Annotated in this window: 50 protein-coding genes, 1 tRNA gene and 1 riboswitch (1 of these 52 running past the window's edge); of the genes, 32 read left to right on the forward strand and 19 right to left on the reverse strand. The window is 72.9% G+C overall.

The window, feature by feature from the left end:
* Positions 1-99: 99 nt before the first annotated feature.
* The 5 genes from ACWDCZ_RS08675 to ACWDCZ_RS08695 form a co-directional block, all read right to left on the reverse strand.
* Positions 100-663, reverse strand: a complete 564-nt coding sequence (locus tag ACWDCZ_RS08675) for an EF-hand domain-containing protein (protein ID WP_449815567.1) — start codon at positions 661-663, stop codon at positions 100-102.
* 136 nt (positions 664-799) lie between these two features.
* On the reverse strand, positions 800-2515 hold the full coding sequence (locus tag ACWDCZ_RS08680) for a dipeptide ABC transporter ATP-binding protein (protein WP_449815568.1): 1716 nt from the start codon (positions 2513-2515) through the stop codon (positions 800-802).
* Positions 2516-2529: 14 nt separating this feature from the next.
* Entirely contained in the window at positions 2530-3522 is a 993-nt protein-coding gene (locus ACWDCZ_RS08685; protein ID WP_049649815.1) for an ABC transporter permease, read from the reverse strand.
* A gap of 177 nt (positions 3523-3699) precedes the next feature.
* Positions 3700-5457: an ABC transporter substrate-binding protein gene (locus ACWDCZ_RS08690; RefSeq protein WP_449815569.1), complete on the reverse strand. Its 1758-nt coding sequence runs from the start codon at positions 5455-5457 to the stop codon at positions 3700-3702.
* 115 nt (positions 5458-5572) lie between these two features.
* Positions 5573-6553: an ABC transporter permease gene (locus tag ACWDCZ_RS08695; RefSeq protein ID WP_049649813.1), complete on the reverse strand. Its 981-nt coding sequence runs from the start codon at positions 6551-6553 to the stop codon at positions 5573-5575.
* Positions 6554-6857: 304 nt separating this feature from the next.
* Positions 6858-6954, forward strand: a riboswitch (ZMP/ZTP riboswitch).
* 19 nt (positions 6955-6973) lie between these two features.
* Between ACWDCZ_RS08695 and ACWDCZ_RS08700 the strand changes: the two genes are divergently transcribed.
* The gene (locus ACWDCZ_RS08700) at positions 6974-8431 is read left to right on the forward strand and encodes a glycine hydroxymethyltransferase (RefSeq protein WP_449815570.1); all 1458 of its coding nucleotides are present in this window, start codon (positions 6974-6976) and stop codon (positions 8429-8431) included.
* Positions 8432-8565: 134 nt separating this feature from the next.
* On the opposite strand, the gene ACWDCZ_RS08705 is transcribed toward ACWDCZ_RS08700, so the two are convergent.
* The 4 genes from ACWDCZ_RS08705 to ACWDCZ_RS08720 all read right to left on the reverse strand — a co-directional run bounded on the left by ACWDCZ_RS08705 (position 8566) and on the right by ACWDCZ_RS08720 (position 12975).
* Positions 8566-9993 carry an aldehyde dehydrogenase family protein gene (locus ACWDCZ_RS08705; RefSeq protein WP_074004360.1) on the reverse strand — a complete coding sequence of 476 codons (1428 nt, stop codon included), beginning with the start codon at positions 9991-9993 and terminating at the stop codon, positions 8566-8568.
* Positions 9994-10100: 107 nt separating this feature from the next.
* Positions 10101-10565 carry a DUF6624 domain-containing protein gene (locus ACWDCZ_RS08710; RefSeq protein ID WP_074004455.1) on the reverse strand — a complete coding sequence of 155 codons (465 nt, stop codon included), beginning with the start codon at positions 10563-10565 and terminating at the stop codon, positions 10101-10103.
* A gap of 371 nt (positions 10566-10936) precedes the next feature.
* Positions 10937-12574: an APC family permease gene (locus ACWDCZ_RS08715; RefSeq protein ID WP_074004361.1), complete on the reverse strand. Its 1638-nt coding sequence runs from the start codon at positions 12572-12574 to the stop codon at positions 10937-10939.
* Between the two features lie 316 nt (positions 12575-12890).
* Positions 12891-12975 (reverse strand) — tRNA-Leu (locus tag ACWDCZ_RS08720).
* Between the two features lie 393 nt (positions 12976-13368).
* Between ACWDCZ_RS08720 and ACWDCZ_RS08725 the strand changes: the two genes are divergently transcribed.
* A complete protein-coding gene (locus ACWDCZ_RS08725) occupies positions 13369-13887 on the forward strand; it encodes an ATP-binding protein (protein WP_369808266.1) in 519 nt (172 codons plus the stop codon).
* A gap of 84 nt (positions 13888-13971) precedes the next feature.
* On the opposite strand, the gene idi is transcribed toward ACWDCZ_RS08725, so the two are convergent.
* Positions 13972-14625, reverse strand: coding sequence for an isopentenyl-diphosphate Delta-isomerase (gene idi, locus ACWDCZ_RS08730; protein ID WP_449815571.1), 654 nt, complete (start codon positions 14623-14625; stop codon positions 13972-13974).
* Positions 14626-15203: 578 nt separating this feature from the next.
* On the opposite strand from idi, the gene ACWDCZ_RS08735 reads away from it, so the two are divergent.
* The 15 genes from ACWDCZ_RS08735 (at position 15204) to ACWDCZ_RS08805 (ending at position 32863) form a co-directional block, all read left to right on the forward strand.
* Positions 15204-15959, forward strand: coding sequence for a phosphocholine cytidylyltransferase family protein (locus ACWDCZ_RS08735; protein ID WP_449815572.1), 756 nt, complete (start codon positions 15204-15206; stop codon positions 15957-15959).
* The gene (locus tag ACWDCZ_RS08740; RefSeq protein ID WP_049649808.1) at positions 15947-17008 is read left to right on the forward strand and encodes an iron-containing alcohol dehydrogenase family protein; all 1062 of its coding nucleotides are present in this window, start codon (positions 15947-15949) and stop codon (positions 17006-17008) included. The genes ACWDCZ_RS08735 and ACWDCZ_RS08740 overlap by 13 nt, the downstream gene beginning before the upstream one ends.
* 91 nt (positions 17009-17099) lie before the next feature.
* A complete protein-coding gene (locus ACWDCZ_RS08745; RefSeq protein ID WP_049649827.1) occupies positions 17100-17837 on the forward strand; it encodes a CDP-alcohol phosphatidyltransferase family protein in 738 nt (245 codons plus the stop codon).
* Entirely contained in the window at positions 17834-18733 is a 900-nt protein-coding gene (locus tag ACWDCZ_RS08750; protein WP_049649807.1) for a glycosyltransferase family 2 protein, read from the forward strand. Before ACWDCZ_RS08745 ends, ACWDCZ_RS08750 begins: the two co-directional genes overlap by 4 nt.
* 155 nt (positions 18734-18888) lie before the next feature.
* Positions 18889-19830, forward strand: a complete 942-nt coding sequence (locus ACWDCZ_RS08755) for an ABC transporter permease (RefSeq protein ID WP_049649806.1) — start codon at positions 18889-18891, stop codon at positions 19828-19830.
* A complete protein-coding gene (locus ACWDCZ_RS08760) occupies positions 19823-20632 on the forward strand; it encodes an ABC transporter ATP-binding protein (protein WP_234348229.1) in 810 nt (269 codons plus the stop codon). The genes ACWDCZ_RS08755 and ACWDCZ_RS08760 overlap by 8 nt, the downstream gene beginning before the upstream one ends.
* Positions 20633-20903: 271 nt before the next feature.
* Complete coding sequence (gene hpnC, locus ACWDCZ_RS08765) at positions 20904-21869, forward strand: squalene synthase HpnC (protein ID WP_449815573.1); 966 nt, start codon at positions 20904-20906, stop codon at positions 21867-21869.
* A 41-nt stretch (positions 21870-21910) separates the two neighbouring features.
* Positions 21911-22768: a presqualene diphosphate synthase HpnD gene (gene hpnD / locus ACWDCZ_RS08770; RefSeq protein WP_375876312.1), complete on the forward strand. Its 858-nt coding sequence runs from the start codon at positions 21911-21913 to the stop codon at positions 22766-22768.
* 127 nt (positions 22769-22895) lie between these two features.
* Positions 22896-24329 (forward strand): hydroxysqualene dehydroxylase HpnE, encoded by a 1434-nt coding sequence (hpnE, locus tag ACWDCZ_RS08775; RefSeq protein ID WP_380778003.1) that lies wholly within the window; start codon positions 22896-22898, stop codon positions 24327-24329.
* Positions 24330-24538: 209 nt separating this feature from the next.
* Positions 24539-25627 carry a polyprenyl synthetase family protein gene (locus tag ACWDCZ_RS08780; RefSeq protein WP_117492733.1) on the forward strand — a complete coding sequence of 363 codons (1089 nt, stop codon included), beginning with the start codon at positions 24539-24541 and terminating at the stop codon, positions 25625-25627.
* A gap of 64 nt (positions 25628-25691) precedes the next feature.
* Entirely contained in the window at positions 25692-27716 is a 2025-nt protein-coding gene (shc, locus tag ACWDCZ_RS08785; protein WP_049659813.1) for a squalene--hopene cyclase, read from the forward strand.
* Complete coding sequence (locus tag ACWDCZ_RS08790; protein WP_074004365.1) at positions 27713-28393, forward strand: 5'-methylthioadenosine/S-adenosylhomocysteine nucleosidase family protein; 681 nt, start codon at positions 27713-27715, stop codon at positions 28391-28393. Before shc ends, ACWDCZ_RS08790 begins: the two co-directional genes overlap by 4 nt.
* Positions 28394-28395: 2 nt before the next feature.
* Positions 28396-29424, forward strand: coding sequence for an adenosyl-hopene transferase HpnH (gene hpnH, locus ACWDCZ_RS08795; RefSeq protein ID WP_049649487.1), 1029 nt, complete (start codon positions 28396-28398; stop codon positions 29422-29424).
* 138 nt (positions 29425-29562) lie between these two features.
* On the forward strand, positions 29563-31473 hold the full coding sequence (gene dxs, locus ACWDCZ_RS08800; RefSeq protein ID WP_049649488.1) for a 1-deoxy-D-xylulose-5-phosphate synthase: 1911 nt from the start codon (positions 29563-29565) through the stop codon (positions 31471-31473).
* The gene (locus tag ACWDCZ_RS08805; protein WP_049649489.1) at positions 31463-32863 is read left to right on the forward strand and encodes an aspartate aminotransferase family protein; all 1401 of its coding nucleotides are present in this window, start codon (positions 31463-31465) and stop codon (positions 32861-32863) included. The genes dxs and ACWDCZ_RS08805 overlap by 11 nt, the downstream gene beginning before the upstream one ends.
* A 110-nt stretch (positions 32864-32973) precedes the next feature.
* Here ACWDCZ_RS08805 and ACWDCZ_RS08810 read toward each other — a convergent pair whose 3' ends face one another.
* Entirely contained in the window at positions 32974-33246 is a 273-nt protein-coding gene (locus ACWDCZ_RS08810) for a DUF6343 family protein (RefSeq protein ID WP_049649490.1), read from the reverse strand.
* A gap of 76 nt (positions 33247-33322) precedes the next feature.
* On the opposite strand from ACWDCZ_RS08810, the gene ACWDCZ_RS08815 reads away from it, so the two are divergent.
* Positions 33323-33586: an I78 family peptidase inhibitor gene (locus tag ACWDCZ_RS08815; protein ID WP_387819946.1), complete on the forward strand. Its 264-nt coding sequence runs from the start codon at positions 33323-33325 to the stop codon at positions 33584-33586.
* A 42-nt stretch (positions 33587-33628) separates the two neighbouring features.
* Here the strand turns inward: ACWDCZ_RS08815 and ACWDCZ_RS08820 are convergent, their stop codons facing one another.
* On the reverse strand, positions 33629-34438 hold the full coding sequence (locus tag ACWDCZ_RS08820) for a phosphatase PAP2 family protein (RefSeq protein WP_241853035.1): 810 nt from the start codon (positions 34436-34438) through the stop codon (positions 33629-33631).
* A 231-nt stretch (positions 34439-34669) separates the two neighbouring features.
* Positions 34670-35437 (reverse strand): 3-oxoacyl-ACP reductase FabG, encoded by a 768-nt coding sequence (gene fabG / locus ACWDCZ_RS08825; protein WP_380777725.1) that lies wholly within the window; start codon positions 35435-35437, stop codon positions 34670-34672.
* Between the two features lie 445 nt (positions 35438-35882).
* Between fabG and ACWDCZ_RS08830 the strand changes: the two genes are divergently transcribed.
* Positions 35883-36707 (forward strand): MarR family winged helix-turn-helix transcriptional regulator, encoded by an 825-nt coding sequence (locus tag ACWDCZ_RS08830; RefSeq protein WP_053111942.1) that lies wholly within the window; start codon positions 35883-35885, stop codon positions 36705-36707.
* Positions 36708-36900: 193 nt separating this feature from the next.
* On the opposite strand, the gene ACWDCZ_RS08835 is transcribed toward ACWDCZ_RS08830, so the two are convergent.
* A complete protein-coding gene (locus tag ACWDCZ_RS08835; RefSeq protein ID WP_049649492.1) occupies positions 36901-37767 on the reverse strand; it encodes an aldo/keto reductase in 867 nt (288 codons plus the stop codon).
* A gap of 583 nt (positions 37768-38350) precedes the next feature.
* On the opposite strand from ACWDCZ_RS08835, the gene ACWDCZ_RS08840 reads away from it, so the two are divergent.
* The 12 genes from ACWDCZ_RS08840 (at position 38351) to ACWDCZ_RS08895 (ending at position 50611) form a co-directional block, all read left to right on the forward strand.
* Positions 38351-40126, forward strand: a complete 1776-nt coding sequence (locus ACWDCZ_RS08840) for an ABC transporter transmembrane domain-containing protein (protein WP_117492534.1) — start codon at positions 38351-38353, stop codon at positions 40124-40126.
* A 43-nt stretch (positions 40127-40169) separates the two neighbouring features.
* A complete protein-coding gene (locus ACWDCZ_RS08845; RefSeq protein ID WP_449815574.1) occupies positions 40170-41942 on the forward strand; it encodes an ABC transporter ATP-binding protein in 1773 nt (590 codons plus the stop codon).
* Positions 41943-42098: 156 nt separating this feature from the next.
* The gene (locus ACWDCZ_RS08850) at positions 42099-42344 is read left to right on the forward strand and encodes a lipopolysaccharide assembly protein LapA domain-containing protein (RefSeq protein WP_049649495.1); all 246 of its coding nucleotides are present in this window, start codon (positions 42099-42101) and stop codon (positions 42342-42344) included.
* Between the two features lie 47 nt (positions 42345-42391).
* Positions 42392-43120 (forward strand): amino acid ABC transporter ATP-binding protein, encoded by a 729-nt coding sequence (locus tag ACWDCZ_RS08855; RefSeq protein WP_206745852.1) that lies wholly within the window; start codon positions 42392-42394, stop codon positions 43118-43120.
* A 66-nt stretch (positions 43121-43186) separates the two neighbouring features.
* Positions 43187-44089, forward strand: a complete 903-nt coding sequence (locus tag ACWDCZ_RS08860; protein WP_074004372.1) for a glutamate ABC transporter substrate-binding protein — start codon at positions 43187-43189, stop codon at positions 44087-44089.
* Positions 44090-44101: 12 nt separating this feature from the next.
* Complete coding sequence (locus tag ACWDCZ_RS08865; RefSeq protein WP_074004373.1) at positions 44102-44746, forward strand: amino acid ABC transporter permease; 645 nt, start codon at positions 44102-44104, stop codon at positions 44744-44746.
* The gene (locus tag ACWDCZ_RS08870) at positions 44743-45612 is read left to right on the forward strand and encodes an amino acid ABC transporter permease (RefSeq protein ID WP_380660108.1); all 870 of its coding nucleotides are present in this window, start codon (positions 44743-44745) and stop codon (positions 45610-45612) included. Before ACWDCZ_RS08865 ends, ACWDCZ_RS08870 begins: the two co-directional genes overlap by 4 nt.
* 201 nt (positions 45613-45813) lie before the next feature.
* Complete coding sequence (locus ACWDCZ_RS08875) at positions 45814-46719, forward strand: LysR family transcriptional regulator (protein ID WP_049649505.1); 906 nt, start codon at positions 45814-45816, stop codon at positions 46717-46719.
* Positions 46720-46843: 124 nt separating this feature from the next.
* Positions 46844-47425 carry a cysteine dioxygenase family protein gene (locus tag ACWDCZ_RS08880; RefSeq protein WP_074004375.1) on the forward strand — a complete coding sequence of 194 codons (582 nt, stop codon included), beginning with the start codon at positions 46844-46846 and terminating at the stop codon, positions 47423-47425.
* 58 nt (positions 47426-47483) lie between these two features.
* On the forward strand, positions 47484-48629 hold the full coding sequence (locus tag ACWDCZ_RS08885) for a YeiH family protein (protein ID WP_449815585.1): 1146 nt from the start codon (positions 47484-47486) through the stop codon (positions 48627-48629).
* A 102-nt stretch (positions 48630-48731) separates the two neighbouring features.
* Positions 48732-49442 carry a spermidine synthase family protein gene (locus ACWDCZ_RS08890; RefSeq protein WP_117492522.1) on the forward strand — a complete coding sequence of 237 codons (711 nt, stop codon included), beginning with the start codon at positions 48732-48734 and terminating at the stop codon, positions 49440-49442.
* A 155-nt stretch (positions 49443-49597) separates the two neighbouring features.
* Positions 49598-50611: a TetR/AcrR family transcriptional regulator C-terminal domain-containing protein gene (locus ACWDCZ_RS08895; RefSeq protein ID WP_449815575.1), complete on the forward strand. Its 1014-nt coding sequence runs from the start codon at positions 49598-49600 to the stop codon at positions 50609-50611.
* A gap of 147 nt (positions 50612-50758) precedes the next feature.
* Here the strand turns inward: ACWDCZ_RS08895 and ACWDCZ_RS08900 are convergent, their stop codons facing one another.
* From ACWDCZ_RS08900 to ACWDCZ_RS08910, 3 genes are all read right to left on the reverse strand, one after another.
* Positions 50759-52660 carry a hypothetical protein gene (locus ACWDCZ_RS08900; RefSeq protein ID WP_449815576.1) on the reverse strand — a complete coding sequence of 634 codons (1902 nt, stop codon included), beginning with the start codon at positions 52658-52660 and terminating at the stop codon, positions 50759-50761.
* 252 nt (positions 52661-52912) lie between these two features.
* Complete coding sequence (locus tag ACWDCZ_RS08905) at positions 52913-53755, reverse strand: TetR/AcrR family transcriptional regulator (protein WP_449815577.1); 843 nt, start codon at positions 53753-53755, stop codon at positions 52913-52915.
* A gap of 131 nt (positions 53756-53886) precedes the next feature.
* Positions 53887-54396 (reverse strand): NUDIX hydrolase, encoded by a 510-nt coding sequence (locus tag ACWDCZ_RS08910; RefSeq protein WP_049649511.1) that lies wholly within the window; start codon positions 54394-54396, stop codon positions 53887-53889.
* A 122-nt stretch (positions 54397-54518) separates the two neighbouring features.
* Here ACWDCZ_RS08910 and ACWDCZ_RS08915 point away from each other — a divergent pair, with 122 nt between their 5' ends.
* Entirely contained in the window at positions 54519-55742 is a 1224-nt protein-coding gene (locus tag ACWDCZ_RS08915) for a serine hydrolase domain-containing protein (RefSeq protein ID WP_049649512.1), read from the forward strand.
* Between the two features lie 59 nt (positions 55743-55801).
* Here the strand turns inward: ACWDCZ_RS08915 and ACWDCZ_RS08920 are convergent, their stop codons facing one another.
* The gene (locus ACWDCZ_RS08920; RefSeq protein WP_049649513.1) at positions 55802-56125 is read right to left on the reverse strand and encodes a hypothetical protein; all 324 of its coding nucleotides are present in this window, start codon (positions 56123-56125) and stop codon (positions 55802-55804) included.
* A 230-nt stretch (positions 56126-56355) separates the two neighbouring features.
* Positions 56356-57671, reverse strand: the 3' portion of a protein-coding gene (gene exaC, locus ACWDCZ_RS08925; protein ID WP_449815578.1) for an acetaldehyde dehydrogenase ExaC. It continues 208 nt past the right edge of the window; 1316 of the gene's 1524 nt are visible here — the last part of the coding sequence; the start codon falls outside the window, past its right edge; it ends in the stop codon at positions 56356-56358.

Here is a 57671-nt window from a genome sequence, read left to right on the forward strand (position 1 = left end):
GACCGCTGTCCGCTCAGCGACGCCTCCCTCTGGGGCGATCCGTCCCCGCACTTCGTCCACTGGCGTGATCGCGGGGGCGGACCACCGAGGACGTACGGCTCAGAAGGCGTACGGCGGTTTGCCCGTCCACCAGTTGCCGGGCGCGTCCGGGTCGCGGCTGGTCCAGAACTCGATGATCGCGTTGGTGAACTCGGCCGCGGAGAGCACGCCGTCGCCGTCGGTGTCGAGGTGGCGGAAGGCCTCGTCGGCGTCGTCGCGGGACAGGCCGGCGAAGTGGCCGCGCTGGAAGACGAAGAACTCGCCGGCGTCCACCGTGCCGCTGCGGTCGGCGTCGGCGACGGAGAGGAAGGCCCCGGCGAGCGCGCCGAGGATCTCCTGGGCGGCCTCCGGGTCGTCGGCGAGCGAGCCGGTCGAGGCGACGAACTGCTGCCGGGTGATCGCTTCGGTGCCGGCGGGCAGCCGGGCGAGGTGCAGGTCGTGCCAGGTCGTCAGGTAGGCCCGGACTATCACGGCCTCCGCCTCGGAGCCCTCCTGGTGGCCGAGCGAGCGGGCCACCGAGAGGCCCATCAGGACGTGGTCCCGCTCGGTGAGCAGCCCGTCGCCGTCGGCGTCGAGGTGATCGAAGCCGTGATTGATCTTTGCGATGAGCAGGTCGTCCGACAAAAGTGCCCCCTCGATTGGTGATTCCTTGCCCGGGTCTCCTACGTCACATCGCCTGCACGCTAGCGCCTCGAACCGGACCGGCGCAGCCGAACGACCTGCTGCTTCACCCGCCGGGCCTCGATGATCATCGGTCATCTCAGTGCACCGCCGCCAGCAGCTCCCTCGTGTACTCGGTGTGCGGCGCCGCGAACAGCTGGTCCCGGTCGGTGGACTCGACCAGCCGTCCCCGGTGCATCACCGCCACCCGGTCGCAGAAGTGCCGGACCACCGCGAGGTCGTGGGAGACGAACAGGAAGGCGACACCGAGCCGTTCGCGCAGCTCCATCAGCAGGTTGAGCACCTGGGCCTGCACCGACACGTCGAGCGCGGAGACCGGCTCGTCGGCGATGATCAGGCGTGGCTGCGGGGCCAGCGCGCGGGCGATGCCGATCCGCTGGCGCTGCCCGCCGGAGAACTCGTGCGGGTAGCGGTCCAGGTGCCGGGCCTCCAGGCCGACCTGCTCCAGCAACTCGGCGGAGCGCTCCCGCCGTTCGGCCTGGTCCAGCGGGGTGTGCAGGCGCAGCGGGGTGTCCAGGGTCTGGGCGACGGTCCGGCGCGGGTTGAGCGAGGCGTACGGGTCCTGGAAGACCAGCTGGATCTCCCGGCTGAGCCGCTTCCGCAGCTCCCGGTCCGGTCGGGTGACGTCCTGGCCGTCGTACAGCACCCTTCCGCCGGTGGGGCGTTGCAGCCCGGCCAGGACCCGTGAGGTGGTGGACTTGCCGGAGCCGGACTCGCCGACCAGCCCGAGCGTCTCGCCGGGCGCGATCCGCAGGCCGACGCCCTCGACCGCCCGGACCGGTTCGGCCCGCAGGCCGGGGAAGCGCCGGCGCCCGGGGAAGCGCACGGACAGGTCGTCCACCTCGACCAGCCACCGCTCGGGGCGCTCGACGGTCCGCGGCCGGAACGTCCGCGACGGGGCCGGTTCGTCGACCGTCGGCAGGGCGGTGCCCGGCACCGAGTCCAGCCGGAGCGCCGCGCCCACCAGCGCCCGGGTGTACGGCTCGCGCGGTGCGGCCAGCAGTTCGGCGGTCGGCGCGGACTCGACCTCGACCCCGCCGCGCAGCACCAGCGTGCGGTCCGTCGTCCCGGCGACCACGCCCAGGTCGTGGCTGACCAGCAGCACCGCCGTCCCGTGCTCGCGCTGCAACTCGCCGAGCAGGTCGAGGACCTGCCGCTGGACGCGGGCGTCCAGGGCGGTGGTCGGCTCGTCCGCGATGAGCAGCCTGGGGTCGTTCATCAGCGCCATCGCGATCATCACGCGCTGGCGCATGCCGCCGGAGAACTGGTGCGGGTAGTCGCGCGTCCGGGCCGTCGGGATGCCGACCCGGTCGAGCATCTCGGCCGCCCGCCGGCCCGCCTCGGCCCGGCCCGTGCCCGGGTGGTGCAGCCGGTACATCTCGGCGAGCTGGGCGCCCACGCCGTGGAAGGGGCTGAGCGAGGTGAGCGCGTCCTGGAAGACCAGCGCCGCCTTTCCGCCCCGCACCCCGCGCAGCGCGGACTCCTCGGTGCCGACGACCTCCTGCCCGTCGAGCCGGATCGAGCCGGTGACGGTGGTGGTGCGCGGGTCGTGCAGGCCGAGGACGGCGAGCCCGACGGTCGACTTGCCGGAGCCCGACTCACCGACCAGGCCCAGGACTTCACCCGGGGCGAGGTCGAAGGAGAGGTCCTGGACGGCGGTCACCGGCGCACCGCCGCGCGGGTTGGCGAAGGAGACGGTCAGATCGCGGACGCTCAGCACCGGCTCGACGGTCTCCGTCGCCGTGCTCTCCACCTCTGCGGTCCGCACGCCGGCCCCCGGAACAGTGGAATTCATCGAAGGGCTCCCCATCAGTTCAGCCGGACACGCGGGTCGAGCCAGGCGACCGCGAGGTCGGCCAGCGCGACGAACAGCACCATGAAGCAGGCGGCCAGCAGCACCGCGCCGACCACGGCGGGCAGGTCCTGCCCGGCGACGGCCTCGGCGGCGAACCGCCCGACCCCGTTCAGCCCGAACACCGTCTCGGTGATCACGGCTCCGCCGAGCAGCACCCCGGCCTCCAGCCCGATCAGCTGCACCAGCGGTCCGGCGGCGCCGCGCGAGGTGTACTTGAGGTGGGCGCGCAGCCGTCCCAGGCCCTTGCCGCGGGCCGTGCGGACGTACTCCTCGTTCATCGTCTCCAGCAGCTGCGAGCGCGAAAGCCGGGCGAACACCGCGGAGTTGACGAAGCCGAGGACGAACCAGGGGAGCAGCATCCCGCCCGCCCAGGCGGCCAGGTCGTCGGCCGGCGGGGTGTAGGAGGGCAGCGGCAGCAGCCCGGTGGAGTAGACCAGCAGCCACTGCGCGACGTACCCGAGGAAGTAGATCTGCAGGCTGGCGCCGACCAGGGTGAAGCCGGACAGCAGCCGGTCGGTCCGCCGACCGTGCCGCAGCGCGGAGACGAACCCGGTGCCGAGGCCGAACACCAGCAGGACGGCGAGCGCCCCGGCGGTCAGCGAGAGGGTGACCGGCAGGTGGTCGGCGAGGGCCTCGCTGACCGGCTGGTGCAGCCGGTAGGAGTAGCCGAGGCAGGGGGCGTCGCAGTGGATGGTCGAGCCGTCCACGTCGCCGATGTCCCGCCCGGCGACGACCCCGGCCAGGTAGTCGGTGTACTGGGTGAGCAGCGGCTGGTCCAGGCCCATGCTCTGGCGCACCGCCGCGACCTGCCCGCTGTCGCAGCGCGGGCCGCAGGCGGCGCGGGCCGGGTCGGCGGGCGCGGCGTAGAAGAGGGCGAAGGCGGCGGCGGAGACCGCGACCAGGACCGCGAGGGCCTGGGCGGTCCGCCGCAGGACGAAGGAGAGCATGGCCGATCCGGGGTCGACGTGACGGGGGAGGCGTGCGAAACGGACGTGTGCGGGACTGAGGCGGAACCGGGGGCCGGAGCCGGGGAGACAGGACCGGGGGCCGGAACCGGATCCGGAGGCGGAACCGGGGCCCGCCCCGCCACCGCGCACGGGCGGCGGGAGCGGGCCCCGGTCGGCTCAGGACTTCAGGTACAGCCAGGCCAGCGAGACGGTCCCGTAGATCGGGTGGATGAACGCCCCGCCGACGTTGCTGCCGCGCAGCTGGTTGACCGTGGGGTAGGCGAACGGCAGCACCGGCACGTCCTTCATCACGGTCTGCTCCAGCGCGTACAGCTCCTTGGCCTTGGCGCGCGGCTCGCCGATCTGGTTGATCCGGTCGATCTCCTTGTCGACCTCCGGGTTGCGGTAGAGCGCGGAGTTGATGTCGCTGCCGGCCCGGCCGTCGAAGGAGAACGGGATCAGGGTGGACGGGGTCGGCCAGTCGACCGAGCTGGTCTCCTCGAACAGGTCGTACGGGGCGCCGTCGCGGTGCACCTCGTCCAGGAAGGCCTTGGGGTCGATCGGCTTGGGCACGACGGTGATGCCCGCCTTGCCGAAGCCCTCGACCAGCACCTGGGCGACGCGCTGCCCGGTCGGGGTGTTCCGGTACGCGTAGGTCAGGCTGCCGGGCGCCTGCTTGGCCTTGGCGAGCTGGGCCTTGGCGGCCTCCGGGTCGCCCTCGGGCTTGACCGGGTAGAGGTCGTACTTCTGCCAGTCGATCAGCGCGGGCGAGCTGAGCGTGGTGGCCAGTTCGCCGGTCCGGGCGCCGCCCTGGACCTGGCGGGCCTGCTGGCGCGGGTAGGCCAGGTGCAGCGCCTTGCGGACCTCGACGTCCGACACCCGCTGGTTGTTGATCATCAGCTGGGTGACGAAGGCACCCTGCCGGCCGGAGACCACCAGCTCCTTGGCCTTCGGGTCGGTGTCGGTGGTCTGGTACAGCTCGGCGGAGAGGGTGTCGGCCGCGGTGGTGGCGTTGGCGCCGCCGTCCCGCCCGGAGAGGATCTCCTGGTTGAGGTTGAGCGCCTCCTTGCCGTACGTGAAGACGAACTTCTCCGGGTACTGGCTGCGGATCGGGTCCGTCTCGGGCTTCCAGGCCGGGTTGCGCTCCAGCACCATGCGGGTGTTCTGGACGTGCTCGACGATCTTGTACGGGCCGGTCGCGAACGGCAGGCGGTCGTAGTCCGTCCCGGTGTCCTTGTCCCGGCGCACCGGGGAGGAGGAGGACTGCGCGGCCATGTACGGGACGTCGGCCTGCGGCTGCGGGAAGTGGAAGACGAGGGTGCGCTCGTCCGGCGTCTCGATCGCGTCGAGGTCGCCGGCCTGCGGGCCCGCGTACTTGGTGCGCGCCGCCTCGTAGCTGGCCTCGCCCGTGAGCCACTGCGGCCAGTACGGCGGGCCGACCTCGTAGCCCTTGCCGAAGGTGCGCTCGATGCCGTACTTGACGTCCTGGGCGGTGATCGGCTGCCCGTCCTCCCAGGCGACGCCCTGCTTGAGCTTGTACGTCCAGGTGCGCCCGCCGTCGGCCGGGGTGCCGGTGTCGGTGGCCAGGTCGCCGACCAGCTTGGCCTTGCCGTCCACGACCTGGTACTGGGTCAGCTGGCGGCCCCAGAGCAGCGAGGCGTTGTAGGCGGCACCCGCGTAGACCTTCTGCGGGTCGAGGTGGCGGAACTCGACGCTGTTGTACACGTTCACGGTGCCGCCCGCACGGGCGCCCGGGACGGCCGGGGCGGGGCCGGCGCTCTCCTGCTCGCTGCCGAGCACGGCGGTCAGCGGGGAGGTCTCCTTGGCGGAGGCCCCGGCGCCGCCGGAGCCGGTGGTGCTGCCCGCGCCGGCCGAGCAGGAGGTCGCCAGCAGGGCGGTGGCGATGACGGCGAGGGACGGTCTGGTCCAGCGCATGGCGAATCTCTCCTTGCCCCGGCGGTCGTGCCGGGGCGGGCTCGGGTGATGGTGGGGAGGGGGGAAGGGTCTTGGGAGCGGCGAGAAGAAGGGGCCTCGGGAGGGCCGAGGGGCCTCAGCGGGCGGTGCCGGCGCGTGGGTCCAGCGCGTCCCGGACGGCGTCGCCGAGCAGGTTGAAGGCGATGACGAACAGCAGCAGCGCCACGCCGGGGAACACCATGTAGGTGGGGTCGGCCTGGAAGACCTCGGAGCCGCGCGCGATCATCCGCCCCCAGTCCGGGACCGGCTCGGTGACGCCGACGCCGAGGAAGGACAGCGCGGCCTCGGAGGCGACGAAGGTCGGCACCGCCATGGTGGCGTGCACCAGCAGCTGCGAGCGCACATTCGGCAGGAGTTCGTGGACGACGACATGGAATCGGCTCGCGCCCTGGGCCCGCGCGGACTGCACGAAATCCCTTTCCCGGAGCGAGCGGACGGTGGCCCGCAGGGAAAGCGCGAGCGGAATCCAGCCGAACGCCGAGAAAACCAGGATCAGCACCAGGAACTGCATCCACTCCGGTTCCGCGGTGCCCGGGTCGACCAGCCGGGACTGGATCACCGGGCTGAGCGCGAGCAGCAGGAGCAGCGTGGGAAAGGCCAGCAGTACATTGGCGAGGAATCCGAACAACCGGTCGGTGATCCCGCCGAGGTAGCCGACCGCGACGCCGACCAGCACGCCCAGCGTGGTGGTCACCACGGCGGCCGCGAAGGCGATCAGCAGCGAGGTGCGGATGCCGTACAGCAGCTGGGTGAACACGTCCCGGCCGAGGCCGGGCTCCAGGCCGAACCAGAAGTCCCCGGAGATGCCGCCGTTCGGCAGCATCGGCAGGCCGCTGTCGCTGAGCAGGCCCGGAGCGTTCTGGCCGTAGTGGTCGACCGGGTTCTTCCCGTACAGCGCGGCGACCAGCGGGGCGCCGAGGGCGAGCAGCAGGAACAGCACCACCACCGCCAGGGCGGAGGCGCCGACCCGGTCCCGCAGGATCCGGCGGAGCGGGCCGGGGTCGGCGGCGGGCACGGGCCCGGCCGCGGTGCCTGGGACGGTGTCGACCACTGCCATGAGGCGTAACCCCCGAATTCTCCGCCGCCCCATGGGTGAGGGTGCGCTGGTGTGTATTTCCGGTACGGCCTCCGGGGGTTTCCCGGCGGCTGTTCGAGCGCCATTTGATCGGATGCGTCCGAGGTTCCGCAAATCACCTTTGGCGGACGTTCGGGTCATTCCTTTCGAACTGTTTCGGGAAATGTGGCGGCTTCATTTCGCTGAAACACTCGCGTTGCAAAAGAACGGACATACCATGCTGAAACGGACTGCCCGTTCCGCATTCTGAGACCTCCGCCACAGTCCCTCCGGTGTTGGTACGATCCCGGTGGGCCGCAACTGGCGCGTAGGGATGGAATCAACCATCGGGAAGCGGCCCCGTGAATCCTCACGTGAACTTGCCGAGCGCCTGGGCCCCCGCATCCCCACCAGGAGACCGCCATGGCCCAGCAGCCCCACACCGCCGCCTCCGCCGCGGCCGACACCGCCTTCCGCAGCGCCCTCGACGTGGTCGCCGGCGTCGAACCGCGGATCGCCGCCGCGATCGGACAGGAGCTGGCGGACCAGCGCGGCTCGCTCAAGCTCATCGCCAGCGAGAACTACGCCTCCCCGGCCGTCCTGCTCACGATGGGCAACTGGCTCAGCGACAAGTACGCCGAGGGCACCGTCGGCCGCCGCTTCTACGCGGGCTGCCGCAACGTCGACACCGTCGAGGGCATCGCCGCCGAGCACGCCCGTGAGCTGTTCGGCGCCGACCACGCCTACGTCCAGCCGCACTCCGGCATCGACGCCAACCTCACCGCGTTCTGGGCCGTCCTCTCCCAGCGGGTCGAGAGCCCGGCGCTGGAGCGCGCCGCGGTGCGCAACGTCAACGACCTCACCGAGGAGGACTGGGCGCGGTTGCGCCAGGAGCTCGGCAACCAGCGGATGCTCGGCATGTCCCTGGACACCGGCGGCCACCTCACCCACGGCTTCCGGCCCAACATCTCGGGCAAGATGTTCGAGCAGCGCAGCTACGGCACCGACCCGGCCACCGGCCTGATCGACTACGACGCGCTGCGCGAGACCGCCCGCGAGTTCCGCCCGCTGATCATCGTGGCCGGCTACTCCGCCTACCCGCGGCTGGTGGACTTCCGCCGGATGCGCGAGATCGCGGACGAAGTCGGCGCGACCCTCATGGTCGACATGGCGCACTTCGCCGGCCTGGTCGCGGGCAAGGTGCTGACCGGCGACCACGACCCGGTCCCGCACGCCCACATCGTCACCACCACCACCCACAAGTCCCTGCGCGGCCCGCGCGGCGGCATGGTGCTGTGCCAGTCCGAACTGGCCGAGCACGTCGACCGCGGCTGCCCGCTGGTGCTCGGCGGCCCGCTCTCCCACGTGATGGCCGCCAAGGCGGTAGCCCTCGCCGAGGCCCGCCGCCCCGAGTTCCAGGCCTACGCCCGCGCCGTCGTCGCCAACGCCCAGGCGCTCGCCGAGGGCCTGCTGCGCCGCGGCGGGAAGCTGGTCACCGGCGGCACCGACAACCACCTGGTCCTCGCCGACGTCTCCGGCTACGGCCTGACCGGCCGCCAGGCGGAGGCGGCGCTGCTCGACTCGGGCATCGTCACCAACCGCAACTCCGTCCCGCAGGACCCGAACGGCGCCTGGTACACCTCGGGCGTCCGCCTCGGCACCCCGGCCCTCACCACCCGCGGCCTCGGCACCGCCGAGATGGACGAGATCGCCGACCTGATCCACACCGTCCTGCGCGCCACCGCCCCCGTCACCACGGCCAAGGGCTCCCCGTCCAAGGCCGCGTACACCCTGGACGCCGCCCTCCGCGACGCCACCGCCAAGCGCGCCGCCGACCTGCTCGCCCCGTACCCGCTCTACCCGGGCGTCGACCTGGTCTGACGGCGAACGGCGAACAGATGACAGATTTCGAAATCTGTCATCTGTTCGCTGAACGTTGTCAGCCGTCAGCCGTCAGCCGTCAGCCGTCAGCCGTTCGTCGGCCCCGCCCCGCCCCGCCCCGTGCACCGGATCCGCTAGTACTGCAGGGACTTGTACTGGAGGAACTCCTCCAGCCCGTGCCGGCCCAGCTCCCGGCCGAGGCCGGAGCTCTTGTAGCCGCCGAAGGGCGCGAGCGGGTTGAAGCGGCCGCCGTTGAGGTCCACCTGGCCGGTGTCGAGGCGGCGGGCGAAGGCGGCGGCGGTGTCGGTGTCGCGGGCCCAGACGCCGCCGGCCAGACCGTACGGGGTGCCGTTGGCGAGTTCGGCGGCGTGGTCCTCGTCGCGGTAGCGGAGGATCGCCAGGACCGGGCCGAAGACCTCCTCCTGGGCCACCGTCATCTCCGGGGTCACGTCGGCGAGCACGGTCGGGCGGACGTAGTAGCCGGTGGCGGGTTCGGTGACCGGCTCCGAGCCGCCGACGACCAGCCGGGCGCCCTCGGCCAGCGCGCCGTCGATGTAGCCGCGCACCTGGGCCAGCTGCCTGGCGTTGACCAGCGGGCCGATCCGGGTCTGCGGGTCGGTCGGGTCGCCCGGCCGGTACCGGGCGGCGACCTCCTCGGCCCGGGCGACCGCCTCCTCGTACTGGTCCTCGTGCACCAGCAGGCGGGTCAGCGCGTTGCAGGTCTGGCCCGAGTTGGCGAAGACGTTGGCGACGTTCGCCTTGACCGCCCGGGCCAGGTCGGCGCCGGGCAGCACCACGTTGGCCGACTTGCCGCCCAGCTCCAGGGAGACCCGCTTCAGCCCCCGGCCGGCCGTCTCGGCGACCTGCCGGCCGACGGCGGTGGAACCGGTGAACGAGACCAGGTCCACGTCCCGGTGCCCGACGAGCGCCGCGCCCGCCACCGCCCCGGTGCCGGTCACCAGGTTGAAGACGCCCGCCGGGAACCCGGCCGCGTGCACCAGCCGGGCGAACAGCCGGGCCACCAGCGGGGTGTCCTCGGCCGGCTTGAGGACCACCGGGCAGCCGGCCGCCAGGGCCGGGACGGTCTTGGCGACGATCTGGTGCAGCGGGTAGTTCCACGGCGTGATCGCCGCGACCACCCCGGCCGGCTCGGCGTGCACCACCGAGTTGCCGATCCGCTCCTCGAAGGGGTGCTCGGCAAGGAGGGTCAGGTAGGAGGTCGCCACGGCGAGCGGCAGCCCGGCGTGCACGGCGCCGGCGAAGCCGACCGGGGAGCCCAGCTCGGCGACGACCGTCTCGGTGATCTCGTTCTGCGCGGCGGCGATCCCGTCCCGCAGCCGGGTCAGCAGCGCCAGCCGCTCCTCGGGGGTGGTCGTGCCCCAGGCGCGGGCCGCCCGGCGGGCCGCCGTCACCGCCGTGTCGACGTCGGTCGTGCCGCCGGCCGGCACGGTGGCCAGCACCTGTTCGGTCGCCGGGTTCAGTACGGTGATCGACCCGGCGTCCCCGGAGGGCCGCCACTCGCCGTCGATGTACTGGTCGCTGTACTCCGCGTACTGCCGCACCGATCGTCCTCTCGTCCGCCCTTCAACTAGCAGCGCTAGCCGAAGGTCAGTCAATGCGGCCCGGGTGGCCGCGCGCAAGAGTCAATCCCGACCGGCGGACCTGACGGTTACTTCGGAGCGAACCGCGCGGTGTACTCGTCGAACGGCTCGATGCCCACCTCCGCGCGCCGCTCGTCCAGCCGCTCCGGCTCCTCGCACGGCCACGGCACCGGGCGGCCGTCCGCCACCGCGCCGATCTGCGTCCCGTAGCGCTGCTCCCGGCCCTCGTTGACCGCCAGCCGGTCCTGGAGGAAGGCCAGGTCGCGGGCGCCCGCCTCACCCCGGGCGACGGCCTCGCCCATCAGTGCCGCCGCCCGCCGCTGGACGTCGAGCTGCCGGTCCGCGTGCTGCGCCACCAGCCACGCCGCTCGGGCGGCCTCGGGGCCGACGGCGCGCTCGGTCGGCCAGCCGTGCGCCGCCATGATCTCCGCGAGCCGGTCCCCGTGCCGGGCGGTCAGCCGCCGCCAGGCCGCCTGCTCGGCCAGGTCGGGGCTGTTCGCCAGCCGGGCGGCCGCGCCGTCCTCGGCCATCATCGCGACCAGCTCCCGCGCGAGGACCGGATCCTGACCGTACCGCTGTGCTTCCGTCACGTCGACGACGCTCCCTGTAGCCGGGCCCTCCTGCCGAGGACCGCCCGCCACCACGCTAGGCGCGGAGAACGCGACGAAGATCATCCCCGAAGACGGTGACCCGGGGGTGCCGCCCACGGCAGAATGGATGCACACCGGGAACGAAGCGCACCGCGCACGCGGGAACGAGGTGCACCGCGCACGCGCCAACGGAGCGCTCCACGCACGCGCCAACGGAACGCACCGCGCACACGGCGACGGAACGCACACTCCCGCGAGAGACGCCGAAGGGCCGGTCGGAGGAATCCGACCGGCCCTTCACCGTGTGACGAGGATCAGACCCGGGACGGCTCCGCCGCCTCGGCGCCCTCGGCCTCCAGCATCTCCTCGCGGACCGCGGCCAGCGAGGGGTTGGCCCAGGCGCTGGCGACGCCCCAGTAGTAGAACGCCAGCCCGATCGCGGCGACGATCAGCAGGTCCCAGCCCTCCGGCAGGTAGCCGTGCCCGCCGAAGTCGGCGCTGCCCGCCCAGGAGACGCCGGCCATCACGAACAGGTACGCGACCATCCAGGCGCCCGCCTTCAGGTGCGGCTTCAGCACGGCGAACGGCTTGCGCAGCTCGTACCAGGCCCAGATCGGCAGACCGGCGGCCATCAGCAGGATGACCTTGCCGGTGAGCGGCCAGCGGGCCCAGTAGAGCACCAGCGAGCCGAAGATCATCGCGATCGGGGCGATCACCGGCATGGCGCGCAGCCGGACCGGCCGCGGCAGTTCGGGGGCCAGGCGGCGCAGCGCCATCACGGCGACCGGGCCGGTGATGTACGAGATCACGGTGGCCACCGAGACGATCTCGGCCAGCGAGCCCCAGCCGCGGAAGACCGCGAGGAACATGAACGCGACCACCAGGTTGAGCACCAGCGCCGGGCGCGGGATGCCGGTCTTGGCGTCGACCCTGCCGAAGATCTTCGGCAGGTGGCCGTTCTCCTGCACGCCGTGGATCATGCGCGAGGTGGTGGCTGCGTAGATCATGCCGGTGCCGGAGGGGGAGATGAAGGCGTCCGCGTAGAGCGTGATCGCGAGCCAGTTGAGGCCCCAGGCGATGGCCAGGTCGGCCAGCGGCGAGGTGTAGGAGAGGTTGCTCCAGCCGTTCGCCAGGTCGCCGCCCGGGATGGCGCCGAGGAAGGCGATCTGGAGCGCGACGTAGATCACCAGGGCGATCAGGATCGAGCCGATGACGGCCTTCGGCAGCGACTTGCCGGGGTTCTTGGCCTCGCCGGCCAGGTTCAGCGGGGACTGGAAGCCGTTGAAGGCCCAGACGATGCCGGAGACCGCGACGGCGGTGAACACCGAGCTCCAGCCGTTCGGCGCGAAGCCGCCGTGGTCGGTGAAGTGCGCCGAGTCGAAGTGCGCGAAGAGCAGCGCACCGGCGGTCACCGTCGGGACGACGACCTTGAAGACGGTGATCGCGGTGTTGGTCTTGGCGAACAGCGTGATCGCGAACCAGTTGAGGGCGAAGTAGACGAGCAGCAGCACGCTGGCCAGCGCCACGCCGCTGAGGGTCAGCTCCTTGCCGTCGTACAACCCCTGCGCCCAGCCGAAGTGCCAGGAGCTCATGTACTGCACGGAGGCGGTGGCCTCACCCGGGATGACCGAGACGATGGCGATCCAGTTGGCCCAGGCCGCCAGGTAGCCGGCCAGCGAGCCGTGCGAGTACTGGCCGTACCGGACCATGCCGCCGGCCTTGGGGAACATCGAGCCCAGCTCGCTGTAGGTGAGCGCGATGGTCAGCGCCACCGCGGCACCGATCACCCAGGCGAGGATCGAGGCGGGTCCGGCGAGCTTGGCGGCCCGCTCGGCACCGAACAGCCACCCGGAGCCGATGATCGACCCCAGCCCGACCGCGGTCAGGCTGATCGTTCCGAGCGATCGGCGGTAGTTCTGGTGTGATGCCGTCGACGATTCGGGCTCACTCAACGTATCGGTCCTCTCGCTCGTGGTTCATCGGGTGGTGTCGGTGTTTTTGCGATTTTGCGTCGGTATTTCGGACAAACGGAGAGCAGCCTAAGGTCCAAAAAGGGGCGAAAACCTCAGAGGAAGCTCAAACCATCCGATTGTTGCCATCTCGTGTCCGGCGTCCGGGCCGATGCGGACCGGCGAGGAGACGGACGCCACAGCGCCAGGGAGGGCGGTGGCCAGGGACGGCGACCGGGGCCGGCCCGGGGGAAAGGGGCGGCCCGAAAAACGAAATTCCCCGTGGAAGCCTTTCGGCCTCCACGGGGAATTTCGGCTGTGTCCGAGGGGGGACTTGAACCCCCACGCCCGATAAAGGGCACTAGCACCTCAAGCTAGCGCGTCTGCCATTCCGCCACCCGGACTGGGTGTGTGCTTCGGGGGCTTTTTCCTCGCCCCCTCGGCGACAGAGAGAACATTACCAGGGTTCTGGAGTGCTTCTCACCTGCGCTTCCTCGGGGCCGCGTCGACCGACATCCTGGTCGGGCCGCTCCGGGGGCACGGGGCCGCGGCGCACCGCCCGCACAGGTTGGTACGGCCTGTGAACGCGCTCGAATCCGGCCCGAACCGGTGGGGTCCGCGAAGGAACCGGTCGACTCCCGCACCGCCCGCGGTCGGTTGCGGCCGGAAGCGGTCCGACACGGGCAACTTGTCGACGGTGCCGCACCCGCCGCGACGGCTCTCCTAGCCTCTGTGGACCGAGGGCGCCATGAAGCGGATCGCCTGATTCCCGGGTCGCGGACGAAGGGCGGCTGGACGTGGAGCAGATCAGCGGAGCGGCGAAGGCCGAACCGAGACGCGGCAGGCGGGGGGAGGGCCCGGTCGGGGCCACGGCCTCCGCGGGCCCCACCGAGGGCGTGTGGCGCTTCCCGGTGCCCGCCACCGAGGCCTCGGTGCCGCTCACCCGGCACGCGGTGCGCGACCGCCTGCTGGCCCAGGGCATGACCGGGGTGCGCTACCAGGAGCTGGTGGACGACCTGCTGCTGATCGTCTCGGAGCTGGTGAGCAACGCGGTGACGCACGCCGCCGAGCTGTCGCCCGAGGTGGTCACCGAGCTGTCGCTGCGCCGGGCCTGGGTGCGGGTGTCGGTCGAGGACGGGGACCCGTACCGGCCGAAGGCGCTGGAGAACGACACCGGACGCACCGGCGGGCGCGGCCTGCTGCTGGTGAAGAGCGTCACCCTGCAGGCCGGTGGGGTGTGCGACGTCGAAGACACGGGGGAGGGCGGCAAGGTCATCTGGGCCTCGCTGCCCGTTCCCCCGGGGCCCGACCACTGACCGGCCGGGCCGGACGCCGGACCGACGGCCGACACCTCCGGACCGCCGGTCGGGACGGCCGGACCACCGGCCGGGGCGGGCGGACTACCAGTCCCGCCCGGCGATCTCCCGGATGCCCGGCAGCGCGGCCTCGAAGACCGTCTCGAACCAGACCGAGAACGGCCGCTCCGCCCGCAGCTCGCGCAGCTCCTGCGCGGTCACGAAGGCGAAGTCGTCCACCTCCTCCGGGTCGGGCTCGACCGGCGCGGTGACCAGTCCCACGAACAGGTGGTTCCACTCCCGCTCGATCAGCCCGGACGCCTCGTCCGGCAGGTCGTAGCGGACGGTGCCCGCCTCGCACAGCAGCGCCGGTGCGACACCTAGCTCCTCGGCGGTGCGCCGGGCGGCGGCGACGAACGGCGGCTCGTCCGGGTACGGGTGGCCGCAGCAGGTGTTCGACCAGACGCCGGGGGAGTGGTACTTGCCGAGGGCCCGGCGCTGGAGCAGCAGCCGGCCCTGGCGGTCGAACAGGAAGACCGAGAAGGCCCGGTGCAGCCGGCCCGGCTGCTGGTGGGCCCAGAGCTTCTCGCCGGTGCCGATCGTGACGCCCGCGTCGTCGACCAGTTCCAGCAGGATCTCGGTTCCGACGGGGGCGGACCCGGTGGCCCGGGGGTCGACCGTCACATCGGTCTCCACGTCGAGACCGGTGTCGATCTCGGCCGCGAAGTGCGTGGGATCGGTCGGAAGACTCTGGGGCATGGGGCCTCTTTCGGGAGCGGGAGCAACGGGAGCATCGGGTGTCTCCGACACACCGGGCGGAGTGCGGCGGACACAGCGGGGGCACCGGCGCCGGCGTCGGCATCCAGTCTGCCGTATGGGTGGCGGTCGGCAGGGGTCCCACGCACAACCGGGCGGATCATGACCCGGAGGAGTCGGAAACCGTCCAGAGAAGGGTCCGGGATGCCCTCGTAAGAGTCACAGAATTCGCAGAACCGTTCGGCGCGCGTTCGGAGCCCGTTCGACCGGTCCGGCGCCTCCTCACGGCCTCCCCGCACCGTCCCGCCGACGGCGCCCGGGCGGATCCGGTGCGGCCCCCGGGCGGCCCGACGGCCGTTCGACGGGCCCTCCGCGGCCGCCCGTCCGCCGCCCCCGGGCAGGGCGGGCGCGTTCTGGCCGGTGGCCCCGGTCGCCTACCATCACATACGACACGGTGCCCGGATCTGTGCCGGCACCGGCGCGCCGCCGCCCGGCCCGGTCGAACACCGGACCGGGGGTCCCGGTGGCGCCGCCGCCCCCGGCACGGCCCCGCGCACAGCACGACGGATCAGGAGACCCGCATGATCGGCCTCGTTCTGGCAGCCGGCGCCGGCCGCCGGCTGCGCCCGTACACCGACACCCTGCCCAAGGCGCTGGTGCCGGTCGACGGGGAACGGACCGTCCTGGACCTCACGCTCGGCAACTTCGCCGAGGTCGATCTGCGCGATGCCGCGATCGTCGTCGGCTACCGCAAGGAGGCGGTGTACGACCGCAAGGACGCCCTGGAGAGCAAGTACGGCGTCAAGCTCCACCTCGTCGAGAACGACAAGGCCGAGGAGTGGAACAACGCCTACTCGCTCTGGTGCGCCCGCGACCTGTTCGCCGAGGGCCTGCTGCTCGCCAACGGCGACACCGTCCACCCGGCCTCCGTCCAGCGCACCATGCTGGAGGGCAACCGGCGCCTGACCGACGCCGGCGCCGCCCCCGGCATCCTGCTCGCCCTCGACACGGTGAAGAAGCTCGCCGACGAGGAGATGAAGGTCGTCGTCGACCCGGCCACCGGCATGCGCCGGATCACCAAGCTGATGGAGCCGGCCGAGGCGAGCGGCGAGTACATCGGCCTCACGGTGATCAACCCGTCCGCCGCCGCCGACCTGACCGACGCGCTGCGCGCCACCTACGAGCGCGACCCGCAGCTGTACTACGAGGACGGCTACCAGGAGATGGTGAACCGCGGCCTGCGGATCGACGTCCAGCCGATCGGCGAGGTCTCCTGGGTCGAGGTCGACAACCACGACGACCTGGCGAAGGCGCGGGAGATCGCGTGCCGGTACTGACCCGACTGGTCCCGTCGCCGCTGTTCGTCGAGATCCGCCCGGGCGCGCTGGACGCGCTCGGCGGCATCCTCGCGGACCAGCGGCTGTCGGCCTCGGGCCGGATCGCGGTCGCGATCAGCAACGGCTCCGGCTCGGCCATGCGCCGCCGCCTGGAGCCGGCCCTGCCCGGCGCCGACTGGTACAACGTGGACGACGGCAGCCTGGACAGCGCGGTGCGGCTGGCCGAGGCGATGCGCGGCGGCCACTACGACGCGATGGTCGGCCTCGGCGGCGGCAAGATCATCGACGCCGCCAAGTACGCCGCGGCCCGGGTCGGCCTGCCGCTGGTCGCGGTCGCCACCAACCTGGCCCACGACGGCATCTGCTCGCCGGTCTCCACCCTGGACAACGACGCCGGCCGCGGCTCCTACGGGGTGCCCAGCCCGATCGGCATCGTGGTCGACCTGGACGTGATCCGGCAGGCCCCGCAGCGCTTCGTGGCGGCCGGCGTGGGCGACGTCGTCTCCAACATCTCCGCGTGCGCGGACTGGGAGCTGTCGCACGCGGTGACCGGCGAGCCGGTGGACGGTCTGGCCGTGGCGATGGCCCGCTCGGCGGGCGAGAACCTGCTGCGGCACCCGGGGAGCACCCAGGACCAGGACCTCCTGACGGCGCTCGCCGAGGCCCTGGTACTGTCCGGCATCGCGATGAACATCGCGGGCAGCACCCGGCCCTCGTCGGGTGCCTGCCACGAGATCTCGCATGCCCTGGACGTGCTGTATCCCAAGCGGTCCGCCCAGCACGGCGAGCAGGTCGGCCTCGGCGCCGCCTTCGCCAGCTTCCTGCGGGGCGAGCGCGAGCTGACCGGTCTGATCGTGGAGCGCCTGGCGAGCCACGGACTGCCGGTGACCGCGGCTCAGATCGGCTTCACCGAGGCGGAGTTCACCGAAGCGGTGCACTACGCTCCGAACACCCGACCGGGGCGCTTCACCATCCTCGAACACCTCGACCTCTCCCCTTCCGCAATCAGGGACGCGTACGCCGACTATGTCCAAGCCGTCAACAGCTGACCCCTCCACCGCGGGCGCCGAACGGCCCCCGGTGGACCTGACCCGCCGGCCCTCGATCGAGGAACTGCGCGCGGTGATCCACCCGGAGGGCATGCTCCAGCGCCGCAGTGCCGAGCACTGGGCCGGTCGCCTGTACATGCGGAAGATCTCGCTGCGGATCACCCGGGTGCTCTCCACCGTGACGGCGATCACGCCCAACGGTCTGACGTACCTGATGATGGTCACCGGCATCCTGGCCGGTGCCGCGCTGGTCCTGCCGGGCATCGCGGGCGCCGTCCTGGGCGCCCTGCTGATCCAGGTCTACCTGCTGCTGGACTGCGTGGACGGCGAGGTGGCCCGCTGGCGCCGGCAGACCTCGCTCACCGGCGTCTACCTGGACCGGGTCGGCCACTACATGTCCGAGGCGGCGCTGCTGACCGGCCTCGGCCTGCGCGCCACCGACCTGCTGCACCGCGAGGGCACCGGGTCGCACTGGGAGTGGGCCTTCCTCGGCACCCTGGCCGCGCTCGGCGCGATCCTGATCAAGTCCGAGACCGACCTGGTGGACGTGGCCCGCGCCCGCAGCGGCCTGACGGCCGTCGAGGACAGCGCCTCGGTGCCGCGTTCGGCCTCCGTCGCCAAGGCCCGTCGGGCGGCCTCCTTCCTGAAGTTCCACCGCCTGGTCGGCGCGGTCGAGGCCTCGCTGCTCATCCTGGCCGCCGGCGTCGCCGACGCCGTGCACGGCGGACTGCTCTTCACCCGGCTCGCGGTGGTCGTCCTGGCCGCGATCGCGATGCTCCAGACCGTGCTGCACCTGCTGAGCATCGTCCTCTCCAGCAGGCTGCGATGAGCGCGCCGGGCACGGCGGAGGACTTCCGCCTCGGTGCCGTGATCATCACCATGGGCAACCGGCCCGCCGAGCTCAACGCCCTGATCGAGGCCGTCCGCGCCCAGGAGGGCCCGGCGGTCGAGCTGGCCGTGGTCGGCCAGGGCGTGGAGCTGCCCCCGCTGCCGGAGGGCGTGCGCACCGTCGAGCTGCCGGAGAACCTGGGCATCCCGGGCGGGCGCAACGTCGGCATCGAGCTGTTCGGCCGGGACGGCGCGGAGGTCGACGCCGTCCTCTTCCTGGACGACGACGGGAACCTGCCGCGCACCGACTCGGCCCGCCTGCTGCGTGAGGCCTTCACCGCCGACCCGGAGCTGGGCATCGTCTCCTTCCGGATCGCCGACCCGGACACCGGTGTCACCCAGCGCCGGCACGTCCCCCGGCTGCGCGCCAGCGACCCGCTGCGCTCGTCCCGGGTGACGACCTTCCTGGGCGGCGCGAGCGCGGTGCGCTGCAAGGTGTTCGAGCAGGCCGGGCAGCTGCCCGCCGAGTTCTTCTACGCCCACGAGGAGACCGACCTCGCGTGGCGCGCGCTGGACGCCGGGTGGGCCATCGACTACCGGGCGGACGTGGTGCTGCATCACCCCACGACCTCGCCCGCCCGCCACGCGAGCTACTTCCACAACGTGGCCCGCAACCGGGTCTGGCTCGCGAGGCGGAACCTTCCGGCCCTGTTGGTGCCTCTCTATCTGGGAACCTGGTTCCTGCTGACCCTGGCCCGCCGCCCCTCCCCGGAGGCGCTGAAGGCCTGGTGGGGCGGGTTCCGGGCGGGCTGGCGCGAACCCTGCGGTGCGCGGCGGCCCATGCGGTGGCGTACCGTCTGGCGACTGACCAGGCTGGGCCGACCTCCGATCATCTGATCACATCTGATGGCATCCGCATCGGATGATCGATCGCTGCGGCCGGTGCCCACACACCGGCCGGCTCCCCCGAGATCCCAGTGGATCCCCATCGGCGCACGACCGGCGGACCCCGCCGACCGGCCGCCCCGACCGATCCCGCGTGAAGGACGAATGTGTCGACAGTGAGTGAACCCGTCAGCCTCTCGGCCCCCAGGGGGGCGGACGCGGGCCTGACCCCCAAGCAGCTTGCGGACAAGTACGGTCTGGCGGTGAGCGGCGCCCGTCCCGGCCTGTTCGCCTACTCCAAGCAGCTCTGGGCCCGGCGCCACTTCATCTGGGCCTTCGCCACCGCCCGCCTGGTGGCCCAGTACACCAACGCCAAGCTCGGCCAGCTGTGGCAGGTGGTGACCCCGCTGCTCAACTGCGCGGTGTTCTACCTGGTCTTCGGCGTGATCCTGGCGAGCAAGCAGGGCTTCCCGGACAACACCTACATCGCCTGGCTGTGCATCGGCGTCTTCGTCTTCCAGTTCACCCAGAACGCGGTGCAGGCCGGCACCCGGGCGATCTCCGACAACCTCGGGCTGATCCGGGCGCTGCACTTCCCCCGGGCCAGCCTCCCGATCGCCTTCACCGTGATCCAGCTCCAGCAGCTGCTGATCTCGATGGTCGTCCTGGTCGTCACCGTGCTCGCCGCCGGCATCACCCCGGGCCGGACCTGGCTGCTGATCATCCCGGCGCTGCTCCTGCAGACGCTCTTCAACACCGGCATCTCCCTGGTGATGGCCCGGCTCGGCTCCCGGACCAGCGACATCTCCCAGCTGATCCCGTTCGTGATGCGCGCCTGGATGTTCCTGTCCGGTGTGATGTTCAGCATCCAGGACAAGATCACGCACTGGCCGCACTACATCCAGACGCTGATGTCGCTCAACCCGGCGTCGATCTACATGGACCTGCTGCGGCACGCCTTCGCGCCGGTCATCTACAACCCGCACCAGCCGGTGCACCAGACCCTCCCGCCGCACCAGTGGGCGTACGGCCTGGCCTGGGGCGTGGGCATGTTCGTCGTCGGATACGTCTTCTTCTGGAAGGCCGAGGAGGAGTACGGCCGTGGCTGACATCGACCTGAGCAACAACGACACCGTCACGGACGCGGACGTCGCCCGCGAGCCCACCGTCGTCGTCGACGACGTGCACATCGTCTACAAGGTGCACGGCGCCGGCTCCGGCAAGGGCAGCGCCACCTCGGCGCTGAGCCGCATCATCAGCCGCAAGCGCGCCTCCGGCGTGCGCGAGGTGCACGCGGTCAAGGGCATCAGCTTCACCGCGTACAAGGGCGAGGCGATCGGGCTGATCGGCTCCAACGGCTCCGGCAAGTCGACCATGCTGGCCGCCATCGCCGGCCTGCTGCCGACCGAGAAGGGCGGCATCTACACCAACGGCCAGCCCTCGCTGCTGGGCGTCAACGCCGCGCTGATGAACGAGCTCACCGGTGAGCGCAACGTCGTCCTCGGCTGCCTGGCCATGGGCATGACCCCGGCCCAGGTGAGGGCCCGCTACCAGGACATCGTCGAGTTCTCCGGCATCAACGACAAGGGCGACTTCATCTCCCTGCCGATGCGCACCTACTCCTCCGGCATGGGCGCCCGGCTGCGCTTCTCGATCGCCGCCGCGAAGACCCACGACGTGCTGCTGATCGACGAGGCCCTCGCCACCGGCGACCAGGCCTTCCAGCAGCGCAGCAAGCGGCGGATCGACGAGCTGCGCAAGTCCGCCGGTACGGTCTTCCTGGTCAGCCACGACAACAACTCGATCCGCGAGGTCTGCGAGCGGACCATATGGATCGAGGCCGGCGAGCTGGTCATGGACGGACCCACCGAGGAGGTCGTGAGCCGCTACGAGCGCGGCGAGCGACCGTAGTCCCCTCACACTCCCGCGGGGCCGGTTCCGGAGCTTCCGGAGCCGGCCCCGCGCCTTTCCCGCCGCCCGGCGCGGAGGCGAGCGCCCGGTGCCCCGGCGGGGCGCTCTTCTCCGGCGCGCCCGGGCGTGTCAGCCTGGTGGTCGCGGGGGCGGTGTGCCGTGCGTGACGCCCGCGCTCGGACGCGTGTCCGAGTCGGACCGGTCGTGCCAAGCGGTGTAGAACGGGGGAGTGACAGCAGTGTCGGCTTCGGCCCAGCCCAGAGATACGCCGGTGAACGGTTCCGCAGGACAGACCCTGGACAAGGCGGGCGCGGAGAACTTCCCCGTCGCCCCGTTCTTCCTGCCCGCGGCCTGGCGCGACGACCTGATGGCGGTGTACGGCTTCGCCCGCCTGGTCGACGACGCCGGCGACGGCGACCTGGCCGACCCGGCCGCCACCGCCCGGCTGCTCGGGGTCGAGCAGACGCCCCCCGCCACCCCTTCGGACCAGTCCGGCCCGCCGGCTCCGCAGGAGACCGCCTTCCGGCTCGCCCTGCTCGACGGACTGGAGCAGGACCTCGACCGGGTCTTCGAGACGGCCCTGCGCACCGCCGGCGGCTCCGGAGCGGACGGCGCGGACCGCCCCCGCCACCCGCTGATGAGCGCGCTCGTCCCGCTGGTCGACCGGCACGGCCTCACCCCCGAACCGTTCCGCCGTCTGATCGAGGCCAACCGGGTGGACCAGACCACCTCCCGCTACGCCACCTTCGACGACCTGATCGGCTACTGCACCCTCTCCGCCGACCCGGTCGGCCGCCTCGTGCTGGCCATCGCGGGCGTCTCCACCCCCGAGCGGACCGAACTCTCCGACGCCGTCTGCAGCGGCCTCCAGGTGGTCGAGCACATCCAGGACGTGGCCGAGGACCTGGCCCACGGCCGGATCTACCTGCCCGCGGAGGACCTGGCCCGCTTCGGCGTCACCGAGGCCGACCTGGCCGCGCCCTCCGCCGACGGCGCGGTGCGCGAGCTGATCGCCTTCGAGGTCGAGCGGGCCCGCACCCTGCTCGACCGCGGCGCACCATTGGTAGGTACGGTTCGGGGGAGGCTTCGACTGCTCCTGGCGGGATTCACCGCAGGCGGCTATGCGGCCCTGGCGGCCGTCGAGGACGCCGGGTACGACGTGCTCGCCCAGCAGGCGAAGCCGGACAAGCGCCGCCTCGCAGCGAAGGCGGCGGCCATCTTCGCGAAGGGAAGGTGAACGCCCGCGTGGCGGCATCACCACTGGCGTCGGCCCAGGTCATGGCGGCGTACCGGTACTGCGAGGCAGTCACCGGACTGCAGGCGCGCAACTTCAGCTACGGCATCCGGTTGCTGCCAGAACCCAAGCGGTTGGCCATGTCGGCCCTGTACGCCCTGGCCCGCCGGGTGGACGACATCGGCGACGGCGACCTCCCGGACGACCGCAAGGCCGAGGCGCTGGTGCGCACCCGGGAGCTGGTGGACGAGGTCCGCTCCGGGGTGGTCGCCGACGACGACACCGACCCGATCAAGGTCGCCCTGGCCGACGCGGCCCGGCGCTTCCCGATCCCGCTCGGCGGTTTCGACGAGCTGATCGACGGCGTCGAGATGGACCTCAAGGGCGCCGAGTACCAGACGTACGACGAGCTGAAGGTCTACTGCCGCTGCGTGGCCGGCGCGATCGGCCGGCTCTCGTTGGGCGTCTACGGCTGCGACGACCCGGAGCTCGGGGCGCGCTACGCGGACACCCTGGGCCTGGCGCTGCAGCTCACCAACATCCTGCGCGACCTGCGCGAGGACGCCCTGACCGGCCGCACCTACCTGCCCGCCGAGGACCTGGTCCGGTTCGGCTGCGAGCAGGGCTTCGCCCTGCCCGAGCCGCCGGTCGGCGCGGACTTCACCGGCCTGGTGGCCTTCGAGGCCGCCCGCGCCCAGGCCGCCTTCGAGGAGGGCCTGCGGCTGCTGCCGATGCTCGACCGCCGCAGCCGCGCCTGCACCGCCGCGATGGCCGGGATCTACCACCGGCTGCTCGGCCGGATCGCCGCCGAACCGGAGTCGGTCCTGCGCGGCCGGGTCTCGCTGCCGGGCTGGGAGAAGGCGTACGTGGCGCTTTCCGGGCTCGCCGGGGGGCGTTCTTGATTCTCGCAACAGTTCTGTCACGCTGTGTCAGCTGGGAATCACGTGCGGGTAGTTCCATGTTGAACAAACGAGGATCTTCTTCAGGGACCGCCCGCGGGCGGTCCACCGACTGCGAGGGGGAGGGCCGATGACCGGGCGAGCCGATGCCGCGCGCCCGGCCGCCGTGGTGGTCGGCGGCGGCCTCGCCGGGATCACCGCCGCGCTGCGCCTCGCCGAGGCGGGCCACCGGGTCACCCTCGCGGAGGGGCGGCCCCGGCTCGGCGGCCTGGCCTTCTCCTTCCAGCGCGGCGAGCTCACCGTCGACAACGGCCAGCACGTCTACCTGCGCTGCTGCACCGCCTACCGCGGCCTGCTGGAGCGCCTCGGCGCCTCCCGGCTCGTCCACCTCCAGGACCGCCTCGACATCCCGGTGCTCTCCGTCACCGGGCCGCCGGAGGCCCCGGTGCGCACCCTGGGCCGACTGCGCCGGGCCGGCCTGCCCGTCCCGCTGCACCTGGCCGGCAGCCTGGCCCGCTACCCGCACCTGTCCCCGGCCGACCGCGCCCGGGTGGTCCGCGGCGCACTAGCCCTGCGAGGCCTGGACCTCGCGGACCCGGCCCTGGACGAGGTCTCCTTCGGCGACTGGCTGCGCCGCAACGGGCAGAACGCCGCCACCCAGGCCGCCCTGTGGGACCTGGTCGGCGTCGCCACCCTGAACGCCCGGGCCGACCAGGTCTCGCTGGCGCTCGCCGGGATGGTGTTCAAGACCGGCCTGCTCTCCGACCCGGGCGCCTCGGACATCGGCACCGCCGCCGTCCCGCTCGGCGTGATCCACCACGACCGGGCGCTCACCGAGCTGGAGCGGGCCGGCGTCCGGGTGCTGCTGCGGTCCCGGGTGGCCGAGCTGAAGCCGGCCGCGCCGCAGCACGCCGTCCGGCTGGAGGGCGGGGAGCTGCTCACCGCCGACACCGTCGTGCTGGCCGGCGCCCAGGACAGCGCGGCCGCGCTGCTGCCGCCGAACGCGGTCCCCGGGCAGGAGCGGCTGGCCGGCTTCGGCACCGCGCCGATCCTCAACGTGCACGTGGTCTACGACCGCAAGGTGCTGCGCCGGCCGTTCTTCGCCGCGCTCGGCTCCCCGGTGCAGTGGGTCTTCGACCGCACCGCGCACTCCGGCCTGGCCGCCACCCCGACGGGCCGGGCCCACCCGGGCGCCCAGTACCTGGCGCTGTCGCAGTCCGCCGCGCAGGACGAGATCGACCTGCCGGTGGCCGAGCTGCGCGGCCGCTACCTGCCCGAGCTGGGCCGGCTGCTGCCGGCCGCGGCCCAGGCCGAGGTGCTGGACTTCTTCGTCACCCGGGAGCGCACCGCGACCTTCGACCCGGCGCCGGGCAACGGGGCACTGCGCCCCTCGGCCCGCACCGAGGTCCCCGGCCTGCTGCTGGCCGGCTCGTGGACGGCCACCGGCTGGCCCGCGACCATGGAGGGCGCCGTGCGCAGCGGCCACGCCGCGGCCGACGCCGCGCTCGCCGCGGCCGGCGCCCGGACGCCGGTGGACCGCGGCGACGGGAGGTGGCCCAGGTGACGGCGGGCCCCGCCGCCGGAGAGCCCGCCAGAGCCGACGGGCGTACCGTCGAGCGCACCGGCGCATCCACCGGGAGCGGCCCGGCCGGCCGTACCGGCACCACCGGCGCTGCTGGAACCACCGGCACCGGCACTCGATTCGACACCAGCCGCACCGACAGCGCCCGGCCGCCCCGTGCGGCCCGGCACCACGAGGAAGAGGGAACGCACGTGGAGTCACGCACCGGCTACGCCGTCGGAGGCACGGCGCACGCCGAACCGGTCTCGGTGCCGGAGCTGCTCGCCCGCAGCCGTACGCTCTGCACCCCGCCGCTACGGGCCGCCGTCGCCCGACTGGCCGCACCCATGGACACCGTCGCCGCCTACCACTTCGGCTGGATCGACCGGGACGGCACCCCGGTGACGGGGGACGGCGGCAAGGCCGTGCGCCCGGCGCTGGCGCTGCTGTCCGCCCGGGCCACCGGCGCGGCGGCCGAGGTCGGCGTGCCCGGTGGGGTCGCGGTTGAACTGGTGCACAACTTCTCCCTCCTCCATGATGATCTGATGGACGGTGACGAGACCCGACGGCACCGGGCCACCGCCTGGACGGTCTTCGGGCCGGCCCAGGCGATCCTGGTCGGCGACGCCCTGGCGACGCTCGGCACCGAGGTGCTGCTCGACGCCGCCGTGACCGGCGGGGCGAGCGCCACCGACGCCGCGCGCGCCGTCCGGCTGCTCACCACGGCGACCCGCCGGCTCATCGACGGCCAGGCCATGGACGTCGCCTTCGAACAGCGCGACAGCGTCACGGTCGCCGAGTGCCTGGAGATGGAGGGCGGCAAGACGGCGGCACTGCTGGCCGCCGCCTCGGCGATCGGCGCCGTCCTGGCCGGCGCCGACGACAAGGTCTCCGACTCGCTCCAGCGCTACGGCCACCACCTGGGCCTCGCCTTCCAGGCGGTGGACGACCTGCTCGGCATCTGGGGCGCCACCGAGGTCACCGGCAAGCCGCACTGGGGGGACCTGCGCCAGCGCAAGAAGTCCCTGCCGGTCGCCGCCGCCCTGGCCGAGGGCGGAGCGGCCTCGCGCCGGCTCGCCGAAGAGCTGGCCGACCCGAAGGGACGCGGGGAGGAGAGCGAGCCCGAGCTCGCCGCCCGTGCCGCCCTGATCGAGGAGGCCGGCGGCCGCGCCTGGACCCGGGAGGAGGCCCGCCGCCAGCACACGACTGCCCTCGCCGCCCTGGACGAGGTGCCCATGACCGACGAGGTGCGGGAGCACTTCGTCGCACTCGCCGAATTCGTGGTGGTACGAGAGAGGTGACGTTACGTTGACAGCAACCGCGGACGGCCGGCTCGACCCTGAGTACGATTCCGAGCCGGTCGCGGTGGGCGACCGCCCCCCGGCCCTGCTGGGCACGGGGCGGTGGCAGCCCGAGGACACCGACCAGCCGCGGCCGGCCGGTGAGACGGACCACGGACCGGCCGACGCGCGGGAGGCCCTGGCCCGCGCCACCACCCACCTGCTCTCCCTGCAGTCGTCCGAGGGCTGGTGGAAGGGCGACCTGGAGACCAACGTCACCATGGACGCCGAGGACTTACTGCTCCGCCAGTTCCTGGGAATCCGCACCGAGGAGCAGACCCGCGCCACCGCCGAATGGATCCGCTCCCAGCAGCGCGAGGACGGCACCTGGTCCACCTTCCACGGCGGGCCGCCCGAGCTGTCCACCACCGTCGAGGCGTACGTCGCCCTCAAGCTGGCCGGGGACGACCCGGAAGCCCCGCACATGCTGGCCGCCGCGCGTTACGTCCGCTCCGCCGGGGGCATCGCGGCCGCCCGGGTGTTCACCCGGATCTGGCTCGCCCTGTTCGGCTGGTGGCCCTGGGAACGGCTGCCCGAGATGCCGCCCGAGATCATCTTCCTGCCCAGGTGGCTGCCGCTGAACATCTACGCCTTCGGCTGCTGGGCCCGCCAGACCATCGTCCCGCTGACGGTCGTCTCCTCCCACCGCCCGGTCCGTCCGGCGCCCTTCCCGCTCACCGAGCTGCACACCGACCCGAACGACCCGTACCCCCACCGGCCGCTCGCCCCCGCCACCACCTGGGACGGCCTGTTCGAACGCCTCGACAAGGCGCTGCACGCCTACCACCGCCGGGCCTTCCGCCCGCTGCGCCGACTGGCCCTCTCGCAGGCCTGCCGCTGGATCGTCGAACGCCAGGAGGCCGACGGCTGCTGGGGCGGTATCCAGCCCCCCGCCGTCTACTCGCTGATCGCCCTGCACCTGGAGGGCTACGAGCTGGAGCACCCGGTGATGAAGGCCGGACTCTCCTCCTTCGACCGCTTCACCGTGCACACCGAGGACGGCAAGCGCTGGCTGGAGGCCTGCCAGTCCCCGGTCTGGGACACCTGCCTGGCCACCATCGCCCTGGTCGACGCCGGGGTGCCGGCCGACCACCCGGCGCTGGTCTCCGCCGTCGACTGGATGCTCGGCGAGGAGATCCGCAAGCCCGGCGACTGGACCGTGAAGCGGCCCGGGCTCGCCCCCGGCGGCTGGGCCTTCGAGTTCGAGAACGACACCTACCCCGACATCGACGACACCGCCGAGGTGGTGCTCGCGCTGCGCCGGGTCGCCCACCCCGACCCGGCCAAGGTCGACGGCGCGGTGGACCGGGGCGTGCTGTGGAACCTCGGCATGCAGTCCAAGAACGGCGCCTGGGGCGCCTTCGACGTGGACAACACCAGCACGCTGCCCAACAAGCTGCCGTTCTGCGACTTCGGCGAGGTGGTCGACCCGCCGTCCGCCGACGTCACCGCGCACGTGGTGGAGATGCTCGCCGAGACCGGCCGCTCCCGCGACCCCCGGACCCGGCGCGGCATCGAGTGGCTGCTGCGCAACCAGGAGGCGGACGGCTCCTGGTTCGGCCGCTGGGGCACCAACTACATCTACGGCACCGGCTCGGTGCTGCCCGCCCTGGTGGCGGCCGGCGTCCCCGACGAGCACCCGGCGATCCGCCGGGCGGTGCGCTGGCTGGAGGACCGGCAGAACGCCGACGGCGGCTGGGGCGAGGACATGCGCTCCTACGACGACCCGGCGCGCTGGGCCGGGCGCGGCGACTCCACCGCCTCGCAGACCGCGTGGGCGCTGATGGCGCTGCTCGCGGCCGGCGAGGGGCCCAAGGACCGGGCCAACCCGGCGGTGGAGCGCGGCGCGGAGTGGCTGGTGCGCACCCAGCTGCCCGAGGGCACCTGGGACGAGCCGCAGTTCACCGGCACCGGCTTCCCGTGGGACTTCTCCATCAACTACCACCTGTACCGGCTGGTCTTCCCGGTCACCGCGCTCGGCCGCTACCTCAACGGCGCCCCGGGCACGATCCGGGCCGACGGAACCCCGGCGATCGGGACGGCGCGGTGACCACCGCGCCCCTGCTGGTGCTCTGCGCCCTGGGCCCCGAGGTCTGGGCCCTGCGCGGCGGCGACTGGCGCGGTGCGACCGGGGGGTCCCCGGTGCTGGTGCGCACCGGGGTCGGCCGGCGCCGCGCCGGGCTGGCCGTCCGGCGCCTGCTCGGCTCCGCGCCCAGCGGCTACGGCGCCGTGGTGGTGGCCGGCTTCGGCGCCGCGCTCGGCCCGGGCGTCCTGCCCGGCGACGTGGTCGCCGCCGACGGCGTGCGCGATGCCGAGGGCCACCTGTACCCGCTCGACTCCGGCGCGGAGCTCACCCGGGCGCTGAAGGAGCGCGGCCTGACCGTGCACACCGGCGTGCACCACACCGCCGACCACGTGGTGCGCGGCATCGAACGGCGGGCGCTGCACCTCCAGGGCGCGCTCGCCGTCGACATGGAGGCCGCTGCCGTCCTGGCCGCGCTGCGCGAGGTCCGGCCCGTGCTGCCGGCGGCCGTTCTGCGGGTGGTGGTGGACACGCCCGAGCACGAGCTGCTGCGGCCCGGCACCCTCCCGGCCGGGGTGCGCGCCTGGCGGACCCTGCGGGCGACGGTACCCGCCCTCGTCGACTGGTACCGGCAGGAGCGCGCGCCCGGCTCCGTAGACCTGAACCACCCCACATCCTCGACGCTCCCCCAGGAGGCGAGCTAGCCATGGCCATGCCGTTGCGCCAGACCGTGCGGGTCGGCACCTACCTCATGCAGCAGAAGCTGCTCAAGCGCCGGGACAAGTTCCCGCTGATCGTGGAGCTGGAACCGCTCTTCGCCTGCAACCTCGCCTGCGAGGGCTGCGGCAAGATCCAGCACCCGGCGGGCGTCCTGAAGCAGCGGATGCCCGTCGCCCAGGCGGTCGGCGCGGTCCTGGAGTCGGGTGCCCCGATGGTCTCGATCGCCGGCGGCGAGCCGCTGATGCACCCGCAGATCGACGAGATCGTCCGGCAGCTCGTCGAGCGCCGCAAGTACGTGTTCCTCTGCACCAACGCGCTGCTGATGCGCAAGAAGATGGACAAGTTCACGCCCTCGCCGTACTTCACCTTCGCGGTGCACATCGACGGCATGCGCGAGCGGCACGACGAGTCGGTGGCCAAGGAGGGCACCTTCGACGAGGCCGTGGCCGCGATCAAGGAGGCCAAGCGGCGCGGCTTCCGGGTCACCACCAACAGCACCTTCTTCAACACCGACACCCCGCAGACCGTCATCGAGGTGCTGGACTACCTCAACGACGAGCTCAAGGTGGACGAGATGATGATCTCGCCCGCCTACGCCTACGAGAAGGCCCCCGACCAGGAGCACTTCCTCGGCGTCGAGCAGACCAGGGCGCTCTTCCGCGCGGCCTTCGCCGACGGCAACCGCAAGCGCTGGCGCCTCAACCACAGCCCGCTCTTCCTGGACTTCCTGGAGGGCAAGGCCGACTTCGAGTGCACCCCCTGGGGCATCCCCAACTACTCGCTGTTCGGCTGGCAGCGGCCCTGCTACCTGATGGCCGACGGCTACGTGCCGACCTACCGCGAGCTGGTCGAGAAGACCGACTGGAGCAAGTACGGCCGCGGCAAGGACCCGCGCTGCGAGAACTGCATGGCCCACTGCGGCTACGAGCCGACCGCCGTCCTCGCGACGATGGGCTCGCTGCAGCAGTCGCTGCGCGCCATCACCGAGACCGTCAACGGCAACAAGGGCCGCTGAGCGAGGAGCCGACCTCCGGGTCGGCGCCCCGGCCCCGGGCCCCGCGCCCGGGGCCGGCTCCGCCCCCGCAGCCAGGCCGGCCCGCGCCCGGGCCGGGTGGAGGCACCACCGCACCGCTCCGAGTCGTGAGGTGAACCCATGTCACTGCTCTCCCGCGTCACGTCCCCGGCCGAGCTGCGCAAGCTCCCGGCCGTCGAACTGCCCCTGCTCGCCGATGAGATCCGCGACTTCCTGATCGAGGCCGTCACCCGCACCGGCGGCCACCTCGGGCCCAACCTCGGCGTGGTGGAGCTGACCATCGCGCTGCACCGGGTCTTCGACTCGCCGTACGACCGGATCGTCTTCGACACCGGCCACCAGAGCTACGTCCACAAACTGCTCACCGGCCGCCAGGACTTCAGCCGGCTGCGGATGCGCGGCGGACTCTCCGGGTACCCCGCGCGGGGCGAGTCCGAGCACGACCTGGTCGAGAACTCGCACGCCTCCACGGCGCTCTCCTACGCCGACGGCCTGGCCAAGGCGGCCCGGCTGCTCGGCCAGCACGACCGGCACACCGTCGCGGTGATCGGCGACGGCGCCCTCACCGGCGGGCTCGCCTGGGAGGCGCTCAACAACATCGCCGAGGCGCGCGACCGGCCGCTGGTCATCGTCGTCAACGACAACGAGCGCTCCTACGCCAGGACCATCGGCGGCCTCGCCAACCACCTGGCCACCCTGCGCACCACCCAGGGCTACGAGCGCTTCCTCGCCCTGGGCAAGGAGGCCCTGCAGCGCACCCCGCTGGTCGGCCAGCCGATCTTCGACGCGCTGCACGGCGCCAAGAAGGGGTTCAAGGACGCCTTCGCTCCGCAGGGCATGTTCGAGGACCTCGGCCTCAAGTACCTCGGGCCGATCGACGGCCACGACCTGGGCGCGGTCGAACAGGCGCTGCGCCAGGCCCGCAACTTCGGCGGACCGGTCATCGTGCACTGCCTGACCGTCAAGGGCCGCGGCTACCGGCCGGCCGAGCAGGACGAGGCCGACCGCTTCCACGCCGTCAACCCGATCGACCCGTACACCTGCCTGCCGATCTCGCCCAGCGGAGGGGTCTCCTGGACCTCGGTGTTCGGGGACGAGCTGCTCACCCTCGGAGCCGAGCGGCCGGACCTCGTGGCGATCACCGCGGCCATGCTCCAGCCGGTGGGCCTGGCCCCGTTCGCCAAGGCCTACCCGGAGCGGACCTTCGACGTCGGGATCGCCGAGCAGCATGCCGTCACCAGCGCGGCGGGGCTGGCCACCGGCGGACTGCACCCGGTGGTCGCGGTCTACGCGACCTTCCTCAACCGGGCCTTCGACCAGGTGCTGATGGACGTCGCCCTGCACCGGCTGGGCGTCACCTTCGTGCTCGACCGCTCCGGGGTGACCGGGCCGGACGGCGCCTCGCACAACGGCATGTGGGACATGTCGATCCTCCAGGTCGTCCCCGGCCTGCGGCTCGCCGCGCCGCGCGACGCGGAACAGCTGCGCGCCCAGCTGCGCGAGGCCGTCGAGGTCGGCGACGCCCCAACCGTCGTCCGCTTCCCGAAGGGGAACGTCGGGCCCGCGGTGCCGGCCGTCGAGCGGACCGGCGGGGTGGACGTGCTGCTGCGCACCGGGCGGGCGCCGGAGATCCTGCTGGTCGCCGTCGGCACCACCGCCTCCGCCTGCCTGGACGCGGCCCGGCTGCTGCTCGCCGAGGGCTTCACCGCGACCGTGGTCGACCCGCGCTGGGTCAAGCCGGTCGACCCGGTGCTGCCCGAACTCGCCGCCGCCCACCGGCTGGTGGTCACCGTCGAGGACAACGGCCGTACCGGAGGCGTCGGTTCGGCCGTCGCCCAGGCGCTGCGCGACGCCGACGTGGACGTGCCGGTGCGGGTGCTCGGCCTGCCCCAGGAGTTCCTCGGCCACGCCTCGCGCGGGGAGATCCTGGAGGAGGCGGGGCTGACCGGGACCGGGGTCGCCGCCCAGACCGCCGTCTTCGCCAAGAACCTGCTACCGACCCGAGGAGCGAACCCGCGCCATGCCGGCTGAACCAGACCGCCCCGCCTTCGACCTCGCCGCGCTGATCGCCGAACGCGGCGGCGAGCGCTACGAGTTGCACGGCCGCTACCTCAACCCGCAGCTGCCGCGGATGCTGCGCACCATCGGCTTCGACAGGTACTACGAGCGCGCCCGGGGCCAGTACTTCTACGACGCCGAGGGCAACGAGTACCTCGACATGCTGGCCGGCTTCGGCATCTTCGCGCTCGGCCGCCACCACCCGGTGGTGCGCTCGGCGGTCCAGCAGGTGATGGACCTCGACCTGCCGGACCTGGTCCGCTTCGACTGCTCACCGCTGCCCGGGCTGCTGGCCGAGCGGCTGCTGTCGTACGCGCCCGGACTGGACCGGGTGTTCTTCGGCAACAGCGGCACCGAAGCGGTGGAGACGGCGCTCAAGTTCGCCCGGTACGCCACCGGACGGAAGCGGATCCTGTACGCCGACCACGCCTTCCACGGGCTGACCACCGGCTCGCTCTCCGTCAACGGGGAGAGCGGCTTCCGCAAGGGCTTCGACCCGCTGCTGCCGGACACCGCCGTCCCGCTCGGCGATCTCGGCGCGCTGGCCAAGGAGTTGAAGCGCGGCGACGTCGCGGGGCTGATCGTCGAGCCGATCCAGGGCAAGGGCGTCCAGGCGCCGCCGCCCGGCTGGCTGCGGGCCGCCCAGGCGCTGCTCCACGAGCACCGGGCGCTGCTGATCTGCGACGAGGTGCAGACCGGCATCGGCCGCACCGGCGAGTTCTTCGCCTACCAGCACGAGGAAGGCGTGCTGCCGGACCTGGTCTGCGCCGCCAAGGCGCTGTCCGGCGGGTACGTGCCGGTCGGGGCGACGCTCGGCAAGGGCTGGATCTTCGAGAAGGTGTACTCCTCGATGGACCGGGTGCTGGTGCACTCGGCCAGCTTCGGGTCCAACGCCCAGGCCATGGCGGCCGGGCTGGCGACCCTGGAGGTGATGGGCGACGAGCAGGTGGTGGAGAACGCCCGCAAGGTGGGCGACTACTTCCGTGGACGGCTGACCGCGCTGGTCGACCAGTACGAGCTGCTCGCCGAGGTGCGCGGGCGCGGGCTGATGATCGGGATCGAGTTCGGCCGGCCCAAGTCGCTGAAGCTGCGCACCGGTTGGACCGCGCTCCAGGCGGCGCGCAAGGGGCTGTTCGCGCAGATGGTGGTCGTGCCGCTGCTGCAGCGGCACCGCATCCTGACCCAGGTGTCGGGGGACCACCTGGAAGTGATCAAGCTGATCCCCCCGCTGATCATCACCGAGCGTGACGTGGACCGGTTCGTGGACGCCTTCACCGAGATCATGGACGAGGCTCACCGGGGGAGCGGGCTGATGTGGGACTTCGGGCGGACGTTGGTGAAGCAGGCGGTCGGCGGGCGCTGAGGCTGCCGGGGCCGCCGGGGTCGGGATCGTGGGTGGCACGGTGTGGGAAGTCGACGGCACGGAGTGGGAAGTCGGCCGGGTCGACTTCCCACTCCGTGGGAGACACCGCGTCAGAGCTCGGTCCGGCGGCGCCGGATGACAACCACGAGATCGACGACGGCGAACAGGGTGAGCAGGCCGCAGGCCACGGCGAAGCCGGTGAGGGTGCCCCGGCTGGGCGCACCGTAGGCGGGCGAGACGGCCGCCCAGACGGCGAAGCCCGCCGTGGCCAGCGCGAACAAGGGGGTGAAGGTGAGCGAGAGCAGGTAGCGGAGCTTGAGGTCGCTGCGGGCGGTGGCCGGCTCGGTGCCGCTGCGCCACCGGCGCGGGGTGGTGGTGCGCATGCCGTTCACCTCCGGACCGCGTGGGTCGGGCTACGATTCCAGCGTACGTCCGAGGAGGCGAGCCGGGGGAGGCGCGATGTCGGGTTCGGACGCGGTGGGGGCGGGGTCCGGTGCGGCGGGTTCGGGTTCGGGTTCGGGCTCCGGTTCGGGGGCGGCGGGCCAGGACGGCGAGGGGTACGCGGGGCTGCGGATCGAGCGGGCCCGGGAGTTGGCCCGGCGGCACGGCTGGGCGTCGGTCCGGGTGCTGGAGCCGGGGGACCTGATGACCATGGAGTACCGGCAGGGGCGGCTCAACCTCGCGGTGCGCAACGGTGTGGTCGAGCGCAGTTGGGAGGGGTAGGACCGCGGTGACCCGTCGGACCTGGTTCGGGCGGGCCCGGGTTCAGCAGAGCAGGTGCCGGCGGCCGAAGCGCCGGTGGAGCCGCTGCTCGGCGGCGGCGACCAGGGGTTCCAGCAGCGGCAGCGAGAGCAGGACGAGCAGTCCGGCGGCCCAGCCGGCCAGGACGTCGGTGACCCAGTGGGTGCCCAGGTAGACCGTGGTCAGACCGATCGAGCAGGCGGTGGCGGCGGCGATCACCGCGCCGGTGCGCCGCCAGCGGACGGCGAGGTAGGCGAGCACGCCCCAGGTGACCACCGCGTTGGCGGTGTGGCCGGAGGGGAAGATGGTGCCGCCGGAGAAGAGCTCGGGCGAGCCGACGTACTGGGCGTAGTGCGGGCCGAGCCGGCCGGTGACGATCTTCACCGCGCCGACGGTGACGTTGAGCAACAACAGCGCGATTCCCATGACCAGCAGCGGGCGCAGTCGGCCGAGGCGGTGGGCCCGCCAGCCGAGCCAGACGAAGGCGGCGATCGCCGACGGGCCGCGCTGCCCGGCGACCACCCAGGTGTCGAGCAGCGGCTCCAGTCGGGGCCACCGCTCGTAGGGGCGCAGCAGCCGGACCGACCAGTCGAGGTCGACCAGCGCGGTGTTGAGCAGGACACCGGCCAGCACCAGCAGGTAGCCGGCCAGGGTGACGGCGAGGAGGGCGGCCTGCCGTCGGCTCATCGGCGGCCAGCCGGGCTCGCCGGGGTCGGGGCCGAGCGGGGCGAGGTGGCGCGCGGGGGCGGTGGGACGGTCCAGGCGGCCGGTCTCGGCGGTGCGGCGCTCCGGCCCCTGGCGCGGAAGGGGAACGGGGGTACTTCTGGATTGCACGGGGTGACCTTACCCATCCGGACAGGGCTATTCCGGTGGTAATTGTCATTTTCCCGGGAAATCGACAATTGGGCCGACCAGGGGTGGTCCGAGGGGTGATTTCCGCTATTTCAGGATCGAAAGCCAGTGTGGTCGTCGAATGGTTCTGCAAAAGCCCCGGTAAAGCAAACGGAGTGGGAGGCCGGTGCGCCCGGCTTCCCACTCCGTGGTAACCCTGTGTAGGTTCCGTGCTCAGTCGAGGGGGCCGCCCGCGACGTAGATCACCTGGCCGGAGACGAAGCCGGCGCCCTCGCTCGCGAGGAACGCGATGGTGTGGGCGACGTCCTCGGGCTGACCGACCCGCTGGACCGGGATCTGAGAGGCTGCGGCCCGCTTGAAGTCTTCGAAGTCCATGCCGACCCGGGCCGCGGTGGCGGCTGTCATGTCCGTGGCGATGAAGCCCGGGGCGACCGCGTTGGCCGTGATGCCGAACTTGCCCAGCTCGATGGCCAAAGTCTTGGTGAAGCCCTGGAGACCGGCCTTGGCGGCCGAGTAGTTGGCCTGGCCGCGGTTGCCCTGGGCCGAGGACGAGGACAGGTTGACGATGCGGCCGAAACCGGCGTCGACCATGTGCTTCTGCACCGCGCGGGTCATCAGGAAGGCGCCGCGGAGGTGAACGTTGATGACCGTGTCCCAGTCGGACTCGGACATCTTGAAGAGCAGGTTGTCGCGGAGCACGCCCGCGTTGTTCACCAGGACGACGGGGGCGCCGAGCTCGGCGGCCACCCGGTCGACGGCGGCCTGGACCTGCTCGGCGTCCGAGACGTCGGCGCCGACGGCGAGCGCCCTGCCGCCGGCGGCGGTGATCCGGTCGACGGTCTCCTGGCCGGCCGCTTCGTCCAGGTCCAGGACGGCGACCGCGTAGCCGTCGGCGGCCAGCCGGACGGCGGTGGCGGCGCCCAGGCCGCGGGCGGCGCCGGTCACGACGGCGACCCGGGGGGCGGTGCTCTGCTCGGTCATGCTCGCTCTCGTCTCTCTCGGGAGTGCCTCCCGGGGAGAGCCCCCGGAGAGGGTGGCCACACCCTACCGGCGGGTAGGGGGAGCGGCCAGGGTGGAGAGACGCAGGTGACGGTGGGTAAGGACCGACCGGTCGGCTTTCTGCTGAGAACGGGTTACTGCAAGCTGTTCGCAGCGAGTAAATATGCCAATGTTGCCGAACCTGCGTCTACTATCCGCCCCTGCCTGCCAGCAAGGGCCCGCCGTTTGTATAGTGTCCGCCAGCAGCCACCGGCTGCACGGCTGGAGCGCCCTCCCTCATAGCTGGACGCCCACTCGCCGTTACTGCCCCACCCGGGTGTCCCACACACACCGGGTGTGACATCGGGACGGATACATGGTGCTGGGGGAGATCCCGACAACCCGCGTGTCTACGCGACTGCAGCAGTCGCCAGGACACCTGATTCGCGTGGCACAGCAGGTCCACACCCGCTTGTGGTCCGAACACGTCGGAGCCGATCTCACGGCTCCGCAGTTCGCCGTGCTGCTGGTCCTGGCCCTGGAACCGGGTGCGGACCAGCGGACGGTCGGCGAGCGGGCCTCGCTCGACAAGGCCACGATGGCCGAGATGGTCGCGCGGCTGGTCCGTCGTGGCCTGGTGCTGCGCAGGCGCGACCCGGCCGACGGCCGGCGCAAGCTGCTGGCCCTCTCGCAGGGCGGCGCCCAGGCGGTGCGCGAGGCCACCGGTGGTGTGGTCCGCGTTCAGCGCGTCCTGTTCGAACCGCTCACGGCGGAGGAACAGGTCGAGATCGTCCGGGTGATGGCCAAGATAGCCAGGCTGGAGCCCGCGGCGGTCGCCGTCATCACCGACGCGCGGCCGATACTGGACGCCCAGCGGGCGATCGGCTACCTGATCAGGGTGAGCCAGCAGGTGCACACCAAGCTCTGGTCGGAGCACGTGGGCGCCGAGCTGACGGCTCCGCAGTACGCGGTGCTGGACGCGTTGGAGCTGGAACCGGGCGCCGACCAGCGCACGGTCGGCGAGCTGGCCTCGCTGGACAAGGCCACGATGGCCGAGATGGTCAGCCGGCTGGTGCGCCGCGGTCTGGTGCAGCGTCGGCGCGACCCCTCGGACGGACGGCGCAACCTGCTCTCGCTCTCACCGGCGGGACAGGACCTGCTGCACCGCTCGGCCGCTGGGGTGGCCGAGGTCCAGCGGCTGCTGCTGGCACCGCTGGAGGAGGGTGAGCACGAGGCCGCGCTCGCGCTCATCGCCAAGGCGGGCAGGCTGTAGGTCAAAAGTTCGCCACCGTAGCCAAAACGATTCGCCAAAACGCTGAGGGTCCATGGCCATGGGCTTTGGCGCATCGGGGCACACCGAAGGCCGCCCGCTCCTGTAGAGGTGCGGGCGGTCTTCGTGCGACCGGTGGTCAGCCGGTCGGGTGCTCAGACGGTTCGGGGGCCCGGGAGCCGGGACCCCGGGCGCGTCAGTTCCAGTCGAACTCCTGCGGGTCCGGGCCGATCCGCTTGCCGGTGGCCACGGCGGCGATCGCCGCGAGGTCCTCGGCGTCCAGCTCGAAGCCGGCGACGTCCAGGTTCTCCCGGATCCGGGACGGGGTGACCGACTTCGGGATGGCGATCACACCGCTCTGGAGGTGCCAGCGCAGCACCACCTGGGCGACCGTGCGGCCGTGCTTCTCGGCGATCTTCACCAGTGCGGGCTCGGCGAGCAGCTCCTTGCCCTGGCCCAGCGGGCTCCACGCCTCGGTGGCGATGCCGTGCTCGGCGTGGAACGCGCGCAGCTCCGTCTGCGGGAAGTACGGGTGCAGCTCGACCTGGTTCAGGGCCGGGGCGACGGAGGCCTCGTCCAGCAGGCGCGTCAGCTGCTCGGTGCCGAAGTTGGAGACGCCGATCGACTTGACCTTGCCGTCCGCCTTCAGCTGCTCGAAGGCCTTCCAGATGTTCAGGTAGCTGTCGCCGTGCATCGGGCGCGGCCAGTGGATCAGGTACAGGTCGAGCTGGTCGAGGCCGAGCTTGGCCAGCGAGGCGTCGAACTCGCGCAGCACCGCGTCGCGGCCCTGCTCGCCGGACCAGTCGCGGGTACCCGAGTTCCACAGCTTGGTGGTGACGTAGAGGTCCTCGCGGGCCACGCCGCCCGCCAGCGCCTCGGTGATCGCCGCGCCGGTGCCGGCCTCGTTCTCGTAGATGGCCGCGGTGTCGATGGAGCGGTAGCCCGACTCGATCGCGGCGCGGACGGCGGGGGTGGCCTCGGCGTCCGGGACCTGCCACACGCCGAAGCCGAGCTGCGGGATCTGCGCGCCGTCGTTGAGGGTGACGGTGGGGATGCTGCTCACGGGAAGAGGTGCCCTCCTGATTGTCCTGCTGTTCCAGTGGGGGCAACTGGTGTCCTGGTGTGATTGTTCCCGCCGAACGGGCGAATCTTGGGTGAAGCTTTGCGGGGGTTTGGCCTGGGCGGCGGCCGGCCGGTGACGGGGCGGAACCGCCCTGGTGGGGGACGTGCGGGGGGCTCGCGGGAAGCCTGCCGGGAACCCGCGGGGGCGCACAGGGGGAGTGCGGGCCCGGCGCGTGGCGGGCGGGGCGTGGCGCGCGCGGTCGGCGGAGGAAAAACCTGTTGCGCGGATCACATCGAGGTTGGCAGGCTCGCGGCCATGACCTCCTGACTTCCGGGCCCTTCGTGCCCATTCCATGTCCGTCCGGTGTCCGCTCCGGACGCAGCGTCGATGTCGCGCCGGGCGCCGTGCCGCAGCGCCGCGCATCCTCCGCCCGCTGGCCCGGGCCGCCTGCCGTTCCGTCGCTGTGCGTGCTGCGCGCACGGTGCTGAGGCGCTCCGTGGGCCCTGTTCCCCCTGCTTCCTGGCTCCCCCGCACCCCTGTGCGCCCGTGCCCCGCGCCCGCGCACCGCTCGTATCGGAGTGTCATGCTGCTCACCCCCCTGCCGTTGGCCGATCCCGGCCGTCCCGACCTCTCCTCACCCCTGGCCTTCCTGCGCTGGCTGCAGCGCAGCCAGCGGCGCGGGCAGCTGCTCGCCACCCTCTGGGCGCTGGTCGAGATGGGGGGCCAGGCCGCCCTGCCGATACCGCTCGGGCTCGGCGTGCAGGCCGCCGTGGACGGCGACGCCGGCGGGATCTGGCGGGCCGCCGGGCTCCTGCTGCTGCTGGGCGCGGGCGCTTCGGTCGGCACCGTGCTGTTGCACCGCCAGGCGGTCTGGAACTGGATCCACGCGGCCACCCACGTACGGCAGTTGGTGGCCCGGCAGGCCTCGCACCTCGGGGCCGGGCTGTCCCGCCGGATCGCCACCGGCGAGGTCGTCGCGGTCGGCAGCGGGGACGTCGAGCGGATCGGCTGGTACGTCGAGCTGGTCGCCCGGGTCCGGTCCGCGGTGATCGTCTGGCTGGCCGTCAGCGTGGTGGTCCTGACGGTCGATCCGGTGCTCGGGGCCGGGGTGCTGCTCGGCGTCCCGGTGCTGGCGGCCTCCGTCTGGCCGCTGATCGGGCCGTTCGAGCGGCGCTACGAACAGCAGCGCGCCCTCGGCGGCAAGGCCACCGAGCTGGCGGCCGACACCGTCGCGGGGCTGCGGGTGCTGCGCGGCATCGGCGGCGAGGAGCTGTTCCTGGAGCGGTACCGCGCCGCGTCCCAGAAGGTCCGGGCGGCGGCCGTCCGGTCGTCCCGGATCTGGTCGCTGATGCAGGCCCAACAGGTGCTGCTGCCCGGCCTGTTCGTGGTCGGCGTCACCTGGTACGGCGCCCGGCTGGTGGCCTCCGGCGAGCTCGCCGTCGGCACCCTGATCGCGGTGTACGGCGCGACGGCCTTCCTGGCCGCTCCGCTGCGCATCCTGGGTGAGGCGGCGCACGCCTGGAGCGTGGCCCGGGTCTCCGCCGGGCGGGCCGTCCGGGTGCTCTCGTTGGACCGGACCACCGGTACGGCCGAAGCCGCGCTGGCCAGGCCGGACAAGGCCGACCTGCACGACCCGGCGAGCGGGCTGACGGCGCGGGCCGGCGAGCTGACCGCGGTGGTCTGCGGGGACCCGGACTACGCCGGGGCGCTGGCCGAGCGGCTCGGCGGCCACGTCCCGTTGGCCGAGGGCGAACGGGCACAGGCCTCGGCGCGGCTCGGCGGCACGGAGCTGGACGCGGTGCCGTTGGCCGAGGCCAGGGCGGCGGTGCTGGTCCACGACAAGGAGCCGGTGCTGCTCTCCGGCACGCTGGCCGAGCTGTTCGACATCCCGTCCTCGGGGCGGGTCCCGGCGGCCGAGGCCCTCGCGGCGGCCCGGTCCGACGACGTGCTGGAGGCCCTGGTGGAGGGCTCGCCGGAGTGCGGGGGAGACCCGATGCGCGCCCGGATCACCGAGCGCGGACGCTCGCTCTCCGGCGGGCAGCGCCAGCGGCTCGCGCTGGCCCGCGCCCTGCTGGCGGACCCTCCGGTGCTGGTGCTGGACGAGCCCACCAGCGCGGTGGACGCGCACACCGAGTCGCGGATCGCCTCCGGGCTGCGGGACACCCGAGCCGGCCGCACCACCGTGGTGTTCGCGACCAGCCCGCTGCTGCTCGACCAGGCGGACCGGGTGGTGCTGCTGCAGGAGGGCCGGGTCGTCGCGGCCGGGCGGCACCGTGAGCTGATGCGGACCGAGCCGGCCTACCGGGCCGTGGTCACCCGCGACGAGGAAGCGGCCCGCCCGGTGGGTGGGGCCGTATGAGGACCACCGTCAACTTCCCTGCCACGCACGTGAGGAGTACGTCATGAAGCCCCCCGTCCAGGAGGAGCAGGGGCCGCCCACCACCCTGCCGGTCGGCTCCCCGGCCGCCGTGCGCGGGTACCTGCTGCTGCTCGCGCGGCGGCACCGCCGCGGGTTCTCCGCGGTGGTGACACTGCACTCGACGGCCACGCTGGCCGGGCTGGTCGGGCCCTGGGTGCTCGGCCGCCTGGTCGAGTCGCTGGCCACCGGGACGGCCGGGTCCACCATCACGGTGGCGGTCGCCTGGTACCTGCTGGCCCTGGTGGCGCAGGCGGCGTTCACCGGCTGGTCGCGGATGCGTGGCGCGGTGCTCGGCGAGAAGGTGCTGGCCGACCTGCGCGAGGACTTCCTGGTCCGCTCGGTGGCCCTGCCGACCGGGGTGCTGGAACGGGCCGGCACCGGGGACCTGGTCTCCCGGGGCACCACCGACATCGACCGGCTGGACAAGTCGGTGCGCGAGGCGGTGCCCGAACTCGCCGTCGCCGTGGTGTCGTTGTTCCTGGTGCTCGGTGCGCTGCTGGTCACCTCGCCGCTGCTCGCACTGACCTCGCTGGTCGGCCTGCCGCTGCTGCTGGTCAGCTCCCGCTGGTACTTCCGGCGCGCGCCGCAGTCCTACCGCAGCGAGTCGGCCGGGTACGCGGCGGTGAGCAACGTGCTGGCCGAGACGGTCGACGCCGGGCGGACGGTCGAGGCCCTGCGGCTGGGCGACCAGCGGGTCCGGCTGACCGACCGCAAGCTGCGCGAGTGGCTGGCCTGGGAGCGGTACACCCTGTGGCTGCGCTCGGTCTGGTTCCCGACCATCGACGCGGTCTACACCTCGGCGGTGCTCGCCACCCTGGTGCTCGGCGGGCTGTTCACCCTCCGGGGCTGGATCACCGTGGGCCAGTTGACCACCGGCGTGCTCTACGCGCAGATGCTGACCGGCCCGGTGGACCTGATCCTGCGCTGGTACGACGAGCTCCAGATCGGCCAGGCCTCGCTGGCCCGGCTGGTCGGCGTGCGCGAGGTGCCGGAGCACGAGGGGGACGAGTCCGCCCGGCCGGACGGCCGTCGGGTCGAGGCGAAGGACGTCCGGTTCGGCTACCGGGAGGGCGCCGACGTCCTGCACGGCATCAGCCTGGACGTCGCCCCGGGCAGCCGGGTCGCGCTGGTCGGGCCGTCGGGCGCGGGCAAGTCCACGCTCGGCCGGCTGCTGGCGGGGATCTACGCCCCCGGCCGCGGCAGCGTGACCCTCGGCGGTGCGGCGCTGGCGCGGATGCCGGCCGAGCGGGTGCGCGCGCAGGTCGCCCTGGTGAACCAGGAGCACCACGTCTTCGTCGGCACCCTGCGGGACAACCTGCGGCTGGCCGCGCCCGACGCGGACGACACCGAGCTGCGGGCCGCGCTGGACGCGGTGGAGGCCGGGGCCTGGGTGGACGCCCTGCCGGAGGGCCTGGACACCGAGGTCGGCTCCGGCGGCACCTCGCTGACCCCGCCGCAGGCCCAGCAGCTGGCGCTGGCCCGGCTGGTGCTGGCCGATCCGCACACCCTGGTGCTGGACGAGGCCACCTCCCTGCTGGACCCGCGGGCCGCCCGGCACCTGGAGCGCTCGCTCTCCAGGGTGCTGGAGGGCCGGACGGTCATCGCCATCGCCCACCGGCTGCACACCGCGCACGACGCGGACGTGATCGCGGTGGTCGAGGGCGGGCGGATCAGCGAGTACGGCAGCCACCCGGACCTGGTCGCGGCGGGGGGTCCGTACGCGGCGCTCTGGCGGTCCTGGCGGGACGAGCGGTAGCGCGACGCCCCGGGGCGGGACGAGCGGGGAGCGGGCCGTCCGGGCAGGAGGGGGCTTCAAACCCGTACGGGGCCGGATTGCCCCGTACGGGTTACTCCCTGGCCCGGAGGGGCGCGTAACCGGGCAAATCGGCCGCCCGGCCCGCAGACTGCTCCGGTGACCAAGATTTCAGACGGCTCGTCCCGCTCCCCGCGCGGTGAGATCGGCGGGATTCCCACGCGCTACATCGGGATCGGCGCCATCGTCGTCCTCGCCGTGTGGTTCCTGTTCGCCAACCTCGACAAGGTCAAGATCCAGTTCTGGGTCTTCACCGTCACCGCGCCGCTCTGGATCGCGCTGCTGGCCACGCTGATCGCGGGCGTCGCGCTGGGCTGGCTGCTGAAGGGACGGCGCAGCAGGTGACCACAGCCCCCGGGCCGGCTCCGTCCGGCGCATCGGCCTTCACCCCGCTGATCGAGATGCGCGGGGTCAACAAGCACTTCGGGGACCTGCACGTGCTGCAGGACATCGAGCTGACGGTGGGACGCGGCGAGGTCGTCGTCGTCATCGGCCCGTCCGGCTCCGGCAAGTCCACCCTCTGCCGGGCCATCAACCGGCTGGAGCCGATCGAGGACGGCACCATCCTGATCGACGGCCAGCCGCTACCCGAGGAGGGCAAGGGGCTGGCCAGGCTGCGCGCCGAGGTCGGCATGGTGTTCCAGTCCTTCAACCTGTTCGCGCACAAGACCGTGCTGCAGAACGTCTCGCTCGCGCAGATCAAGGTCCGCGGCCGGCCCAGGGCGGAGGCGGACGACAAGTCCCGCGCGCTGCTGGAGCGGGTGGGCCTCGCCGACCAGGCGGCCAAGTACCCGGCGCAGCTCTCCGGCGGGCAGCAGCAGCGGGTCGCGATCGCCCGCGCGCTGGCGATGGACCCCAAGGCGCTGCTGTTCGACGAGCCCACCTCGGCGCTCGACCCCGAGATGATCAACGAGGTGCTGGACGTCATGCGCCAGCTCGCGAGCGAGGGCATGACGATGATCGTGGTCACCCATGAGATGGGCTTCGCCCGGGCCTCCGCGAACCGCGTGGTGTTCATGGCCGACGGCCGGATCGTCGAGGACCGCGCCCCGGAGGACTTCTTCAGCGCTCCTGAGAGCGATCGTGCCCGGGACTTCCTGTCCAAGATCCTGAAGCACTGAGGCGGCGCCGTGAACCGTGAGACGACGCCGGCGGCGAGGCCCGCGGGAAGATCTGTGGGAAGGCCCGTGGCGCGGGCGGGGCGGCGCGTGCTCGCCGCCGCCCTGCTGTTCACCGCGCTGGTGGCGGGTTGCGGCAAGCCCGGCACCCCGCCGCCCAAGGGCCCGCAGCCCAGCGCCCTGCCCAGCTACCAGGTGCAGGACGCCTCCGCGATCACCGGCTCGCCGACCCTGGACGCCGCCCGCAGCCGGGGCCACCTGGTGGTCGGCGCCAAGGAGGACCAGCCGTACCTGGGCCAGAAGAACCCGGCCACCGGCGTGTACTCCGGCTTCGACATCGAGATCGCCAAGATGGTCGGCGCCTCCTTGGGCTTCCCGCCGGACCGGATCCAGTTCAAGACGATCGCCTCGGCCAACCGCGAGACCGCCCTGCAGAACGGCCAGGTGGACTACTACGTGGGCACCTACACCATCAACGACAACCGGAAGAAGCTGGTCGGCTTCGCCGGCCCGTACTTCATCGCTGGGCAGTCGCTGCTGGTGCGCAAGAACAACACCACCATCCACGGCCCGCAGGACCTGGACGGCAAGAAGGTCTGCTCGGCGGCCGGCTCGACGCCGTACCAGCGCATCCAGTCGCAGTACCCGAAGGCCAAGCTGATCGGCTACGACACCTACTCGGCCTGCGTGGACAACCTGATCACCAACCAGGTCGACGCGGTGACCACGGACAACGCGATCCTGCTCGGCTACGCGGCCAAGGTGCCGGACGAGCTCAAGGTGGTCGGCCCGCTGTTCTCGACCGAGCCGTACGGCATCGGGGTGCCGAAGAACGACACCGTGCTGCGCGGCGCGATCAACGACGCGCTGGAGCACCACATGCAGAACGGCGACTGGAGGAGGGCGTTCGAGGCGACCCTCGGCCTCTCCGGGGAACCGGCGCCGAACCCGCCGCAGATCGACCGGTACTGAGAGGGCCGCGCCGTGAAAACGCTGACCGACAACTGGTCGACCTACTGGGACGGGTTCCTCGGCACGCTCTCGCTGTTCGCGGTGAGCGCCGTGCTGTCGCTGGTGCTGGGCGTGCTGATCGCGGGTTTCCGGGTCTCGCCGGTGAAGCCGCTGCGGGTGTTCGGGACGCTGTGGGTGACGGTGCTGCGCAACACGCCGCTGACCCTGCTGTTCTTCATCGTGGTGCTGGGCCTGCCCCGGTTCGACATCACCCTGCCCTTCTACACCTTCGCGGTGCTCGCGCTGGGCTGCTACACCTCGGCCTTCGTCTGCGAGTCGATGCGGTCGGGCATCAACACGGTGCCGACCGGGCAGGGCGAGGCGGCCCGCAGCCTCGGCATGAACTTCGGGCAGACGATGAGCCTGGTGGTGCTGCCGCAGGCGTACCGCTCGGTGGTGGCGCCGCTCGGCAGTGTGATGATCGCGCTGGCGAAGAACACGGCGATCGCCGGCTCGTTCAGCGTCACCGAACTGCTGGGCACCTACCGGACCATCAACGAGCTGGGCTACAGCATCATCTGGACCTTCGTCTGGATCGCCGTCGGCTACCTGATCATCACCCTGGCCATCAGCGCCGTCTTCAACCTGCTGGAACGACGAGTGGCGGTGTCCCGATGAGCGTTGAATCCTCGGCGCTGTACGACATCCCCGGCCCGAAGGCGCTCTCCCGGCACCGGTTGTACGGCGGGATCGCGCTGCTGCTGATCGCGGCGCTGATCGGCTGGGTGGTCTACATGCTCTTCCACACCCACCAGTTCACGTACGCCAAGTGGCAGCCCTTCGAGTACCGGGGCGTGCAGGACCTGCTGCTGCGCGGGCTCGGCAACACCTTGCAGGCCTTCGGCTGGACGGTGCTGTTCGCGCTGCCGTTCGGCGCGCTGTTCGCCGCCGGGCGGCTCTCCGACCACCGGGTGGTGCGCTGGCTGGCGACGCTGGTGGTGGAGTTCTTCCGGGCCATGCCGGTGCTGGTGATGATCTTCTTCGTCTTCGTCGCGCTCAAGGTGCAGCCGCTCTGGGCGCTGGTGGCCGGGCTGGTGCTCTACAACGGCTCGGTGCTGGCCGAGGTGTTCCGGGCCGGCGTGCTCGCGGTGCCCAAGGGGCAGCGGGAGGCGGCGTTCGCGCTGGGGATGCGCAAGACCCAGGTGATGACGTACGTCCTGGTGCCGCAGGCCAACCGGGCGATGCTGCCGGCCATCATCAGTCAGCTGGTCGTCGCGCTCAAGGACACCTCGCTGGGCTTCCTGATCACCTTCGAGGAGTTCCTGCACGCGGGCAAGCTGATCGCCACCAACCTGGACTACGACCTGCCGTTCATCCCGGTGGTGATGGTGATCGCGCCGATCTACATCGGCATGTGTCTGCTGCTCTCCTGGCTCGCCCGCTTCGTGGAGCGGCGCAGCCGGCGCAGTCCGAGCGCGCGGGGCGGGGCACCGGTGGCCAAGGCCGGGGTGCCGGTGGGGCTGCCGCCGTCGGTGCAGCAGTGAGGCTGGTGCGGCGGTGAGGTCGGTGCAGCTGTGAGAAGGCCGGTTCGGGGCTGAACCATAGGTACGGGTGGGGTTGGGGTCGGTACCTCCAAATTCCTCTTATGATTCTCGGGCGCCCGGGCGCGGCCCGTGGACGACCGGAGCGCGGCCGGAACGGGGCTGCCGACGGTGGACGAGAGGGCGGGAGGGACCATGGAGCCGGTGTTCGATTCGCGGCACATCAGGACGTTCCACGAGGTCGTCCGGGCCGGCTCCTACTCGGCCGCCGCCCGCGAACTGGGCTACACCCAGCCCGCCATCACCCAGCAGATGAAGGCGCTCGAACGCACCGTCGGCGTCCCGCTCTTCACCCGGGCCGGGCGCGGACTGCGGCTCACCGAGGCCGGCGAGGCGCTCTCCCGGCACGCCGAGCTGATCCTCGGCAGCATGTCCGCCGCCCAGCAGCAGCTCGCCGCGCTGGCCCGGCTGCGCGCCGGTCGGGTGCGGGTCTGCGCCTTCCCCAGCGCCAACGCCACCCTGATACCCCAGGCGATGGCCCGGCTGCTGGCCGAGCACCCCGGTGTGCGGGTCGAGCTGCTGGAGGCCGAGCCGCCGGACTCCGTCCAGCGGCTGCTGCGCGGGGAGTGCGACATCGCGCTGGCGTTCCGGTACCCCGGCGCGGCCGCCGAGGTGCCGGAGGGCGTGGACGAGATCCCGCTGATGGAGGACCTGCTCACGGTGCTGCTGCCGGTCGGGCACCCGCTCGGCCGCCGGCACGCCGTACGGCTGGCCGACCTCGGCGGCGAACGCTGGATCGCCGGCTGTCCGCGCTGCCGGGCCAACCTGCTGCACGTCTGTGCGGAGGAGGGCTTCGCACCGGACATCGTCTTCTCCACCGACGACAACCTCGCGGTGCAGTCGCTCGTCGCCGCCGGGGTCGGGATCGCGCTGATGCCGGCGCTGGTGCTCTCCTTCATGTGCCACCGCAAGGTCACCGGACGGGCCGTCGAGCCGCACCTGCGGCGGCAGGTGAGCGCGTACGTGCTGCGCGAGCACCGGCGGATCCCGGCCACCGGGCTGGTGCTGGACCACCTGCGGCAGGCGGCGGCGAGCCGGGTCGGGTGCTGACCCGTCGGCGGGTCACATGACCGACGAGCAAGGACTGCCACCCGGCGACCTATAAGCGTTGATGGGGAGATTGCTTACAAACCCTCCTTGGACGTGATGGGTCCATAGGTTCGAACCTGCTGGGATGACACCCTCAGCCACGGTCGGCAGCGACCGGCTCACCGAGCGGATGACCGCGCTGATCAGTGAGATCCGCGCCGTCGTGGACCGCGGGCTCCCGCCGGAGCTCACCGCCTACCTGGTCGGCGAGCGCCTCGCCCCGCACCTGCACGCCGACCCGGACGGGCCCGACGCGCTGCTCACCCCCGCCCAGCGCGAGGGCGACCCGCAGCGCTACCGCCAGCACGTCCTGCACGCCGAGGGGGACGGCAGCTTCTCCGTCGTCGCCCTGGTCTGGCTGCCCGGGCAGCAGACCCCGATCCACGACCACGTCTCCTGGTGCGTGGCCGGCGTCCACCAGGGCCAGGAGAGCGAGACCCGCTACCGGCTGGTCTCCGACGGCCCCACCTCCCGGCTGGTCGAGACCGAGCACGTGGCCGGCCCGGCCGGCACCGTGGCCGCCTTCGCCCCGCCCGGCGACATCCACCTGGTGCGCAACTCCTGTAGCAGCACGGCGATCTCCATCCACGTCTACGGCGCGGACGTCTCGCGGCTCGGCACCAGCATCCGGCGGGTCTACCGGCTGCCCGCCGACCGGCAGCAGTGAGGGCGGCGTGGCACTGACCCTCAGGCACCGCACCGCCGGCACCCGCTCACTGCCCCCGATGCGCGGCGACGCCCCCGGGCTGCTGCTCGCGGCCCTCGGAGTGGCCGCCGCGCTGGGCATCCACGCGCTGGTGCCGGCCGTGCCCGAACTCACCGCCGCCGTCCTGCTCGGCATGCTGGTGGCCCACCTGCCCGGGCTGCGCCCGGTGGTCCGCGGGATCGCCCGGCCGGGGCTGTCCACGGCCGGGAAGCGGCTGATGCGGCTCGGGATCGTCCTGCTCGGGCTCAAGCTCAGCCTGGACGACGTGCTCGGCCTCGGCTGGGCCACCGTCGCCATGGTGCTCGCGGTGGTCGCGGCCACCTTCGCGGGCACGCTCTGGCTGGGCCGGCGGCTCGGCCTGCCCGGGGACCAGCCGCTGCTGGTCGCCACCGGGTACTCGATCTGCGGGGCCTCGGCGATCGGCGCGGTCAGCCAGGCGGCGGGCAGCGAGGAGGAGGACGTCGCGGCCTCGGTGGCGCTGGTGACTCTCTGCGGGACGCTGGCGATCGCCGTGCTGCCGCTGCTCCAGCACCCGCTCGGGCTCGGCGAGCTGGAGTTCGGGCGCTGGGTCGGGGCGAGCGTGCACGACGTCGGGCAGGTCGTCGCCACCGCGCAGACCGGCGGGGCCGGGGCGCTGCGGGAGGCGGTGCTGGTCAAGCTGATGCGCGTGGTGCTGCTGGCGCCGCTGGTCGCGGGGGTGGCCGTGGCGGTGCGGCGGAACCTGCGGGCGGCGCGGGTGGCGGCCTTGGCGGAGGTTCCGGTCGGGGCGCCGGTGGGCGCTCCGGTGGGGGCCTCAGCGGCGGGCGGGGCGGGTGAGGAGGGCGCGGCGGGCGCGGCGTCGGGCGATAAGTCGAGCGCGGAGTCGGGTGAGAAGTCGGCTGAGAAGTCGGTGAAGACCGGCAGCCGTCCGCCGATCGTGCCGCTGTTCGTGGCCGGGTTCCTCGCGATGATCGTCCTGCGGACCACCGGGGTGCTGCCCGAGCGGGCGCTCGACCTGGCCGCGGACGCCCAGGGGCTGCTGCTGGCCGCCGCGCTGTTCGGCCTGGGCAGTGCGGTGCACCTGCCGACCATGGCCCGCACCGGCGGGCGGATCGCCCTGCTCGGACTCGGGTCCTGGGTGGTCGTCGCGGGCGTCTCGTACGTGGGGGTGCTGGTCACGACCTGACGGACCCGGGTGCGGACTCGGCTATTGTCGGGCAGGTGCCCGCCCCGTCCGTACGGGGCCGGCACCGCAGCCGAGTTCGCCCGAGTCCACCAAGGGGGACGGATGACCACCGCACTGCCCGAACGCGACGGCCACGAGGCCGTCGTCACCCTCGACCGGCGGGAGGGCCCGTACGGCGAGGTGGTGCTCCGGCAACGCGGTCGGGACTTCGAGATCATCGCCAACGGCTGCTTCCTGATGGACACCGCCGACGGGCGCTCGGAGCGGCTGCTGATCCAGGCGGCGCTGGACGAGCTGGACCGCACGGGCGGCCCGGTCGAGCGGCCGTCGGTGCTGATCGGGGGCCTCGGGGTCGGCTTCTCGCTGGCGTACGCGGCGGCCGAGCCGCGCTGGGGACGGATCGCCATCGTCGAGCGGGAGACCGCGATCATCGACTGGCACCGGACCGGCCCGCTCGGCGCCTTCTCCGACGGTGCGCTGGAGGACGCGCGGGTCGAGGTGCTCCACACCGACCTGCTGGAGTACCTCGCGGCGGCGGACGGCGAGCGCTACGACGCGCTGTGCCTGGACATCGACAACGGGCCGGACTGGACCGTCACCGAGTCCAACGACGGGCTGTACGGCGCGGACGGGCTCGCGGTGCTGTGGCACCGGCTGCGGACGGGCGGGGTGCTGGCGGTGTGGAGCGCGCAGCCTTCGCCGGCCTTCGAGGAGGCGCTGCGGGCGGTGGGGTTCTCGGACGTGGTGACGCACGAGATCCCGGTCGCCCGGGGGGTGCCGGACGTGGTGCACCTGGCCCGGCGGGCGGGCTGAGGGCGCGCCGAGGGCCGGCTGAGGGCGGACGCGGATCGGGCCGGGTGCGGCCGGATCGCGGGTGAACCCGGCTGTGGCGGCCGGTGGTTGGCGCATGGTGCGTCAACTGCTGTCGGCACCACGGCTGTTGAACGGCAGGTTGATGGTGGGATCGGGTGGCTGAGAGCGGGAGTCCCTCGGAGCGGATCGCGGCCGAGCTCCGACGTCGCATCGCGGCAGGGGAGTTGGCGCCGGGGGCGCGGGTGCCGTCGACCCGGCGGATCACCCAGGAGTGGGGCGTCGCGATGGCCACGGCGACCAAGGTGCTGAACCGCCTCCGGGAGGAAGGGCTCGTACGGGCCGTTCCCGGGGTGGGCACGGTGGTCGCCGGGAAGGCAGCTCCGGAGGAGGTCCGGGCCCGGGAGCCGCGGCGGGAACCGGCGCGGGAAGTGCGGCCGACGGCTGAGGCGACCGCGGCGCGGCGGGTGCGGGCGGGCGGCGAGGGCGAGCTCACCCGGGAGCGGATCGTCGCGACGGCCGTCCGGGTGGCCGACGAGGAGGGGCTGGCGGCGCTGTCGATGCGCCGGGTCGCGACCGATCTGGGCGTCGCGACGATGTCGCTCTACCGTCATGTGCCCGGCAAGGACGAGCTGTTGCGGCTCATGACGGACGTGGCGTTCGGGGAACAGCCGCTGCCCCAGCCGCCGGCGGAGGACTGGCGGGAGGGGCTGGAGACGGTCGCCCGGCTGCAGTGGCGGATCTACCGGCGGCACCCGTGGCTGGCCTCCACGATGTCCTTCACCCGGCCCGTGCTGGCGCCGGACGCCGCAGTGCACACCGAGCGGTCGATGGCCGCCCTGGCGGGGCGGGGTCTGAGCGGCGAGGAGATGGCCCAGGCGGCCGTCGCCCTGGCGGCGTTCGTGTGCGGGCTGGCCGTCCACTTCGAGCGGGAGGCGCAGGCCGAGCAGGACAGCGGGCTGTCCGCGGAGGAGTGGATGGACCGGGTGGAGGGTGAGGAGCACGCCCGGCTGATGGCGGATCCGGAGCGGTTCCCGATGTTCGACGCGATGAACCGGGGGCCGGAGATCGACCTGGGCCTGGAGGCGCTGTTCGAGTTCGGGATGGCGCGGATGCTGGACGGGGTCGGTCTGATGATCGAGCGGCGGGGGCCGGGGGCGGCGAACAGCTGACAGGTAACAGATTTCAGATTTCGTTCGCTGAAATCTGTCAGCTGTTATCTGTCGGTTGTTACCTGTCAGCCGTCAGTCGTCAGCTGTCCGTTGACGGCCGTCACCCGTTCGCGGTGACGGCGCGCAGCGGCTTCCCCCGCCTCCGGCTCAGCCGAACGGGCGGTTCTGCGGCTCGGCGTCCGCTTCCTCCGCCGACTCCGGTTCGGGAGCCGACAGGTCCGGGAGACCCCCGATGGCGAAGGGGTTGAAGTCCGGCGGCGGGACCATCACCGGCGTGCCCTTGCCCGGAGCCGGCTCCTCTGCCTCCCCGCCCTGCCCCGAACTCCGCTCCGCGGCCGCGGCGAGCGGTGCCTGGGCCGGGATGACGGGCGGGGTCGAGGGCGGCGGCGGGACGGCCGGGCCCTGGGAGGGGAGAGTCGTGCCGAACGGGTCGGCCTTCTGCTCGGCCGCGACCGTGGTGCCGAACGGATCGGCGACCGGAGCCGCCCCGGCGGGCCGGGTGGCGGGCGCGTCGCCCGACAGGTCCGGGATGCCCCCCATGGCGAAGGGGTTGAAGTCCGGCGGCGGGACCATCACCGGGGTGCCCTTCGGTCCGCCCTCGGCGTCCGGTGCCGCCTGGTCCCCACCGGCGGCGGGGACCTCCGGGGTCTCCGCGACCGGTGCGAAGGGGTTGAAGTCCGCGGGAGGCACCCGTACCGGTGTGCCGCGCAGGTGCACCGGCCTCTCCTCCGGCGCCTCCGCCGCTGCCTCCTCGACGGCGGCAGCAGGCGACGGGGTCGGGGCGGGAGCGGGCGCCGGGGTCGGAACGCTGCTCACCGCGGCGGCCGGGACGGCGGCCGCGGCGCCCGGGACCGGTACGCCGTCCCAGCCGAACTGGATGCTCTTCAGCAGCTCCGCGAACGCCTCCGTGTACAGCTCCCAGTCCTCCGGCCGTGCCGTGGACAGCTGGGCGCACAGCACCGTCCCGCCGTCCGGCAGCGGCACGAAGGCCTGGACGGCCGAGGTGACCACCCAGCGCCGCTGTCCGTCGGCGGCCAGCGGTCCGGGTACCGGGACGGTCCGGCCCTCGACCAGGACGGCGGCCGGTCCGGCCGGCAGCAGTACGGTCCACACCTCGGCGTGCCGCCGGACGGTGGCCAGCTCGGTGGCGAGCGCGGTGATCGGCAGCGGGTGCCGGGCGAGCGAGACGACCAGGGCGGCGTCCGAGGCGCGGTCGTCCAGCTCCAGCGCGCAGACGCCGGCGTACACGACGCCCGCGTCGCGGATCAGGTCGGCCAGGGTGGCGGAGATCACCGCGAAGTCGCGCCGCGGCTCCGGACCGGTCGCGCTGAACAGCTCCTCGGCGACCTCGGCCAGGTGCCGGGCCAGCTCATCGGCGGCCGCCACGGTGGCCGGGGCGCTCCCACCGCTCGCACTCCCACCGGTCGCGCTGCCGCCGGTCCGGTCCGCGCTGTCGGGCAGCGGGGGCACCGTACGGGCGGAGACGCCGGGCGGGCCGCCCGGGGAGGTCAGCGAGTGGAAGCCGGGCGGTACGACCAGCCGGACCTCGGCGCCCGCGCCGGTGGGCAGTTCGACCGGCTGGCGGGTCTGCTGCCCGGCCGCCAGCGCGGCCAGCGCGGGGGCGAACGGCGGACGCAGCTTGGCGTCGGCGAACTCGCCGGTGACCGGGAGCTGGAACAGCGCGGCCGAGGTGGTGCCCCGGTCGGCGATGGCACCGCGCACCGCGCCGCCGCCGTACCGGGCCTGGAGCGCGGTGACCACCCGGTCGGTGAGCCGCGCGCCGGTGCCCGGCCGTCCGGTGCCCGCGGTGGTCACCGTGCCGAGCCGGTCGAGGGCGGTGTGCACCGGGCCGTTGGGGGCCAGCGGCAGGGCGAACAGCGCCTCGGCGGCGGGGTGTTCGGCCGTCCGCAGGGCGCTCAGCGAGGCCGCCGGGTGGCGCGAGGTGTGTTGGTCGAAGAGGGCGTCGGTGAGGGTGCCGAGGGTCGCGCAGACCTGCTCCGCTGCCGCGAAGGGATTGGCCTCCACGCTGAACTGGACGTCCTGGGTCACCTGGTGAGCCCCCCGCTCTGCTCCGTCTGCTGTCGGTGGTTCGGGTGGGACCGGCCCCGGCGCGGCGGCGCGCCGTCAGATCCCTGCTCATTCCTATCAGAGCCCACTGTCCTGACCGAACCGCAGGATCACCCGATGATCACTTGGACGGTCGGCGAGCGGCGACGAGTCCGGCGCCGACCCCGGACACCGCTCCGCCGGGCACGGTTACCGCTCCGCCGGCCCCGGTCGTCGATCCGTCGACCGCGCGGGTCACTCGGCGGCGGCCCCGGTGGCCTGTGCGGACCCGTCGTCGGGGGTGCCGGCCGCGAGCGCGGTGACCGCCTCGACGATCCCCGGCACGGCGAACAGCCCCGCGAGGTCCCGCATCAGGCGCCCGGTCGGGCCGTCGGGGCGCTCGTCGGCGAAGAAGGAGGCCAGTTCGGCGGCGAGCGCCGGCTCGCGGGCGGCGGTGAGGGTGAGCGCCGCGACGAACTCCTGCACCAGGTGCAGCTGGAGCTCCGCCAGCGGCACCGAGCGCTCGGACAGCCACTCCAGCGAGGTGATCTCGGCGTTGGCGATCCAGGCCCGGACGGTCAGCCGCAGCCCGACGCTCGGCGCGGGGATGGCCAGGTGGGCCAGGATCTGCTCCTGGGCCGCCCGGCGCACGTCGTCGATCACCGCCGAGGTGCCCGCGCTGGCCGCCACCGAGCCGCCGCGCAGCAGGGCGGCGAAGCCCGGCCCGTGGCTCTGCACGAAGTCCAGGTAGCGGCCCATCACCCGGTGCAGCCGCTCCGACAGCGGCCCCTCCATGGGCTCCTCGAACCGCGCTGACAGTTCCTGCCCGGCCCGCCGCAGCGACTCCTCGTACAGGGCCTGCTTGCCGGGGAAGTAGTGGTAGACCAGCGGCCGGGAGGCACCCGCGGCGGCGGCGATGTCGTCGATCGACACCTCCTCCGGCGGCCGGCGGCTGAACAGCTCCAGCGCCACGGCGATCAGCTGCTCCCGCCGCTCGTCCACACTCAGCCGCCGACGCGGCCGCCCGCCCGCCGCCCCGGCGGATGCGGAGGTCCGTGCTGCGTGGTCGGCCGTCGGAGACGGCGTACGGGAGGCCATGCGCGCCACCCTAGTTCGTCGCGGGCCCTCCGGTGGAGCCTGGGGCGCGCCGCCCGTCGGCCCGCACGCCGTCTCCGAAGCCCGCACGCCGCCCCGCACCGCGAACCGTCGGCCCCGAGGCCTCGGCGGCGCTAGGCGGACCGGAGCTCCAGGTAGCGGCGGTAGGCCTCCAGGCCGTCGGGGACGAAGGTGTCGCGGGTGAGGCGGTCGGCGAGTTCGGCGGGGGTGAGCCAGGCGTGCCAGGCGACCTCGGACTCCTGGGGGGAGACCGGGCCGTCCCACTCCGCCTCGTACATGTCGCACCACCAGGAGAGCCGGTCCTGTTCGAAGAGGAACTTGAACAGGGGCCGCGGGGTGACGCCGTGGACGCCGAGTTCCTCCTCGGCCTCGCGGACGGCGGCCTCGGCGTAGGTCTCGCCGGAGCCGACCACGCCGCCGACGAACATGTCGTACGCGCCGGGGGCGAACAGCTTGGTGTCAGTGCGGCGGTGGACGAAGATCCGTCCGGCCGGGTCGCGGACCAGGATGAAGACGCAGCGGTGGGTGAGCCCGCGCCGGTACACCTCGCCGCGCAGGGCGGTCCCGATCACGCGGTCGTGCTCGTCGACGATGTCCAGCAGTTCTTCGGCAGGGTTGGTCATGGGGGACAGGTTAGGGTTTCGGGGCTCGGTTCGAACGAATTCGATCGAAGAAGGATCGAAGGAGATCGAAAACGAGCGCACATGGCAAGAGAAGCAGCGGAACTGGTCGAGGACGGCACGCGGTGGTGGAGATCTGGGGCGAGACGGCCGAGGGGTTCGAGCCCGTACGGGAGGCCTTCGCACGGAACTTCGCCGACTACGGCGAGCTCGGCGCGGCCTTCGCGCTGTACGTGCGCGGCCGCAAGGTGGTCGACCTGTGGGGCGGCGACGCCCGGCCGGAGGTCGGCGGCCGGCCGGCGCCCGCGGTGCCGTGGACGGCGGACACCGCCCAGGTGCTGCGCTCGGTCACCAAGGGCCTCACCGCGACCGCCGCGCTGCTGCTGGTCGAGCGCGGCCTGCTCGACCTGGACGCCCCGGCGGCCTCGTACTGGCCGGAGTTCGCGGCGGCCGGCAAGGGCCGGGTCCCGGTGCGCCAGCTGCTCTCGCACCAGGCCGGGGTGCCCGCGCTGGACGTGCCGCTGCGGCTGGAGGACGTGCTCACCTGGGAGCGCGCGGCCGCCGCCGTCGCCGCGCAGGAGCCCGCCTGGGAACCCGGCACCGCGCACGGCTACCACCCGTACACCTTCGGCTGGCTGGTCGGCGAGGTGGTGCGCCGGGTGAGCGGCCGGACCATAGGCCAGTACTTCGCCGAGGAGGTCGCCCGGCCGCTCGGGCTGGACCTGTGGATCGGGCTGCCGGCCGGCGCCGCGCCCCGGGTCGGCAAGCTGGTCGACCTGCCGGCCCCGGAGGCGGCGCGGACCGGTCCGAGCGGGCTGCGGCTGCGGCCCAAGCAGTCCGTCCGGGACGCCTACCAGGACCCGGCCTCGCTGACCGCCCGCTCCTTCGCCTCGGTGCGCCCCGGCGTGGACCTCAACGACCCGGCGGTGCAGGCCGCCGAGATCCCCGGGGCCGGCGGCATCGGCACCGCCCGGTCGCTGGCCCGGTTCTACGCGGCGCTGATCGGTGCGGCCGACCGTGCGGACGGCTCCGGCGCGCTGCTGCCGCCGCTGCTCGGCCCCGAGGTGCTGGCACGCGCGGTCGGGCCGGCGGTGAGCGGGCCGGACCGGGTGCTGATCGTCAACTCCACCTTCGGCCTGGGCTTCTGGCGGCACGGTCCGACCGCGCCGATGGCCTCCCCGGCGAGCTTCGGCCACCCGGGCCGGGGCGGCTCGCTCGGCTTCGCCGACCCCGACCTGGGGCTGGGCTTCGGCTACGTCACCAACGGCATGCAGCCGGGTGTCACCGGGGACGTCCGCTCGCGGAACCTGATCCGCGCGGTGCGGGGGTGCCTGGGGCTGGACCGGTAGCCCCGGGCCCGGCCGGTAGTCCCAGGCCTGGCTGGTGGCCCCGGGCCAGGCCGGTCGCTTCAGGCCTGGCCGGTCTCGAAGCGGCGGATCTTCCCGCCGTCGACGGTGAAGCGCCACGCGGTGCGCATCGTGCCCCAGGTCTCGTTGGTGAACTCGGCGACCAGCGCGTGGCCGCCGTGCGACTCGGTCTGGACGGCCATCCGGCCGTTCGGGCCGAAGATCTCCCGGTCGACCCAGTCCGCCAGGTCGCGCTCGGACCCGTCGTCGGACATGGTCGCGTCCGCGGCGAGCAGCGCGAAGAAGGCCTCGCGGTCGCCCGCGTTGACCGCGGTGACGAAGGCTCGGACGGCGGGGTCGCTGAGTTTCGTGGGGGCGATGGTCACGCGGGACTCCCGGATCGGGGTTGGGGTACGGGGAGTCCTGTCTACGGCTTTCGCGCGGGCCGTCCGGGCATGTCGGCGGCGCGTCGGTGAATTGGGCGCATTCATGTGCTTTGATCCCCGGAACAGGCGAATCGCCCCGGAGCCCGCCACGGGGAGTGGCGAGGAGCGGGAGGCCCCGGTGGGCCTCCCGCTCCGCTTTGCCGCTCCGCTCCCTGGAGGAAGCCGACTTCCTAGAAGAAGCCGACCGCGTCGGGGGAGTAGCTGACCAGCAGGTTCTTGGTCTGCTGGTAATGCTCCAGCAGCGCCTTGTGGTTCTCCCGCCCGATGCCGGAGTTCTTGTAGCCGCCGAAGGCCGCATGGGCCGGGTAGGCGTGGTAGCAGTTCGTCCAGACCCGGCCCGCCTGGATGGCGCGGCCGGCCCGGTGGGCGGTGTTGAGGCTGCGGGTCCAGACGCCCGCGCCGAGCCCGTACTGGGTGTCGTTGGCGAGGGCGACGGCGTGGTCGAAGCCGTCGAAGCGGGTGACCGAGACGACCGGTCCGAAGATCTCCTCCTGGAAGACCCGCATCGAGTTGTCGCCCTCGAAGACCGTCGGCGTGACGTAGTACCCGCCGGCCAGCGCACCGCCGAGGTCGGCCCGCTCGCCGCCCGCCAGGAGCTTGGCGCCCTCCTCCTGGCCGATCTCGAAGTAGGAGAGGATCTTCTTCAGCTGTTCGACACTGGCCTGGGCGCCGACCTGGGTCTCGGTGTCCAGCGGGTCGCCCTGGCGCATCGCCCGGACCCGCTCCAGGCCGTCGGCGAGCAGCCGCTCGTAGATCGCGGAGTCGATCAGCGCGCGGCTGGGGCAGGTGCAGACCTCGCCCTGGTTGAGGGCGAACATCGCGAAGCCCTCGACGGCCTTGTCGTAGAAGGCGTCCGAGGCGGCGGCGACGTCCGCGAAGAACACGTTCGGGCTCTTGCCGCCGAGCTCCAGCGTGACCGGGATCAGGTTGTCGGCCGCCGAGCGGGCGATCAGCCGGCCGGTGGTGGTCTCGCCGGTGAAGGCGACCTTGCGGACCCGGGGGCTGGCGGCGAGCGGGGCGCCGGCCTCCTCGCCGAAGCCGGTGACGATGTTGAGCACGCCGGGCGGCAGCAGGTCGGCGGTCAGTTCGGCGAGCAGCAGCACCGAGGCCGGGGTCTGCTCGGCGGGCTTGAGCACCACCGCGTTGCCGGCCGCGAGCGCCGGGGCGAGCTTCCAGATCGCCATCAGGATCGGGAAGTTCCACGGGATGATCTGGGCGACCACGCCCAGCGGCTCGTGGAAGTGGTACGCCACGGTGTCCTCGTCCAGCTGGGAGAGGCTGCCCTCCTGGGCCCGCAGCGCACCGGCGAAGTAGCGCAGGTGGTCGACGGCGAGCGGGAGGTCGGCGGCCAGCGTCTCGCGCACCGGCTTGCCGTTCTCCCAGCTCTCCGCGACGGCCAGCCGCTCCAGGTTGGCCTCCATCCGGTCGGCGACCCGCAGCAGCACCTGCGCGCGCTCGGCGGCCGAGGTGCGGCCCCAGGCCGGGG

It is taken from the genome of Kitasatospora sp. NPDC001225 (genome assembly GCF_053597855.1).

Coding starts and splice junctions, on each gene's coding strand:
- ACWDCZ_RS08810 (WP_049649490.1), bottom strand. CDS start 33,246: ATGCGCACCACCACCCCGCGCCGGTGGCGCAGCGGCACCGAGCCGGCC.
- ACWDCZ_RS08910 (WP_049649511.1), bottom strand. CDS start 54,396: ATGACCAACCCTGCCGAAGAACTGCTGGACATCGTCGACGAGCACGAC.
- ACWDCZ_RS08695 (WP_049649813.1), bottom strand. CDS start 6,553: ATGGCAGTGGTCGACACCGTCCCAGGCACCGCGGCCGGGCCCGTGCCC.
- ACWDCZ_RS08885 (WP_449815585.1), top strand. CDS start 47,484: ATGCGCGGCGACGCCCCCGGGCTGCTGCTCGCGGCCCTCGGAGTGGCC.
- ACWDCZ_RS08840 (WP_117492534.1), top strand. CDS start 38,351: ATGCTGCTCACCCCCCTGCCGTTGGCCGATCCCGGCCGTCCCGACCTC.
- ACWDCZ_RS08890 (WP_117492522.1), top strand. CDS start 48,732: ATGACCACCGCACTGCCCGAACGCGACGGCCACGAGGCCGTCGTCACC.
- hpnD (WP_375876312.1), top strand. CDS start 21,911: ATGGCGGCGTACCGGTACTGCGAGGCAGTCACCGGACTGCAGGCGCGC.
- ACWDCZ_RS08750 (WP_049649807.1), top strand. CDS start 17,834: ATGAGCGCGCCGGGCACGGCGGAGGACTTCCGCCTCGGTGCCGTGATC.
- ACWDCZ_RS08745 (WP_049649827.1), top strand. CDS start 17,100: ATGCTCCAGCGCCGCAGTGCCGAGCACTGGGCCGGTCGCCTGTACATG.
- ACWDCZ_RS08710 (WP_074004455.1), bottom strand. CDS start 10,565: ATGATGGCCGAGGACGGCGCGGCCGCCCGGCTGGCGAACAGCCCCGAC.
- ACWDCZ_RS08870 (WP_380660108.1), top strand. CDS start 44,743: ATGAGCGTTGAATCCTCGGCGCTGTACGACATCCCCGGCCCGAAGGCG.
- hpnH (WP_049649487.1), top strand. CDS start 28,396: ATGGCCATGCCGTTGCGCCAGACCGTGCGGGTCGGCACCTACCTCATG.
- ACWDCZ_RS08735 (WP_449815572.1), top strand. CDS start 15,204: ATGATCGGCCTCGTTCTGGCAGCCGGCGCCGGCCGCCGGCTGCGCCCG.
- ACWDCZ_RS08805 (WP_049649489.1), top strand. CDS start 31,463: ATGCCGGCTGAACCAGACCGCCCCGCCTTCGACCTCGCCGCGCTGATC.
- hpnE (WP_380778003.1), top strand. CDS start 22,896: ATGACCGGGCGAGCCGATGCCGCGCGCCCGGCCGCCGTGGTGGTCGGC.
- ACWDCZ_RS08905 (WP_449815577.1), bottom strand. CDS start 53,755: ATGGCCTCCCGTACGCCGTCTCCGACGGCCGACCACGCAGCACGGACC.
- dxs (WP_049649488.1), top strand. CDS start 29,563: ATGTCACTGCTCTCCCGCGTCACGTCCCCGGCCGAGCTGCGCAAGCTC.
- ACWDCZ_RS08815 (WP_387819946.1), top strand. CDS start 33,323: ATGTCGGGTTCGGACGCGGTGGGGGCGGGGTCCGGTGCGGCGGGTTCG.
- ACWDCZ_RS08845 (WP_449815574.1), top strand. CDS start 40,170: ATGAAGCCCCCCGTCCAGGAGGAGCAGGGGCCGCCCACCACCCTGCCG.
- ACWDCZ_RS08700 (WP_449815570.1), top strand. CDS start 6,974: ATGGCCCAGCAGCCCCACACCGCCGCCTCCGCCGCGGCCGACACCGCC.
- fabG (WP_380777725.1), bottom strand. CDS start 35,437: ATGACCGAGCAGAGCACCGCCCCCCGGGTCGCCGTCGTGACCGGCGCC.
- ACWDCZ_RS08690 (WP_449815569.1), bottom strand. CDS start 5,457: ATGCGCTGGACCAGACCGTCCCTCGCCGTCATCGCCACCGCCCTGCTG.
- idi (WP_449815571.1), bottom strand. CDS start 14,625: ATGCCCCAGAGTCTTCCGACCGATCCCACGCACTTCGCGGCCGAGATC.
- ACWDCZ_RS08680 (WP_449815568.1), bottom strand. CDS start 2,515: ATGAATTCCACTGTTCCGGGGGCCGGCGTGCGGACCGCAGAGGTGGAG.
- ACWDCZ_RS08880 (WP_074004375.1), top strand. CDS start 46,844: ATGACACCCTCAGCCACGGTCGGCAGCGACCGGCTCACCGAGCGGATG.
- ACWDCZ_RS08685 (WP_049649815.1), bottom strand. CDS start 3,522: ATGCTCTCCTTCGTCCTGCGGCGGACCGCCCAGGCCCTCGCGGTCCTG.